Source organism: Flavobacterium sp. ARAG 55.4 (genome assembly GCF_051846875.1).
GTDB classification, from domain to species: domain Bacteria; phylum Bacteroidota; class Bacteroidia; order Flavobacteriales; family Flavobacteriaceae; genus Flavobacterium; species Flavobacterium plantiphilum.
The window spans coordinates 1-57,671 of the sequence record NZ_JBPYCT010000018.1 but is presented as its reverse complement, the minus strand read 5'-3'; the positions used below and the strand labels follow the sequence as shown (position 1 = coordinate 57,671).

The 57,671-nt window shown below is 34.0% G+C and carries 50 protein-coding genes and 1 tRNA gene (1 of these 51 running past the window's edge); 15 read left to right on the top strand and 36 right to left on the bottom strand.

Translation table 11 applies throughout. The features are described 5' to 3' along the window. The 4 genes in view from ACSV4D_RS17070 to ACSV4D_RS17055 are tightly spaced (at most 47 nt apart) and all read right to left on the bottom strand, a layout consistent with a single transcriptional unit that may run on beyond the window. A protein-coding gene (locus tag ACSV4D_RS17070; protein ID WP_439229217.1) for a PRTRC system protein E crosses the window boundary here: on the bottom strand, positions 1 to 322 show its 5' portion. 203 nt of this gene lie to the left of the window's left edge; 322 of the gene's 525 nt are visible here — the first part of the coding sequence; the start codon lies at positions 320 to 322; the stop codon falls past the left edge of the window. 12 nt (positions 323 to 334) lie between these two features. Further along, positions 335 to 529, bottom strand: coding sequence for a hypothetical protein (locus tag ACSV4D_RS17065; protein ID WP_439229216.1), 195 nt, complete (start codon positions 527 to 529; stop codon positions 335 to 337). A 16-nt stretch (positions 530 to 545) separates the two neighbouring features. After that, positions 546 to 1,619 (bottom strand): DUF932 domain-containing protein, encoded by a 1,074-nt coding sequence (locus ACSV4D_RS17060; RefSeq protein ID WP_439229215.1) that lies wholly within the window; start codon positions 1,617 to 1,619, stop codon positions 546 to 548. A 47-nt stretch (positions 1,620 to 1,666) separates the two neighbouring features. Further along, positions 1,667 to 2,059 (bottom strand): single-stranded DNA-binding protein, encoded by a 393-nt coding sequence (locus ACSV4D_RS17055; RefSeq protein WP_439229214.1) that lies wholly within the window; start codon positions 2,057 to 2,059, stop codon positions 1,667 to 1,669. Positions 2,060 to 2,831: 772 nt separating this feature from the next. Between ACSV4D_RS17055 and ACSV4D_RS17050 the strand changes: the two genes are divergently transcribed. Both ACSV4D_RS17050 and ACSV4D_RS17045 read left to right on the top strand, forming a co-directional pair. Continuing rightward, positions 2,832 to 3,110, top strand: coding sequence for a DNA-binding protein (locus ACSV4D_RS17050; RefSeq protein ID WP_439229213.1), 279 nt, complete (start codon positions 2,832 to 2,834; stop codon positions 3,108 to 3,110). Continuing rightward, on the top strand, positions 3,094 to 3,411 hold the full coding sequence (locus ACSV4D_RS17045) for a hypothetical protein (protein WP_439229212.1): 318 nt from the start codon (positions 3,094 to 3,096) through the stop codon (positions 3,409 to 3,411). The genes ACSV4D_RS17050 and ACSV4D_RS17045 overlap by 17 nt, the downstream gene beginning before the upstream one ends. A 13-nt stretch (positions 3,412 to 3,424) precedes the next feature. On the opposite strand, the gene ACSV4D_RS17040 is transcribed toward ACSV4D_RS17045, so the two are convergent. From ACSV4D_RS17040 to ACSV4D_RS16975, 14 genes are all read right to left on the bottom strand, one after another. Next, entirely contained in the window at positions 3,425 to 4,738 is a 1,314-nt protein-coding gene (locus ACSV4D_RS17040) for a site-specific integrase (RefSeq protein ID WP_439229211.1), read from the bottom strand. A gap of 281 nt (positions 4,739 to 5,019) precedes the next feature. Then, positions 5,020 to 5,104, bottom strand: a tRNA-Ser gene (locus ACSV4D_RS17035). Between the two features lie 158 nt (positions 5,105 to 5,262). After that, entirely contained in the window at positions 5,263 to 6,396 is a 1,134-nt protein-coding gene (gene ribB, locus ACSV4D_RS17030) for a 3,4-dihydroxy-2-butanone-4-phosphate synthase (RefSeq protein WP_408079604.1), read from the bottom strand. Continuing rightward, the gene (locus ACSV4D_RS17025) at positions 6,383 to 7,867 is read right to left on the bottom strand and encodes an LptF/LptG family permease (RefSeq protein WP_408079602.1); all 1,485 of its coding nucleotides are present in this window, start codon (positions 7,865 to 7,867) and stop codon (positions 6,383 to 6,385) included. Before ACSV4D_RS17025 ends, ribB begins: the two co-directional genes overlap by 14 nt. An 8-nt stretch (positions 7,868 to 7,875) precedes the next feature. Continuing rightward, complete coding sequence (locus tag ACSV4D_RS17020; RefSeq protein WP_439229210.1) at positions 7,876 to 8,517, bottom strand: LolA family protein; 642 nt, start codon at positions 8,515 to 8,517, stop codon at positions 7,876 to 7,878. Between the two features lie 4 nt (positions 8,518 to 8,521). Further along, entirely contained in the window at positions 8,522 to 10,963 is a 2,442-nt protein-coding gene (locus ACSV4D_RS17015) for a DNA translocase FtsK (protein ID WP_439229209.1), read from the bottom strand. A 23-nt stretch (positions 10,964 to 10,986) separates the two neighbouring features. Then, complete coding sequence (locus ACSV4D_RS17010; RefSeq protein ID WP_408079596.1) at positions 10,987 to 11,361, bottom strand: diacylglycerol kinase family protein; 375 nt, start codon at positions 11,359 to 11,361, stop codon at positions 10,987 to 10,989. A gap of 11 nt (positions 11,362 to 11,372) precedes the next feature. Further along, a complete protein-coding gene (gene tpx / locus ACSV4D_RS17005; RefSeq protein ID WP_439229208.1) occupies positions 11,373 to 11,870 on the bottom strand; it encodes a thiol peroxidase in 498 nt (165 codons plus the stop codon). A gap of 188 nt (positions 11,871 to 12,058) precedes the next feature. Next, positions 12,059 to 12,316, bottom strand: coding sequence for a DUF6952 family protein (locus ACSV4D_RS17000; protein ID WP_408079592.1), 258 nt, complete (start codon positions 12,314 to 12,316; stop codon positions 12,059 to 12,061). Between the two features lie 84 nt (positions 12,317 to 12,400). Next, positions 12,401 to 12,709 carry a thioredoxin family protein gene (locus ACSV4D_RS16995; protein ID WP_408079590.1) on the bottom strand — a complete coding sequence of 103 codons (309 nt, stop codon included), beginning with the start codon at positions 12,707 to 12,709 and terminating at the stop codon, positions 12,401 to 12,403. Between the two features lie 187 nt (positions 12,710 to 12,896). Next, positions 12,897 to 13,535: a peroxiredoxin gene (locus ACSV4D_RS16990; RefSeq protein WP_408079588.1), complete on the bottom strand. Its 639-nt coding sequence runs from the start codon at positions 13,533 to 13,535 to the stop codon at positions 12,897 to 12,899. A 135-nt stretch (positions 13,536 to 13,670) separates the two neighbouring features. Beyond that, on the bottom strand, positions 13,671 to 15,269 hold the full coding sequence (locus tag ACSV4D_RS16985) for a glycoside hydrolase family 3 protein (RefSeq protein WP_439229207.1): 1,599 nt from the start codon (positions 15,267 to 15,269) through the stop codon (positions 13,671 to 13,673). A gap of 33 nt (positions 15,270 to 15,302) precedes the next feature. Next, positions 15,303 to 16,574: an MFS transporter gene (locus ACSV4D_RS16980; RefSeq protein WP_439229206.1), complete on the bottom strand. Its 1,272-nt coding sequence runs from the start codon at positions 16,572 to 16,574 to the stop codon at positions 15,303 to 15,305. Positions 16,575 to 16,586: 12 nt separating this feature from the next. Further along, positions 16,587 to 18,122 (bottom strand): glycoside hydrolase family 10 protein, encoded by a 1,536-nt coding sequence (locus tag ACSV4D_RS16975; RefSeq protein WP_439229205.1) that lies wholly within the window; start codon positions 18,120 to 18,122, stop codon positions 16,587 to 16,589. A 247-nt stretch (positions 18,123 to 18,369) separates the two neighbouring features. On the opposite strand from ACSV4D_RS16975, the gene ACSV4D_RS16970 reads away from it, so the two are divergent. From ACSV4D_RS16970 to lpdA, 3 genes are all read left to right on the top strand, one after another. After that, complete coding sequence (locus tag ACSV4D_RS16970; RefSeq protein ID WP_439229204.1) at positions 18,370 to 21,294, top strand: FAD-binding and (Fe-S)-binding domain-containing protein; 2,925 nt, start codon at positions 18,370 to 18,372, stop codon at positions 21,292 to 21,294. Positions 21,295 to 21,309: 15 nt separating this feature from the next. After that, complete coding sequence (locus tag ACSV4D_RS16965; protein WP_439229219.1) at positions 21,310 to 22,767, top strand: FAD-dependent oxidoreductase; 1,458 nt, start codon at positions 21,310 to 21,312, stop codon at positions 22,765 to 22,767. 202 nt (positions 22,768 to 22,969) lie between these two features. After that, positions 22,970 to 24,373 carry a dihydrolipoyl dehydrogenase gene (lpdA, locus tag ACSV4D_RS16960; RefSeq protein ID WP_439229203.1) on the top strand — a complete coding sequence of 468 codons (1,404 nt, stop codon included), beginning with the start codon at positions 22,970 to 22,972 and terminating at the stop codon, positions 24,371 to 24,373. Positions 24,374 to 24,439: 66 nt separating this feature from the next. Here the strand turns inward: lpdA and ACSV4D_RS16955 are convergent, their stop codons facing one another. Beyond that, on the bottom strand, positions 24,440 to 24,820 hold the full coding sequence (locus ACSV4D_RS16955; protein ID WP_408079576.1) for a DoxX family membrane protein: 381 nt from the start codon (positions 24,818 to 24,820) through the stop codon (positions 24,440 to 24,442). 358 nt (positions 24,821 to 25,178) lie between these two features. On the opposite strand from ACSV4D_RS16955, the gene ACSV4D_RS16950 reads away from it, so the two are divergent. Genes ACSV4D_RS16950 through ACSV4D_RS16940 form a run of 3 tightly spaced genes read left to right on the top strand, consistent with a single transcriptional unit; the run spans position 25,179 to position 29,833 of the window. Next, a complete protein-coding gene (locus ACSV4D_RS16950; RefSeq protein ID WP_439229202.1) occupies positions 25,179 to 26,465 on the top strand; it encodes an anthranilate synthase component I family protein in 1,287 nt (428 codons plus the stop codon). Positions 26,466 to 26,483: 18 nt separating this feature from the next. Beyond that, the gene (gene tilS / locus ACSV4D_RS16945) at positions 26,484 to 27,794 is read left to right on the top strand and encodes a tRNA lysidine(34) synthetase TilS (RefSeq protein ID WP_439229201.1); all 1,311 of its coding nucleotides are present in this window, start codon (positions 26,484 to 26,486) and stop codon (positions 27,792 to 27,794) included. Further along, positions 27,794 to 29,833, top strand: a complete 2,040-nt coding sequence (locus ACSV4D_RS16940; RefSeq protein WP_439229200.1) for a cytochrome c biogenesis protein CcdA — start codon at positions 27,794 to 27,796, stop codon at positions 29,831 to 29,833. The genes tilS and ACSV4D_RS16940 overlap by 1 nt, the downstream gene beginning before the upstream one ends. 61 nt (positions 29,834 to 29,894) lie before the next feature. Here the strand turns inward: ACSV4D_RS16940 and ACSV4D_RS16935 are convergent, their stop codons facing one another. After that, positions 29,895 to 30,185: a hypothetical protein gene (locus ACSV4D_RS16935; protein WP_439229199.1), complete on the bottom strand. Its 291-nt coding sequence runs from the start codon at positions 30,183 to 30,185 to the stop codon at positions 29,895 to 29,897. A gap of 154 nt (positions 30,186 to 30,339) precedes the next feature. Here ACSV4D_RS16935 and ACSV4D_RS16930 point away from each other — a divergent pair, with 154 nt between their 5' ends. After that, positions 30,340 to 31,092 carry a hypothetical protein gene (locus tag ACSV4D_RS16930; protein ID WP_439229198.1) on the top strand — a complete coding sequence of 251 codons (753 nt, stop codon included), beginning with the start codon at positions 30,340 to 30,342 and terminating at the stop codon, positions 31,090 to 31,092. Between the two features lie 179 nt (positions 31,093 to 31,271). Here the strand turns inward: ACSV4D_RS16930 and ACSV4D_RS16925 are convergent, their stop codons facing one another. Both ACSV4D_RS16925 and ACSV4D_RS16920 read right to left on the bottom strand, forming a co-directional pair. Beyond that, positions 31,272 to 32,807 carry a YifB family Mg chelatase-like AAA ATPase gene (locus tag ACSV4D_RS16925; protein WP_439229197.1) on the bottom strand — a complete coding sequence of 512 codons (1,536 nt, stop codon included), beginning with the start codon at positions 32,805 to 32,807 and terminating at the stop codon, positions 31,272 to 31,274. A gap of 35 nt (positions 32,808 to 32,842) precedes the next feature. Further along, on the bottom strand, positions 32,843 to 33,817 hold the full coding sequence (locus ACSV4D_RS16920; protein WP_439229196.1) for a Gfo/Idh/MocA family protein: 975 nt from the start codon (positions 33,815 to 33,817) through the stop codon (positions 32,843 to 32,845). Positions 33,818 to 34,232: 415 nt separating this feature from the next. Here ACSV4D_RS16920 and ACSV4D_RS16915 point away from each other — a divergent pair, with 415 nt between their 5' ends. From ACSV4D_RS16915 to ACSV4D_RS16890, 6 genes are all read left to right on the top strand, one after another. Beyond that, positions 34,233 to 35,702 carry a sodium:solute symporter family protein gene (locus ACSV4D_RS16915; protein ID WP_439229195.1) on the top strand — a complete coding sequence of 490 codons (1,470 nt, stop codon included), beginning with the start codon at positions 34,233 to 34,235 and terminating at the stop codon, positions 35,700 to 35,702. After that, positions 35,683 to 36,117 carry a GNAT family N-acetyltransferase gene (locus ACSV4D_RS16910; protein ID WP_439229194.1) on the top strand — a complete coding sequence of 145 codons (435 nt, stop codon included), beginning with the start codon at positions 35,683 to 35,685 and terminating at the stop codon, positions 36,115 to 36,117. Before ACSV4D_RS16915 ends, ACSV4D_RS16910 begins: the two co-directional genes overlap by 20 nt. A gap of 7 nt (positions 36,118 to 36,124) precedes the next feature. After that, positions 36,125 to 37,297, top strand: coding sequence for an amidohydrolase (locus ACSV4D_RS16905; RefSeq protein ID WP_439229193.1), 1,173 nt, complete (start codon positions 36,125 to 36,127; stop codon positions 37,295 to 37,297). Further along, positions 37,269 to 38,420 (top strand): alanine racemase, encoded by a 1,152-nt coding sequence (gene alr / locus ACSV4D_RS16900; RefSeq protein WP_439229192.1) that lies wholly within the window; start codon positions 37,269 to 37,271, stop codon positions 38,418 to 38,420. The genes ACSV4D_RS16905 and alr overlap by 29 nt, the downstream gene beginning before the upstream one ends. After that, positions 38,420 to 39,493, top strand: a complete 1,074-nt coding sequence (locus ACSV4D_RS16895; RefSeq protein WP_408079556.1) for an alanine/ornithine racemase family PLP-dependent enzyme — start codon at positions 38,420 to 38,422, stop codon at positions 39,491 to 39,493. Before alr ends, ACSV4D_RS16895 begins: the two co-directional genes overlap by 1 nt. 245 nt (positions 39,494 to 39,738) lie before the next feature. After that, entirely contained in the window at positions 39,739 to 41,043 is a 1,305-nt protein-coding gene (locus ACSV4D_RS16890) for an ammonium transporter (RefSeq protein ID WP_408079554.1), read from the top strand. A 92-nt stretch (positions 41,044 to 41,135) separates the two neighbouring features. Here ACSV4D_RS16890 and ypfJ read toward each other — a convergent pair whose 3' ends face one another. From ypfJ to ACSV4D_RS16820, 14 genes are all read right to left on the bottom strand, one after another. After that, positions 41,136 to 42,005: a KPN_02809 family neutral zinc metallopeptidase gene (ypfJ, locus tag ACSV4D_RS16885; RefSeq protein ID WP_439229191.1), complete on the bottom strand. Its 870-nt coding sequence runs from the start codon at positions 42,003 to 42,005 to the stop codon at positions 41,136 to 41,138. Positions 42,006 to 42,015: 10 nt separating this feature from the next. Continuing rightward, a complete protein-coding gene (locus ACSV4D_RS16880) occupies positions 42,016 to 45,996 on the bottom strand; it encodes a PAS domain S-box protein (RefSeq protein WP_439229190.1) in 3,981 nt (1,326 codons plus the stop codon). Positions 45,997 to 46,194: 198 nt separating this feature from the next. After that, entirely contained in the window at positions 46,195 to 46,953 is a 759-nt protein-coding gene (locus tag ACSV4D_RS16875; RefSeq protein ID WP_439229189.1) for a hypothetical protein, read from the bottom strand. A gap of 58 nt (positions 46,954 to 47,011) precedes the next feature. Continuing rightward, the gene (locus tag ACSV4D_RS16870) at positions 47,012 to 47,701 is read right to left on the bottom strand and encodes an RluA family pseudouridine synthase (protein WP_439229188.1); all 690 of its coding nucleotides are present in this window, start codon (positions 47,699 to 47,701) and stop codon (positions 47,012 to 47,014) included. A gap of 132 nt (positions 47,702 to 47,833) precedes the next feature. Further along, positions 47,834 to 48,652 (bottom strand): 3-methyl-2-oxobutanoate hydroxymethyltransferase, encoded by an 819-nt coding sequence (gene panB / locus ACSV4D_RS16865; protein WP_408079544.1) that lies wholly within the window; start codon positions 48,650 to 48,652, stop codon positions 47,834 to 47,836. A 67-nt stretch (positions 48,653 to 48,719) separates the two neighbouring features. Further along, a complete protein-coding gene (locus tag ACSV4D_RS16860) occupies positions 48,720 to 50,015 on the bottom strand; it encodes an acetylxylan esterase (protein ID WP_439229187.1) in 1,296 nt (431 codons plus the stop codon). An 82-nt stretch (positions 50,016 to 50,097) separates the two neighbouring features. After that, positions 50,098 to 51,426 carry a rhamnogalacturonidase gene (locus ACSV4D_RS16855; RefSeq protein WP_439229186.1) on the bottom strand — a complete coding sequence of 443 codons (1,329 nt, stop codon included), beginning with the start codon at positions 51,424 to 51,426 and terminating at the stop codon, positions 50,098 to 50,100. Between the two features lie 172 nt (positions 51,427 to 51,598). Continuing rightward, a complete protein-coding gene (locus ACSV4D_RS16850) occupies positions 51,599 to 52,897 on the bottom strand; it encodes an APC family permease (RefSeq protein WP_439229185.1) in 1,299 nt (432 codons plus the stop codon). 231 nt (positions 52,898 to 53,128) lie between these two features. Next, entirely contained in the window at positions 53,129 to 53,536 is a 408-nt protein-coding gene (locus ACSV4D_RS16845; RefSeq protein WP_408079536.1) for a VOC family protein, read from the bottom strand. 96 nt (positions 53,537 to 53,632) lie between these two features. Further along, complete coding sequence (locus tag ACSV4D_RS16840; protein WP_439229184.1) at positions 53,633 to 53,923, bottom strand: RNA polymerase alpha subunit C-terminal domain-containing protein; 291 nt, start codon at positions 53,921 to 53,923, stop codon at positions 53,633 to 53,635. 18 nt (positions 53,924 to 53,941) lie between these two features. Beyond that, on the bottom strand, positions 53,942 to 54,145 hold the full coding sequence (locus ACSV4D_RS16835; RefSeq protein ID WP_439229183.1) for a VOC family protein: 204 nt from the start codon (positions 54,143 to 54,145) through the stop codon (positions 53,942 to 53,944). Between the two features lie 313 nt (positions 54,146 to 54,458). Beyond that, positions 54,459 to 55,379, bottom strand: coding sequence for a 6-phosphogluconolactonase (locus ACSV4D_RS16830; protein ID WP_439229182.1), 921 nt, complete (start codon positions 55,377 to 55,379; stop codon positions 54,459 to 54,461). Positions 55,380 to 55,635: 256 nt separating this feature from the next. Beyond that, positions 55,636 to 56,217: a hypothetical protein gene (locus tag ACSV4D_RS16825; RefSeq protein ID WP_439229180.1), complete on the bottom strand. Its 582-nt coding sequence runs from the start codon at positions 56,215 to 56,217 to the stop codon at positions 55,636 to 55,638. Positions 56,218 to 56,396: 179 nt separating this feature from the next. Beyond that, positions 56,397 to 57,476, bottom strand: a complete 1,080-nt coding sequence (locus ACSV4D_RS16820) for a hypothetical protein (protein WP_439229179.1) — start codon at positions 57,474 to 57,476, stop codon at positions 56,397 to 56,399. Positions 57,477 to 57,671: the final 195 nt, after the last annotated feature.

Genomic DNA, 57,671 nt, shown 5'->3' with positions numbered 1-57,671 from the left:
TTTCCTTATCGGTTTTTTCTTTTTCCATTGCCGATTGCTTTTGGGCGTTTTCCAATTGCTTCATGTAGGCTTCCATGTTGACCATTAAACCCGAAGCAGTTTCTAATGGAACAGCGATGCTTTTAAAAAATCCCTCGTCCAGCTCTTCTGCTGTTCCTCTAAGATTGAGAGGTGTTATCAGTTGCTTTGCATCGTCTCCACATTGGTCATTTAGAAGTATTATGGAAACAATTAGTTTGTTTTCTACTCCTTTGAAAATCGTTAATTGTAAATTTCCTGTGATTTCCAATTGTGCTATTTGATTGAAAAAATTAGTACTCATCTTTCTAAAATTTTAAAGTGATGTTTGTTCTTCTTTGATTGCTGTCAGTTTCTCGTGCATATCCTTCCAATAGGCTTTTTGTTTTCTGTCAAAGTCAGTAAAGCTTTCGTCTTCGTGTTGGTATTCGGTGTATTGTTTCGTAATCTCAATCGCTTCATCAAGATTACTCACTTCAATCAGACAACCATTTAAGTCTCTTACTATCATTCGTTCGCTATTTTGATTAGTTGAAATGGAGAATATCACTACCAACTTTCGAAAAAGAGGTACACAGTTCAAAAGCCTTTTGAGATTTTATTTGTGCTGTACCACCCAATACAATAGATTGTAGTTTGGCTTCTTCATCCTTATAATTGCGTACATTTTGGAAGTAGCCAGTCACAGCATTATAAGCCCCAAATAAAGTCCCTTTTGTGGTTTCCATTTGTTGGGTATCACTAGTCATTGCGTATGCAAAAGCACTTTCAACCGTATTTTTGAACACGGTGGATATTTCGTCTTCATTACCCTTTTTGATATGTTCTAAGGTTTCTTTATTGGGACAAAGAGCCAACTGTATCAGTTTTTCAATCTCTTTATCACTTATTCTTACTTTTGCCCAGTTATTGAAAATAGATTCTAATTGGTTGCTAAACTCATTCGCTAATCCCATTACTTTATGGGCATTGTCTAAGTGTTGTTTTGCTCCCGAAGTATGACGGATGCGTACCACGTTGCTCATATTTTTGAGTGATGCGTTAAGGGTGTTTTGGCAAACAATCCGAACGGGGGTAAAGGCTGCGGTAATACTTCCACTACCATCGTGCGAAGTGGTAAGGAAAATATATTTTTCGGTTACATCATCACCATTACCCACACGGATATAATCAGGCAGTTTTGCAGTTATGAAAATACGTTCTCCATTTCCTAGAGCTCCTGCGGTCTCGTATAGAATCCCATCCGTACCCCCTACAATAGTATCAAAAAATGAAAAGGCTTCGCAGTTTTGTACAATTTGATAATCTTTGCCTACCACCCCCAATACAGTATTATTGTCATTTCTGATGTTGGCAAAATAATTAGGTACGTGTAATTCATTATTGCCCATCTCGATGCCGTTTGTAGTTTCTATAATGCCTGAACTTTTGGTATAAAGAGGTGTTTTTACCACTTCATAATTAAGTCCTGCGTGTTGGATTGCTTCTGCACTTGTGGGATAGTCTTGTACAATTTGCCCTAAACCGTGCCATGCTTTTTGCTGAACGCTAAAAAAAGAGTAACGCCCTGTTCTTTCGTTGAAATTTAAATTATGTCCCATGATATTGAAATTTTAAAATTTGAAAAAAATTAAATAAATTAATTGTATTAGAATGGTAAATCGTCTCCAGTTTCCTGATTTTTAGTATTGGTTTTCTTTGCGTTATTGCTTGTCTGAGCATTTTCTGTTTTCTTACTACCTCCGTGCAATTTGATAGCTGAGGTATGGAAATTCAAGCTTGCTCTTAACTCGCCGTCATTAGCTGTCCACGGTCTTGTGCTAACTCTGCCTGTAAGCTCTACCAAAGTACCTTTAGTGAGTATCTTGGATACATTTGGACTTATCCAGTAAGAGCAGTCAAAATAGGTTGTTTGCTCTATGCGTTCGCCCTGTTTGTTGCGATAGCTGTCGTTGGTAGCTATTGAAAAATTCACTACTTGTTTGTCCTGTGATGTTGTGCGTACTTCCGCATCCCTTGTTAGTCTTCCTACGATGTTCATAATCTTTCATTTTCAGCGTTACATTTAATTTGATTTATTATTCGGTAATGAGAGGAGGAGCTGTTTCGTTTCACTCTATTACCATTTCTAATGCTGTTATTTTCCATAATTGACATTTTTTTTATTCGTCTAAAGAGCCGGAGTATGCTTTGTTTAGTTTCAGGAGCATAAAAAGGTTAGTGTTTAGCAGGAGCAAGGTTTTGGCAAACAAATACAACCCGAATGGGTGGAGATTTTTTTGACAAACCCGTAGGCCTTGACCTTGTTCCTGCGTTAAGAACACGGAAATACCTTTGCTCTTGAAATGGGACAAAACAGCATACTGGCTCTTGAATAAAAAAAAAACAGTGGAAGTGATTAAAAAGGCATTGCGTAAATGGTTTAATGTGATCTGAAAAAATCAATTAATGAGATAGTAATTTCTAAAAACTTTAAGAGACATTATTTTCTAAATAGATATGGCCATGAAAGCCATGTAAAAGGATCTTGAAAAAATACTGTTTGGGTGAAGATTTGGATTTTTCAAGATGCTTTTATTAGGTATCCGATTAAGCTCTTTTATGAAGTAGAGTAGCGGATGAATAAATGTACTTTGAGGATTTGAGTTTATGTGCTGGATATACATTATAATAGGAGTCAATTAAAGCCAAAAAACTTCATTCAGAACACCAGATCGATTATTTATTTGTTACTCTATTATATTAGCTGTATGAATGGCTGATAAAAAAGCTATTGTTCCAAAAAAGAAAAAATAAAAACAATAGATAGTATTATGGGGGAGATTGTGACTAAAGAAGATTTAAGACAGTTTGGTATATTATTAATTGATAGTATGCGAACTATTATTCAAGATAATAATAATGATAAAACCGAAACATTAGAGCTTGAATGGCTGAAAAGTAAGGCTGTGAGAAAACTTCTGGATATTTCTGCAGGTTCAGTACAGAATTTAAGGATGACGCAGAAAGTCCGATTTAAAAAAGTTCTTGGTTCGTATTACTACAATAAAAATGATCTGCTAAAACTTTTTAAAGATGAATCAAACAAATAGTAAAACAGAAGACCAAATAATAAATCAATTATCCATTTATATGGATGATCCGCAGCTAAATGTTTGGCATTTGGCTATTTTAACAGCAATTTTAAGTTTGGGATATAGGCAGAAAGAAAGACATAGGATTAGAGTCAGCCGACGTAAGATTATGTTATTGTCACATATTAATACAATTCCAACTTATCATAAATATTTTAAACAGCTTCAGGAGTTGGGGTATATTAAGTATAAACCTTCCTACCACCCAGATTATAGAAGTGAAGTTGAATTAAATCAAAAGAGGTTATCTCATAGATAACCTCTTTCCTTTTTTAGGATAATGTCGAAATATTATATTTCTCTTTAATTAACTCTATTTCATTCTCCAATCTGTTCAGTGTAGTTAAATCTTCCTGTGATATTTGAGTGTTTTCAAGCTTTAGTTTTTTATTCAGAAGTGTCATTTCCCGACCTATAGTAGCTTGTTCTGTGATAGCATAAGCTTCCGTCTGTTTCACTGATGAATGCCCTAACATTTCCTTTACTACATTAATAGGGACGTTATTATTTAATGTTACTGTACTTCCAAATGTTCTGCGTGCCATATGCGTATTGAGCGTGAAGGGAAAACCGCATAATTCAGCAATTTCTTTAAGATATTCATTCATTTTCTGATTAGAAGAAACAGGCAGTACGGTTCCGCGCTTAAGGCATAAGGGATGATCTTTATATTTTTCAAGAATTTTGATGGCCTTTGGAAGAAGCGGAATTCTTGCCGTAGAATTTGTTTTCTGTCTTTCATATAAAATCCATTGATTTCCGTCAACACCATCTTTTATGTCGGCTCTCTGAAGCTGAAAAGCATCAATGTAAGCAAGTCCTGTATAGCATTGGAAAACAAAAATATCACGCACAGTATTAAGTCTGTCTGTTGAAAATTGATGTCTTTCAAGTTCAGCTAATTCTTTAGCAGAGATAGGCTTCTTTACAATTTTAGTTTTCTTTCCTTTAAAACTCTTAAATGGATCTTTGATAATGATTTCTTTATCTATGGCTCGTATTACAATTTTCTTGAAGTTGGAAATGTATTTAAGTGTGGTGTTATTTGCGCATTTCCTAACTGTACGGAGATAGAACTCAAAATCTTTTATAAATTCAAAATTTAGATCAGCAAATTCAAAATCACTGGCATTATATTTTAATTTAATGAAAGCTGTAACGTGGTTTTTAGTGATACTGAATCTCTCTAGTGTGGCTTCTGTATATCCGTTACCAATTAGGGCTTTCATTTCATCATTGTGTTTTTGAAATTCTTCAAGTACCCTAGCTCTGGGTGTTATTCTTCCCATAACATGATCCATAATCTTTTGGGAGGTTATGGGTTTTCCTGTATACATAATTTCTGTTTTGATTTCATGGATTTTCGTAGTGAGTGAATCCAGGAAAAAATTCAGCGATTTTGCATCTTCTTTTGTTCCTACTGCTCTCTCAGTTTTCTGATTCCAGCGCTCAATGTCCCATTGGCGTCTGGTTGATGCTTCTTTTGGGATACCATCAACAGTAATCCTGAAATAAACGGTTCTAATGTTACTTTCATGGCGGGGTACTTTCAAAAAGAAAATTAGCCCAAAACTTTTCTCTAGCATAATTCAATTTATTAGATTAGTAAATGTAGAATTATAACTTAATTTAGACAAGATGTAAACCTGCTTAACCCCTTTGATAACGGGACTTAAGATGATTTTTTGTGGCACAATTTTAAAATCTCACGCTGTGCCACGAATGTGCCATAAAGATTTTGCGTGATTTTATAAATATTGAAAAATGGTATAAAAGAAAAAACCCTGCAAATCGTATGATTTGCAGGGTTTACCGCTTTTTTTAGGCTTTTTTGAAAACTTTGAAAAGTCTCTTTTTTAGCCTTCAGCGGAGAAAGAGGGATTCGAACCCCCGGACCTGTTACAGTCAACAGTTTTCAAGACTGCCGCATTCGACCGCTCTGCCATTTCTCCAGTATGTCGCTATCAATTCGTGATTGCGAGTGCAAATATAGAACCTTTTTTTATTTAAATCCAAACAATTTTAGAAAAAAAATCAGCTATTTTTTGATAGCTGATTTAATGGTTTTATTATGTGTTAGTTACGTATTAAATATTTTTTAAATAAATAATTAATAGTTTACATATTCGGTTATTTCTAAGCCATAACCAATCATTCCAACACGTTTTGTTTGTTCTGTATTGGATACTAATCGGATTTTTGAAATATCAATATCGTGTAATATTTGTGCCCCAATTCCGTAATCTTTAGTATCAATTACTACTTTAGGCGCTTTCATTGTTCCTTCGGATTGTAATTCTTTTAATTCGGTAATACGGCTTAATAAGTTTACAGCTGACATATCCTGATTGATGAAAATAACTGCTCCACGTCCGTTTTCATTAATTATTTTAAACATAGCATCCAGTTGTTGGTCTACGTTATTAGTTAATGTCCCTAACAGGTCATTATTGACCTGAGAAGAGTGGATCCGGGTTAAGATAGGTTCTCCTAAATTCCAGTTTCCTTTGGTTAATGCAATATGAATTTGTTTATTTGTAATTTGTTCATAAGCTCTTAAACGGAAAGTTCCAAAACGGGTATTGATGTCAAAATCTTCTTTTTTTACAATAATACTGTCATGCTGCATTCTGTAAGCGACAAGAGCTTCAATGGAAACCGTTTTTATATTGAATTTTTTCGCAATTTTGATTAATTCCGGTAAGCGAGCCATAGTACCATCTTCATTCATTACTTCTACAATCACACCAGCGGGTTTAAAACCGGCTAATCGGGCAAAATCTATGGCAGCTTCGGTATGACCTGTTCTTCTCAATACACCTCCTTCTTTTGCAATTAAAGGAAAAATATGTCCCGGTCTGGCTAAATCATGTGGTTTTGTAGAAGGATCGGTTAGAGCAACAATAGTTTGTGCACGGTCAGAAGCTGATATTCCTGTTGTAACTCCTTTTCCTCTTAAATCTACCGAAACAGTAAAAGCTGTTTCCATAGGATCTGTATTATTATTTACCATGACGTTTAATCCTAATTCTTTACAACGGCTCTCGGTCAGGGGAGCACAAATAAGTCCGCGTCCGTGAGTAGCCATAAAGTTGATCATTTCTGGAGTAGCTTTTTCTGCAGCAGCTAGAAAATCACCTTCATTTTCTCTGTTTTCATCATCAACAACTAAAATTATTTTTCCTTGACGAATATCTTCTATAGCTTCTTCAATTGTGTTGAGTTTTATTTTATTTTCGCCCATTTTCGGTTGCATTTTTTTTGTTAGGTGTAATTTTGTATAGTAGTTTTTGTAGTGTTTTTTGAATAGGTGACAGGATTACATCCATATTAATTAATCCGATGTCGTTTGTTGCACGGTAAGTTAACAATATAGCTAATGGTGTAAGTACAATCGAAGACATCCATGCTCCCATAAAAGGAGTCATTCCGTTTTCCTGAGCAAATCTTTTTCCAAATGTATTGATAAAGTGAAAAGTGATAAAAATTAACACAGCAAAAATAATAGGTAATCCTAATCCGCCTTTTCTAATAATTGCGCCTAGTGGTGCCCCAATGAAAAACATCATAAGGCAGGCATATGCTATAACAAATTTATCATACAAAGCCAGCAGGTGATTATTGATGTTTTTTTGCTTTACCTGCAAGTTGATTTTGCTTCCGTCAATGCTGTATCCAATACTGCTTAGATTACTGCTCGCAGTACTCAATAGTTGTGATTTTTTATTTTTATCATATAAAGACAGAATATCCAGAGGAAGTTTTTTTCGCTTATTAACAACTTCTTTGCCGCCCACATCATTGAAAGTTTTATCTTCTATTGTAGTTCTCTGGTTTATATTTTCGGAATAAGAAGCAAGTTCTGTTTTGTAATTTTTACTGAGCGAATCTAAGGTGTAATTCAATTCATTTACAGTAAGCATGGTATTAGAGTTATTTACTTTTTCATCATCAACATCTACATTATTTAATTGTGACAAGTCAATATTTATAGTATATTTTTTAAAAGCGCTTTTAGCAAATGGAAGTTTTTTTCGATCTGTATATTTTTTAGGTGTAATATCTTCGTAATAATTACCATTGTTTAAAACAAGCTGTAAAATACTTGATTCTTCACTACTTATAAGTTCTCCGTCTTTAGCTTTAATAACTGTTTTACTTCCGTCGCCATTCATAGCTTTTTTATGAATAGTAATTCCGGTTAATTTGTTTCCGTTTTCACCTGATTTTTTATTTACCTTAATATTGTAATATCCTACTTCGCTAAACTGACCTTCTGTGATAGCCATTGCAGGTTTTAATTGCGCAATATTTTTTCTGAAGTTAATAAACTTGTACTCGGCAAAGGGAATCACATTATTAGCAAAAAAGAAAGCTATAATACTTAACAACACGATAAATACGGTAAGACTTCGCATGGCTCTTTGTAAAGAAATACCGGAGGATTTCATGGCAGCAAATTCATAATTTTCGGCAAGATTTCCAAAAGTCATAATAGATGCCAGTAAAACCGATAAAGGAAGCACTAATGGAACAATCCTAGGCATGGAAAACATCAGGAACTTAACGATTAAAGGCAAGTCTAAATCTTTCCCGGCAAGCTCCGCAATAAAAAGCCAGATGGTCTGAAGTATGAATATAAAAAACAAGATTACAAATACCGTAGTAAATGTAATCAGGAATGTTTTTAATAAGTATTTATCGAGAATTTTCACGTACTGAATTAATCTAATTTATTGATGTAGTAATTAGGATATTTATTAGCTACAAAGGTAAATTGATTTTTTGATAAAGGTTGATTGGTTTTAAAAGAATTAACGGTTAAAGTTGTTTTTGTTCCTTTTTTGCCAGTTTCAATCAAATTATATATGTGTTTGGTCTGAACATCAATTCCTAACAATATTTCCTTTCTTTGATCTTTAGGATCTGTAGGAATTAATTTGATATATTGTATTTTTCTCCCTCTAACATTTTGCAGAATATTCATCGAATATTTGTAACCACTATTAAAGAATGTCAGCATTTTTGAAGGTGTAATGGCGCTATCATCTTTTTCATTCACTGTAGAGATATTGATTTCTTCATCTTCAGGAATTATGGTGTACGTTTTTTTACCATCATATATTTTTGTGATACCCATAAAATTCAATACGTATTGACTTCCTTTTAAGGTTACATTTCCTTTACTGTCCTGATTAATATTTTCTTTAGCATTATTAAGTGAATATTTAAAATCGATTACAATATTATTATAACTTTTTACTTTAGCTGTCACCTGATCCAAAAGGCTTTTTGCCTTTTTATCCTGAGCCTGAACAGAAAAGGAGATTAATAAAATAAATGCAATTTGGATAAACTTTTTCATTGTGTTAATTATTTTCTTCATTATTAAAAAACTGATCAAGAGCATGCATGTCCGGAATGTTTACACTACGGGCTTTACTTCCTTCAAAAGGACCTACAATTCCTGCGGCTTCTAATTGGTCAATTAATCTACCAGCTCTGTTGTAACCTAATTTTAACTTGCGTTGCAATAAGGATGCCGAACCTTGTTGAGCGTTTACAATAATTTCGGCCGCTTCTCTAAACAGAGTATCTCTTTCAGAAATATCCATATCAAGATTGATGCCATTTTCTTCTCCACCCACATATTCCGGTAGTAAATACGCTGTGGCATAAGCCTTTTGTGAGCCTATAAAATCAGTGATTTTTTCTACTTCGGGAGTGTCTATAAAGGCACATTGTACACGTACCACATCGTTTCCGTTAGTATATAATAAATCTCCGCGACCAATTAACTGATCGGCTCCCTGAGTATCCAAAATGGTTCTGGAATCAATTTTAGAAGTTACCCTAAAAGCAATTCGGGCGGGGAAATTGGCTTTAATCAAACCTGTAATTACATTTACCGAAGGTCTTTGGGTAGCAATAATCAAGTGGATACCAATAGCACGGGCTAACTGCGCTAAACGGGCAATAGGAACTTCAACTTCTTTTCCGGCAGTCATTATTAAGTCGGCAAACTCATCGACAACCAGAATGATATAAGGTAAAAAGCGATGTCCGTTTTCAGGATTCAGTTTTCGGGATTTGAATTTTTCGTTATATTCTTTAATGTTACGAACCATTGCGTCTTTTAATAAAGAATAACGGTTGTCCATTTCTACACAAAGGGAATTCAAAGTGTTGACTACTTTAGCATTATCAGTAATAATAGCATCTTCTACATCCGGAAGTTTGGCTAAATAATGTCTTTCAATTTTATTAAAAAGAGTAAGTTCTACTTTTTTAGGATCAACCAATACAAATTTGACTTCGGCAGGATGTTTTTTGTATAAAAGCGAAGTTAAAACGGCATTTAAACCCACCGATTTACCCTGACCTGTAGCTCCTGCCATTAAAAGGTGAGGCATTTTGGCCAAATCAACAACAAAAGTTTCGTTTGAAATGGTTTTTCCAAGAGCAATTGGCAATTCCATTTCTGCTTCCTGAAATTTAGTAGAACCTATAACGGATTTCATTGAAACCATAGTAGGATTCTTGTTAGGAACCTCGATACCAATAGTTCCTTTTCCAGGGATAGGAGCAATGATACGAATTCCCAGTGCCGAAAGTGACAAGGCAATATCGTCTTCTAAGCTTTTAATTTTAGAAATTCGAATACCGGCCTCAGGAACAATTTCGTATAAAGTTACCGATGGTCCTACGGTTGCTTTAATCTGGGCAATTTCAATTTTATAATTGCGAAGTGTATCTACAATGCGGTTCTTGTTTTCTTCTAATTCTTCCTGATTAATAGTAATTCCTCCGGTTGAATATTCTTTTAATAAATCAATGGTTGGGTATTTGTAATTGGATAAATCCAAAGTAGGATCAAATAATCCAAAGTCAGCAACTAATTTTGAAGCCAGGTTTTCCTCAACAATTTCTTCTTCGGGAGCCGTTTCTATCAAAAATTCATCATTAGCTGCAGTTGGAACAACAGCAGGAGTTTTTTCAATGGAAAGTGGTTTAGAAACCGGATCCAGATTAATCTCAGATGAATGACTAATTGTAGGTTTTAAAGCTTCTTTGTTAATTTCGAATTGTGATGGTTTAGATTCAGTTGTCTGTTTTAATTCAGGTTCTTCTTCTGTAATGGCAAATTCTTCTAAATTATAGGCATTATCTGTTTTCGAAAAGGCGTCATTGTTTTCGGCAGGAATAATTTCTTTTTTAGTATTTTCAAAAAAAGACTGAATCTTTTCAGGAGATATTTTTAATTTGAAAATAATATAAACAATCAGTCCGAATATAAGCAACAATAAAGTTCCTGTTTTTCCAATATAATCCTGAAGAAATAAATTCAGTTCATAGCCGATTATTCCACCTAATTCGGGTAATGAAGTAGCAAAAAAGCCAAACAAAACAGATAAATTAATCATTACAAATAAATCCCAAAACCAGATATTTTTTAATTTCCGGCCAGAAATACCAAGTACTAAGAAGATTCCGCTTAAGAAAAATAACCGGACAAATAGGAAAGAGGCCAGACCAAAACCTTTATAGATAATTAAATCGGCCAGGAAAGCTCCAAACTTTCCCAGCCAATTTTTTACTGTTTCTGTTCTGTCAGATAATTCCAGAACAGCACTTTGATCTGTTTGTCCATGGATATAGAAAGAGGTAAAAGCAACCAGTAAAGCAATAGAAAATAATACTAACAAACAGCCCAAAATAGTTTTTTGCTGTTTAGATATTTCCCATGATTTAAAAACTTTAGCCTTGGTGTTTTTGTTTTCTAAAGTTTCTTTTTTTGTTGTTTTTGCCATTCTATAATGTAACTAAACCTCTATTATATAAAATGAGGTACGTATATGATTAAACCAATAATTATTGCAGTAATTGCAGCAAAAAATACTGCACCAGCGGCAATATCTTTTATAAAACCAATTCTTTCATGATAATCCGGATGAATAAAATCGGCTACTTTTTCAATTGCTGTATTTAGTCCTTCGATACTTAAAACTAAACCAATTGCAAATGTCTGAAACAACCATTCAGTATGAGAAATCCCGACTAAAAATCCAGCAATAGTGAGTAAAACTCCCAGAGAAGTCTGAACCATTATACTGTGTTCGGTAGTGATTAGTTTGATACAGCCTTTTAAAGCATAACTAACACTTTTTAATCTTCCGGTAAGAAAAGTATTATCTTTTTGAAATGCCATTCAATAAGAAATTAAAGTACTGCTAAGGCAGCTTCATAATTTGGTTCGTTTGCAATTTCACCTACTTGTTCAGTGTGTAAAATTGTTCCTTCAGCATCAGTAACAATTAAAGCTCTGGAATGCAGTCCCGCTAATGGTCCGTCTACAATTTCTAATCCGTTTGCTTTTCCAAAACTTCCATCCTGAAAGTCAGATAAATTAACTACATTTTCGATTCCTTCAGCTCCACAAAAGCGTTTTTGAGCAAATGGTAAATCTCTAGAAATACATAAAACAGCAGTGTTGTCAAGTCCGGCAGCAGCTTCATTGAATTTCCTTACTGATGTAGCACAGGTTCCTGTATCGATACTTGGAAAAATATTTAAAACTAATTTCTTTCCGCTAAAATCGCTTAAAGAAGCAACAGAAAGATCGTTTTTTACTAATTTAAAATCGGCAAGTTTCGAACCTACTTTTGGTAATTCTCCTGCAGTGTTTATTGGATTTCCTCCTAATGTAATTGAAGCCATATTTAATTTTTTTAATGAGCTTCAAAAGTATGAAATTTATTTAAGAATTAGGATTACTGCTTTAAGATTTTAAGTTAAAGGGGTGTTATTTTTAAGAGGTTCTCTTTTATACAAAGAGCTGTAAAAGCAAAAAAATGCAACTGTTTGAGATGCATTTTACTTGCGTGTTTCTATAAAAAAAATAAAAATTATTTATCAATGGAACCCATTACTCTTTTCATAAAAGTATTAAGAGCTTCTTTTTTATCGGTTCCGTTTTTAACCAGTTTATGTACTTCAAGGGCACCGTACATATTCGAAATTAATTCGCCTATAACATCTAGTTCTTCATCTTTTAGTGATGAAATTTCGGTCATAGCCTCCAGAACTTCAATTGTTTCGATAATATAATCCTGATCATTTTCTTCAATAAACTGAGTCAGGTGTTTTATTACAGGTAACTTCATTTTTAAGTTGTTTATTTGGTTATTTGTTGATGCGTATATTTGAAAGTTAATTATAACGATTAACCGAATTAACAAATTACCAAATTATACAATTTCGTTTACTAAATCAATTAGTACTTCTTGCTTGTTGGTTTGTGTTTCGTTTACCAGTTTTCCGTTTACAAAAGTGGCAAAAGTTGGCAGGTTACTTACATTAGCCAGTTTTCTTGATTCCGGAAAATTTTCAGCATCAACAAGAGCAAAAGTGATAGCTTCATTTTCAGTAGCCAGTTTTTTAAATTTTGGTTTCATAATACGGCAGTTACCACACCATGAAGCTGAAAATTGAACAACTACTTTTTCATTTTCATTAACTAAATTAGCTAATGTATCTTCGTTTAATTCTATTAACATTTTTCTTTGAGTTTATAAGTTACTAAGTTTCTGAGTTGCTAAGATTTTTATAATTGTTTTCTAATCATATTGGCTTAGCAACTTAGAAACTTTTGACTTAATTTTTATAAGTTGTAATTTGGAAGATTAGATTTAAGTTAAAAGCTTAGATACTTAATAACTTAGAATCTTAGTGACTTCTAAAAAACTAGTTTGCGCTCAAGTAAGCAGCAGTACTGTTTCTGTCAGCAGACATAGCTTCTTTTCCTTCTTCCCAGTTAGCAGGACATACTTCACCTTTTGTTTGTACGTGAGTGTAAGCATCTACTAAACGCAAATATTCGTTTACGTTACGGCCTAAAGGCATATCGTTAACACTTTCGTGGAAAATTTTTCCGGTTTCATCAACTAAATAAGTGGCTCTGTAAGTTACGTTAGAACCTTCTACTAAATACGTATCAGCATCTTCATTGTAAGCACCAGCTTCTGCATCTAAGATACCTAAAGCAGCAGATAAATTTCTGGTTGTATCAGCTAAAAGTGGGTAAGTAACTCCTTCAATTCCACCGTTGTTTTTTGCAGTGTTTAACCAGGCAAAATGTACTTCGTTAGTATCGCAAGAAGCTCCAATTACGATTGTGTTTCTTTTTTCAAATTCCGGTAAAGCTGCCTGAAAAGCGTGTAATTCTGTTGGACAAACGAAAGTGAAATCTTTTGGGTACCAAAACAAAAGTACTTTTTTGTTGTTGTTTACTGCTTCTTCAAAGATGTTGATTTTTAAATTATCACCCATTTCTGAGATTGCATCAACTGTAATGTTTGGGAATTTTTTTCCTACTAATGACATATTATTTGTTTTTAAAGTTATTATTTGTTGAGTGCAAAAATAAGCCTTAAAAAACGTTTATGGTAATAGTAGTTGATTATTAATATTTATTTAATAATAACTTTTGGTTATGGCTGTGTAATAAGCAAGTTTAAATTATTGAATATCAATTATAACGGGTAATTTTCCGCTACATTCATAATTAAACAAAAGTTGATTAGCTGCGTTAATTTGAAATTCTTCAAAATCCTGATAGACTTCAATCACTCTTAAAGCTTTTTTTAAATTAGGAATTAAAGGTAAAGCATACGGATTACCAAACACATAAATCAGACATTTTTTGTTTTCCAATAATTTTTTGAGTAAATCAAAAACAGCATCGTCAATTTCAAATTTTTTTAGGGGTTTTGCCTTTGGAACAAATAAAGAAATGATAAGATATTCAAAATTACTGATGCTTTGTTCGAAAGCTACAAAGTCAAAATCATCAACAGATTCGATGTTAAATTGTTCACAGTTCCATGCTGTAAGGATCGTTTTAGCAAATTCATTTTCAGCCGGTTTGTATAAAGAAAGTTGGGCGACTTTTTGTTCTTGGTTTGCTTTTTTCAGACTTTCAAAATCGATGTTGTCAATTACTTTGGTGATACTGTTTTTAGCTATTTTCGAATTAAGATTTGCTGCTTTTTCAAAACTTAAAGAGCTGCTATTTGACACAGAAGTATTGAATAAGCCTACTTTTTCTTTGCATTGCCAAATTCGCTTAAAGCTTTCGTTAATGCGTTCTTCAGAAGCATTTTCTAATATGGCTTGAATACCTTCGGGAACATTTTCGGCAAAACACAATACATCATTTCCTGCATTGAAAGCTTCCCATTCCAGTTGGCCTTTGATGTCGTACAATTTGGAAACGCTGTGCATGTTCAAAGCATCGGAAATAACCAAACCATCGTAACCCAATTGTTCTCTTAAAAGTTTCTGAATAATATTTTGAGACAGGGTTGCTGAAGTGTTTTTTCCTTCATTTAGAGCAGGAACTGCCAAATGTCCAATCATAATCGAATCGACATTGTTTTCGATTCCTTTAATAAATGGATACAATTCGTTATTCATTAATTGCTCTAAGTTTTCTTCTAAAACAGGCAATCCTAAATGAGAATCAACATTCGTATTTCCGTGACCCGGAAAATGTTTTAAACACCCTAAAACACCTTCATCACTCATTCCGCGTAAATATTCCAGAGCAAAACTGGCAACTTTTTCTTTGTTTTCACCAAAAGAACGATAACCAATTACAGGATTATTTGGATTATTATTTATATCAGCCAATGGAGCTAAATTATAATGAATTCCCGCCGATTTTAAGTCGGATGCAATTTGTTTTCCAACTTCGTAAACCAACTCTTTTTGCTCTTCCGGCAAAGCACCTAAAGTAATCGCATAAGGATATTGCGGCGTTTTTTCGACACGCATAGCGAGTCCCCATTCGGCATCTATACTCATTAAAAGTGGAGTGGAAGCACATTTTTGATAACGAACAATCAATTCTTTTAAGCGGTTATAACTGTTATCGTTAAATTCAATTTTTTTCTTCGATTCATAATTGGTAGCAGCACTGGCACGACTATGAAAAAAAGTCAGTCCGCCAATATTGTATTTTTTAATCATTTCTTCCATTGCCAGAATGTTTTCTTCAGTATCATTGATAAAAACGGCAGGGAAAAAGAATTGTCCTATTTTTTGTTTTAAAGTCATGAAGTTATGTTGTATCAGTCTTTTTTCTTTACTCTATTCTCTAGATTCTTTTTCTTTCTTCCCAAAATCCTTTGGATAAACTAAAAATCTAGACAAAATTAATCCCGGAATTGTAGCGATTAAAACCCAAATAAAGAAATTACCATAACCTAAATATTCCTGAATGTATCCGCTCAACATTCCCGGAAGCATCATTCCTAATGCCATAAAACCGGTAGCAATAGCATAATGGGATGTTTTGGATTCTCCTTCGGCAACGTAAATTAAATACATCATAAAGGCAGCAAAACCAAATCCGTAACCGAATTGTTCTAAAATGACTACCACATAAATATAATAAACCGAACCCGGATGAAAATGTGCCAATAATACAAAACCAATAATAGGTAAGTGCATCGTTAAAATCATAGGCAACATCCATTTTCCTAAACCGTGCTTCGAAATCGCAATTCCGCCCAGAATGCCGCCAATTGTAAGTGCAATCAATCCGAAAGTTCCATAAATGATTCCTACATCTTCAGTTGCTAATCCCATTCCGCCCACATCAATTTTATCAACTAAAAACGGAGTCAGCATTTTTAATAATTGTGATTCTCCTAAACGAAATAAAAGAATAAAAGCTAATATCAATCCGATTTGTTTTTTCTTAAAAAAACTGGCGAAAACAGTAGCAAAATTTTTCTCTTCTGTTTCTCCTGCTTTAATTGGTAATTCCGCTTTTGGAGTAGCAAAAAAGTTGTAAACTGTTAATAAACTCATTACTAATCCAACTAAAATCATGGTGTAGGACCAGGCTTTTTGATTGTCGCCATACAAATGTTCCAGATAACCTGCAAAAAGGATGATTAATCCGTTTCCGGTTAGCATCGATGCTCTGTAAAAAGTACTTCGGATTCCTAAAAAAAACGATTGCTGATCTTTGGTCAAAGCCAATAAATAGAAACCGTCACTAGCCACATCATTAGAAGCTGAAGCGAATGCTGCAACCCAAAAAATAGCCAGACTCATTATGAAAAACTGACTCGTTGGGATGATAAAACCCACAATCAAAAAAGCTATAGAAATTAATAATTGCATACTTAAAAACCATTTTCTTTTAGTTCCGTGTAAATCAATAAACGGACTCCATAATGGTTTGATAACCCAGGGTAAGTATAACAAACTGGTGTATAAACCAATATCTTCATTGCTGATACCTAGGTTTTTATACATTAAAACCGAAACAGATATTATAATTACATATGGAAAACCCGATGCGAAGTTTAATAATGGGATCCAATACCACGGATTATTGTTTTTTTGCATGTTTGTTAGGTTTTAATTATTGACTTTCAATAAAGTGGCCTGGCTTTCGTTTCCAAAATAATCCACAAAAGTCACTGCGCAATTGTTATGTCTTTCCAAATATAATTTTGGAATAGTAATCGCAATGCTGTCTTTGGTCTCGCTAAAAGCAATTTTATCAATAATCTGGCTTGGATTATTTACATCAATGCGGTTTTTATTTGTAGAGCCGTAAACAATGACATAGCGAATTTTACTCTGTGTTGGAAAATCCAGTGTTACAATAGTATTTGCCGTTTGATTGTTGATATTAGTTATACAGGGGATGTCTAAAACTTCTCTTCTTGAATTTGGTACTACATAAGGTAAAGCGGGATATTGATACTGATTGTCTTTTAATAATTGGGTAACCGCCTGATTTTTATTAACAAACCATTTGGCGCTGAAAAAAGCATTCCCGTTAATGTTTGGATAGGTACGTGTTAAGTCAATCTGATTTGGGATTTCATTTGGATTGAACCATTTTTTATCAGAATCACTGTTGATTTTATAACTTCCGTTTCCTATGTAAAGTGCTGTATTTTTATTAGTATTCTCAGACCACCATTTGGTTAATTTAGCATAAGAAGCTGTTTTGTGCTCGATACTCCAATATAATTGCGGCAAAAGATAATCAATATAATTTCCTTCCATCCAGGCCATAGGGTCGGCATATAAATCGTCATAATTCGTTTGTCCTGCCTGAGTGTCAGAACCTCTTGGATCTACTGATTTGTTTCTCCAGACCCCAAAAGGACTAATTCCAAATTGTACCCATGGTTTGATTTTTTTTATCGAATTGTAAGTGTTTTGCACGTATGTATTTACGTTGTCACGACGCCAGTCTTCTCTGCTCTGACCGTTTCCATATTTTCTGTAAGCAGCAGTGTCATTAAATTCTTCTCCTTTTATTCTGTAAGGATAAAAATAATCATCAAAATGTATAGCGTCTACATCATATTTAGTAACTACTTCATCTACAATATTCATTAAATGTGTCTGAACTTCTGGAAGAGCAGGATTATAATAGTATTTTCCGCCATATTTTATCATCCATTCCGGATGTTTGATTACATCGTGACTTCTGCTTAAAGCGCCAATATTCAAATCCATAGTCGCTCTGTAAGGGTTTAACCAGGCATGAAATTCAAAACCACGTTGATGTGCCTGTGCAATCATCCAGTCCAATGGATCATAAAAAGGGTAAGGTGCTAAACCTTGTTTGCCTGTTAAATATTTAGACCACGGAGCCAGATTGGTAGGATACATGGCGTCGCCGGCACTGCGAATTTGTACAATAACCACATTGTAATTCAGTTTTTTGTAAGCGTCTAAAATTTCAATAAAATCAGCTTTTTGTTTTTCAACAGCATCGGTATTGCTTACCGGCCAGTCAATATTGGCAACGGTTGCAATCCAAACTGCTCTGAATTCATTTTTAGGATTTGATGTTTTGAATTGCGCCTGAGCAACACTAATGGATGCTAATAAAAAAGAAATAAATGAAAATAAAAATAGTTTGCGATTCATTGAATAATATGTTTTTACGGTTACCAAAAATAGTTTTTTTAGCGAAGTTTATAAGATAATTTAAGATTAATTTTCTCCATATTGCTGTATCACAATTTTTTTGCCAAAACTAAAAACGGAATGTTTATTATTATTCGTGTTTTAGCAGCGTATTAAATATTAAATAGTTTATTTTATCATTTTTTAAAAATGGATATATTTATATTTGCCAATAATTTACAAATACCTCCCAAAATAGATTTTTAGTATGTCTGCGATACATTCATTAAAACAATTGTCTGATTCCTTAGAAGGAACGCTTTTATATGACAATCTTCATAAAACATTATATGCTACGGATGCTTCGGCTTATCGAATTATTCCTTTGGCAGTGGCCTTACCTAAAACTACTGAGGATATTGTAAAATTAGTACGTTATGCTATAGAAAATAAAACGACATTAATTCCCAGAACTGCAGGGACTTCCTTAGCTGGACAAACTATTGGTGATGGTATTGTTGTTGATGTGTCTAAATATTTTACAAAAATCATTGCTTTTGATGCCGTTAAAAAAACAGTAAGAGTTCAGCCTGGGGTCATCCGTGATGAACTAAACCTGTATTTAAAACCTTATGGTGTTTTTTTCGGACCCAATACTTCTACTTCTAACCGCTGTATGATAGGTGGAATGGTTGGGAATAATTCTTCGGGTACCACTTCCATTCGTTACGGAGTTACCCGTGATAAAATAGTGGAAATAAAAACAGTTTTAGCCGACGGTTCAACAGCAGTTTTTAACACCATTACTTCGGCTGAATTTATCGAAAAAACCAAAGGTGATTCGCTTGAAAGTTCGATCTATAGAAAATTATACGAAGAATTATCTGTTAAAGCCAATCAGCAGGAAATAATAAACGAATTCCCTAAACCGGAAATTCACAGGCGAAATACCGGTTATGCCGTTGATATTTTATTAAAATCGGATTTATTTGGCGGTACTGAATCTACAATAAATGTTGGAAAACTTCTATGCGGAAGTGAAGGAACATTAGCGTTTACTACTGAAGTTACATTACAATTAGACGATTTGCCTCCAACGAATAATATTATGGTGGTAACTCATTTTGATAGTATTCAGGGAAGTTTAGAGGCAGTTATAGTAGCTATGAAACATCATCTTTACACCTGCGAAATGATTGATGATACCATTTTAGATTGTACGAAACACAATAAAGAACAAAGCAAGAACCGATTTTTTATTCAGGGTGAACCCAAAGCGATTATGATGTTTGAAGTTGCTTCGTACATTAGTATGGAAGAAGCTGAAAAGCAGGCTGATGCTTTGATACAAGATTTGAAAGACAATCAGTTTGGGTATGCATCGGTAAAATTATATGGTACTGATATTGAAAAAGTAAACGAACTTCGCAAAGCAGGTTTGGGACTTTTAGGAAGTATTGTGGGAGATGATAAAGCAGCCGATTCTATTGAAGATACTGCGGTAGAACTGAGTGATTTGCCTGGATATATTGCCGATTTTTCGGCTATGATGCAACGCCACGGACAGGAAGCTATTTATTATGCGCATGCCGGTGCGGGAGAATTGCACCTACGTCCGGTTTTGAATTTAAAGACTAAAGAAGGCGTTTACCAATTTAGAAATATCGCAACCGAAGTGGCTATTTTAGTCAAAAAATATCGTGGTTCGTTAAGTGGAGAACACGGTGACGGAATTGTAAGAGGAGAATTTCTGCCTTTTATGATTGGTGAAAAAAATTATGAATTACTTAAACGCATCAAATTAGCTTTCGATCCAAATTCAGTTTTGAATATGGGGAAAATTGTGAATGCCTTAAAAATGGATGAAAACTTCCGTTTTGAAACGGACAGAACAGAACCCGATATTAAAACCATTCAGGATTTTTCGGATAGTATGGGGATTTTAAGAGCTGCTGAAAAATGCAATGGCTCTGGAGATTGCAGAAAATTACCTTCGGCAGGAGGAACTTTATGTCCCAGTTATCGTGCTACCCGTGATGAGAAAGACACTACTCGTGCCCGTGCCAATGCTTTGCGCGAATATTTAACCCATTCGGATAAAGAAAATAAATTTGATCATAAAGAATTATATGAGGTTTTTGAATTGTGTGTGAGTTGTAAAGCCTGTGCAGGTGAATGCCCGTCAAATGTAGATGTTGCAACCTTAAAAGCAGAATTTTTGTATCAATATCAGAAAGCGAATGGTTTTTCCTTTCGAAATAAAATTTTCGCCAATAATGCTAAAATGAATAAGATGGGAAGTATTTTTCCATCATTTACCAATTTTATATCGAATCTTTCTTTTGTAAAAAAAGGAATGGGAGTAGCACAGGAAAGAGAAGTTCCGCTGTTAGCCAGACAAACATTTAGAAAATGGCTTAGCAATAATAATCGTAATGTCAATAGTAATGAAAATAAGAAATATCCAAATGGAAAAGTAGTTTTGTTTTGTGATGAGTTTACCAATTATTATGATGTAAATGTTGGGATTGATGCTTTCGAATTATTAACAAAATTAGGATATGAAGTGGTTGTTGTCGAACATGAAGAAAGTGGAAGAGCCTATCTTTCAAAAGGATTTCTGGAAGAAGCTAAAATGATTGCGATAAAAAATGTAGCTACTTTTGCGCCTCTTATTTCAGATGATTGTCAGTTAATAGGAATCGAACCTTCGGCGATATTGACTTTCAGAGATGAATATCTGCGATTAGCAGAAGATAAAACGGCTGCTCAGCAACTGGCAAAAAACGTTTTGACGATTGAAGAATTTTTCAAAAAAGAAATTACAGCAGGAAAAATTCATGCGGGACAATTCTCTACAACTGCAAAACAGATTAAAATTCACGGACATTGTCATCAAAAAGCATTAAGTTCCGTTGAAGCTACTTTTGGTATGTTGAATGTGCCCAAAAACAATACTGTTACAATATATAATTCCGGTTGTTGTGGTATGGCGGGTTCTTTTGGCTATGAAGAAGAACATTATAAAGTGAGTATGCAAATGGGGGAAGATACCTTGTTTCCAAAAATAAGAACCACTGATGCAGATACGGTTATTGCTGCAGCGGGAACTTCTTGCCGTCATCAGATTTTTGACGGAACCAGCAGAAAAGCGCAGCATCCGGTAACAATTTTAAAAAGTTGTTTGCGATAATTGGAAGTACAAGAAATGAAAAATCCGGGAACCACAGCAACTCATTGGACTATTTGCAAAGAATGTCAGGGACAAGGTAAAAAAAGCCGGAGAATTGCTAAAAAAGTACGCCTTAGTTATCAAAGGGCTTTAGAGCTTTTTGAAAAATCAAACAAAACAGGGACGCCTCCTGTTTCTCCAAAAGCACACCTTGATTCCTGCATTAATTGTGCAGGATCGGGTTTGATTGCTGCTGTAAATCCACCCCAGGAAGATAATACTTATCCTCGTGTTGCTATTATTGGCGGCGGAATAGGAGGAATAGCACTTGCGGTAGCTTGTTTACACCGCGGGATTCCCTTTACAATTTATGAACGGGACAGTGGTTTTGACAGCAGGTCTCAGGGATATGGACTCACCTTGCAGCAAGCCAGCAAAGCAATTGAGGGCTTGGGGATTTTTTCGTTAGAAGCCGGTGTTATTTCTACACGACATTTGGTTCATACCACTGATGGAAAAGTCATAGGAGAATGGGGAATGAGAAAATGGATGCAGTCAGATACTAAAAAAACACCTAAACGAACTAACATACACATTGCAAGACAGTCGCTACGATTGGCCTTGCTGGAGCAGCTTGGCGGTCAGGACAAGATACAGTGGGGACACAATTTAATTGATTTTAACGAAACTGAAAATGGTGGTGTCGATCTAAGATTTGACGTAAGCGGTGTGGTGAAAAATGCTCAGGCAGATCTTGTGGTTGGAGCCGATGGTATCCGTAGTGCGGTGCGAAAACTGATCATTGGGGAGGATGAGACCCCTTTGCGTTACTTAGGTTGTATGGTGATTTTAGGTATTTGTCCATTGAAAGCTTTGGATGGTGTTGATAGTTCTTTGTTGGATTCGGCCACAGTATTTCAAACAGCCAATGGAAATGAGCGTATTTATATCATGCCTTATTCAGAAGATTCTGTGATGTGGCAGCTTAGTTTTCCATTGTCTGAAAAAGAGGCTAAGAAACTGAGTACTCAGGGACCGCAAGCGTTAAAGCAAGAAGCCTGTAAAAGAACACAATGGCATAATCCTGTTCCTCAGATTGTAGCTGCCACTCAGGAGGATCTGATATCAGGTTATCCTGTTTATGACCGCAAATTACCTGATGCTGAATTATTAAAGAAATCCGGAAAAGTGACACTTATTGGTGATGCAGCCCATCCTATGAGTCCCTTTAAAGGACAAGGGGCAAATCAGGCATTACTTGATGCTCTGGCATTGGCACGAGCAATAGGAAAAGGATGTAAGCCTGCTTCAAACTGGCGGGAAACAGGAATACGAAAACGTGTTTTAGATGATTTTGAATCAGAAATGTTAGCCCGCAGTGCAGTTAAAGTACATTATTCTGCTGAAGCTGCACAATTTTTACATTCGGAAACGGTACTTCATAAAGCTGATGAACCCAGAGGAAGAAGTTTGAGAAAAAATGGTAATCTGTAATTTGTCTAAATGGGCAGTTTCATTTTTTGAATTAAAAAGAATCCAGTTTATTTTGACTTTTTATTAGTTTAACCGACAAGCTTCTTTTTTAAATCAGATACAAAAACCTAACAAAATATCTTATTTTTTGAACTTTAAACAAAACTTAATTCCTTATTTTTGCTCTTCGACATTTTAAAAAATAAATAAAAAACAATATACTATGAATTCATTTGACGTAGTCGTTATAGGTTCTGGACCTGGAGGATATGTATCAGCGATTCGTTGTGCGCAACTAGGCTTCAAAACAGCTATTATCGAAAAATATTCCACACTTGGAGGAACTTGTCTTAATGTAGGTTGTATTCCTTCCAAAGCTTTATTGGCTTCTTCACATCATTATGCAGAAATTGCTCATTTTGCTGATCACGGAATCGAAGTTTCAGGAGAAGTAAAAGTTAATTTAGAGAAAATGATTGCCCGTAAAAAAGCAGTTGTTGATCAGACTTCCGGTGGAATTAACTATTTGATGGACAAAAATAAGATTACGGTTTTTGAAGGATTAGGTTCTTTTGTAGATGCTACTCATGTTGCTGTTGCAAAAGCTGATGGAACTTCTGAGACAATTGAAGCTAAACATACTATTATTGCAACGGGTTCTAAGCCATCTTCTTTGCCTTTTATCAAAATTGACAAAGAAAGAATCATTACTTCTACAGAAGCTTTAAGTTTGACAGAAGTGCCTAAACACCTTGTGATTATTGGTGGTGGAGTTATTGGTATCGAGTTAGGACAAGTATATTTACGTCTTGGAGCTCAGGTTTCAGTAGTAGAATTTATGGACAGAATTATTCCGGGAATGGATGCTTCTTTGTCTAAAGAATTGACTAAAGTCTTGAAAAAACAAGGAATGAAATTCTATACTTCACACAAAGTACAATCAGTAGAAAGAGATGGAGATGTGGTTACAGTGAAAGCAGAAAATGAAAAAGGTGAAGTAATTACACTGGAAGGAGATTATTCCTTGGTTTCTGTTGGTCGTCGTCCTTATACAGATGGATTGAATGCTGAAGCAGCTGGTGTTAAAATCACAGAAAGAGGTCAAGTTGAAGTAAACGATCATTTACAAACTTCGGCTTCTAATATTTACGCTATCGGTGATGTGGTACGTGGTGCGATGTTAGCTCACAAAGCAGAAGAAGAAGGAACTATGGTTGCTGAAATCTTAGCGGGTCAAAAACCACATATTGATTATAATTTAATTCCGGGAGTAGTTTATACCTGGCCGGAAGTTGCAGCTGTGGGACAAACAGAAGAACAATTAAAAGCGGCTGGAGTAGCATATAAATCAGGAAGTTTTCCATTCAAAGCATTAGGACGTGCAAGAGCAAGTGCTGATTTAGATGGTTTTGTGAAAATTCTTGCTGATGCGAAAACAGATGAAGTTTTAGGTATTCATATGATTGGTGCAAGAACAGCTGATTTAATTGCTGAAGCGGTTGTAGCAATGGAATACAAAGCATCGGCTGAAGATATTTCGAGAATGTCTCACGCGCATCCTACATTTGCGGAAGCGGTAAAAGAAGCGGCATTAGCAGCAACTGATAACAGAGCAATACACGTTTAAAATATACGTTTTTATAAAACAGAAACCCGTCTCATTTTTAACGAGACGGGTTTCTTGTTTTTATATTTAACCATTCATTTTAAATAATCCTTTATAATTTTCCCAATGACTGTAAATCAGAAAAATATTGGCTAGAAAAATACCAATTGCAATGGGTAAATTTTCAGGGGTTAAAAAGTAATTAATCAGTAAAATATTGATGATTACCGGAAAAATAATAATATTAGCCAAAGTGGTGAATTTTCCTGTCACAAAGGATAAACCACAAAGTAATTCAATGCTTTTGGCTAAAGGTATCAGATAAGTTGATGCTACAAGACCAACCTGAAATGCTTTAAAGTCTCCTGTAGATGCAGGTTCTGGATTCAGGTGTAAAAAATAACTAACCGAAGTAAAGAGAAATAATATCCCTAGCAGAGAACGAACAATAAGGGTTGCGATTTTCATGATATATAGGTTTATGGGTTAACAAATCAAAAAATATCTGTTGCGGTCTGACACCTCCATTCTTCGTATAATCTCTCCCTAAATAACCGTGCAAATTAGAAAAACTACAATATTGAGATGTAATAACAAGTCAAAATACAGGTCTTGTTTTCATCTTATTGTAAATTTACAAAAAAAAGAACTGGTTTTTCCTTTTTTAAATAATTATTATTTATTAAAATGTTAATTTGATAACGAATCTATTTTGTAAGTTGCTTTTTATTGCAATAAGCAAAATGTTTTACTAAATACTTTAAGCTGTTTGACAAATAAAATAAGTCGGGTTTTTATTGTAATTTTACTTTTTTAAAAAATTACTTTGAGAACATCTTTTATACAAGACATAACGCAACTCGCTGATTTCAAAAAACAGCTTTTACTATGGTCACAACAATTTAGAGAAGTGACTTTTATGGATAGTAATGAATATCAGCAGGACTATTCTAATTATGATTGGATTCTGGCCGTTGATGCTTTTACAGCTATAAAAACAGATTATTTTAATGCTTTTGAAGATTTAAAACAGTACCAGCAAACCAGCAGAGACTGGATTTTTGGTTATTTATCCTATGATTTAAAAAATGATACAGAAAATTTAAAATCTGATAATTTTGATGGATTGGAATTTCCTGATCTGTTTTTTTTTCAGCCTAAAAAACTTTTTCTGGCTAAAGGAAACCAACTCGAAATTAAATATTTAAATTTTTGTGATGATGAATTTGAAGCCGATTGGGAAGAAATCAAATCAGTTACAATTGATTTAGAAAAATTGGATTTGGATGTTCATATTCAACAACGAATTTCAGCGGAAGCTTATCGTGAAAAAGTATCTAAAATGCTTCAATATATTCATCACGGAGATTTGTATGAGGCTAATTTTTGTATGGAATTCTATGCCGAAAAAGCACATATTAAGCCTGTTGAAACTTTTTTAAGACTCAATGAAATTTCAAAGCCACCATTTGCCGTGTTTTTTAAAAATCATAAGCAGTTTTTATTGTCCGCATCACCGGAACGCTATTTAAAAAAAATAGGTGATGTATTGATTTCCCAACCTATAAAAGGAACAGCGAAACGCTCTTTGGATCCAATAGAAGATGAAGAATCCAAAAATAGATTAGCTGCTGATGCTAAAGAACGTGCCGAAAACATTATGATAACCGATTTAGTTCGCAACGATTTATCGCATACAGCACAAAAAGGTTCGGTGCAGGTGACGGAATTATGTGGTATATATTCGTTCCTACAGGTGCATCAAATGATTTCAACTATTACTTCAAAACTGGATACGCAATATACTGCTGTTGATGCTTTAAGGTATACTTTTCCAATGGGGAGTATGACGGGTGCGCCTAAGATTTCGGTGATGAAAATTATTGAAGAACTGGAAGAAACAAAAAGAGGTTTGTACAGTGGAGCTGTGGGTTATTTTACTCCTGAAGGTAATTTTGACTTTAACGTCGTAATTCGGAGTATTTTATACAATCAGCAGAATCAGTATTTATCGTTTTCAGTAGGAAGTGCCATCACTTCACTTTCTGTTCCTGAAAAGGAATACGAAGAATGTTTGCTAAAAGCCAAAGCAATGTTTGAAGTTTTGAAATAAATTTATAATTTTTAATCCATGCTTGAAAGACTCAAAATACATCTGAATAAAAATTTCCCTTTTTTGGAAAACAGCAAATTATTACTGGCTGTAAGTGGCGGAATTGACAGTATGGTTTTAGTTCATTTATTACATCAGTTAAAATACTCTATTGGATTGTGTCACTGTAACTTTCAATTACGTGGGTTAGAAAGTTTTGGAGATCAGGATTTTATTCGTCAATATGCTGATGCAAATGAAATTCCACTTTTTTTAACTCAGTTTGATACCGAAGCATTTGCGAATGATTACAAACTTTCGACTCAAATTGCAGCCCGTGAATTGCGTTATAATTGGTTTTATGAATTGCTGGAAACAGAAAATTACGATTACATTTTAACGGCTCATCATGCTGATGATAATATAGAAACCTTTTTGATTAACCTGAGTCGGGGAACCGGTTTAGAAGGGTTAATTGGAATTCCGGCCCGGAATAATAAAATTATCCGTCCGCTTTTGCCTTTTACAAGAGCGGAAATTGACCACTATGCTAAGGAAAATACTATTCAGTGGCGGGAAGACAGCAGTAATGCCTCCGATAAATATTTGCGTAATAAAATCAGACATCATCTAGTTCCTTTGCTAAAAGAACTGAATCCGAAGTTTATCGATTCTTTTCAAAAAACGCAGTCTTATTTAAAAGAATCTCAGGAATTAGTTGAAGACGCGAGTATTATGGTGTATCAGCAGGTTGCAAAAGAAGATGAAGAAATGATTATTTTTGATTTAAAGCAATTGTTACGACTGCCTAATTATAAATCGTATTTGTATCAGTGGCTGCATGAATTTGGTTTTACAGCTTGGGAGGATGTATATGCTTTGGTAGAAAGTCAGTCAGGAAAACAGGTTTTTTCGCCTCATTACAGGCTATTAAAGGACAGAGAATCCTTAATTTTGAGTGCTTTGCTAATAGATAAACCAGAACAGTTCTTTTTTGTAGAAAAAAATGTTACAGAAGTTAATATTCCCTTAAATCTTGCTTTTTGCAAAGTAGACGACATTTCAGCTGCATCAAATTCAGTTATATTTGTGGACGAAGATAAATTAGTTTATCCATTGGTTTTAAAAAAATGGGAGGAAGGCGACTCTTTTCAGCCATTTGGGATGAATGGGAAGTCTAAAAAACTGAGTAAGCTTTTTAAAGACGAAAAATTATCTTTATTAGAAAAAGAAAATTGCTGGGTTTTATGGTCCGGAAATCAAATTGTATGGGTAATAGGTATCCGGCAGGATGAGCGGTTCAGGACAGATGATTCCACACAAAATATATTAAAAATAGCTTTGCAATAATGAAAAAACTAGTATTTATTCTTACCGCTTTTTTGGTTTTTACCAATGTAAATTCTCAAATTCTGGATCCAGTTAAATGGACTACCAAAATAGAACAGAAATCAGAAGGTGTTTTTGTATTGACTTTTAATGCGGTAATTGAGAAAGACTGGCACATGTATTCGCAGTTTACTCCCGATGGAGGACCACTGGCTATGGAAGTTGTTTTTAAAAATCAGAAAGGAAATTTTAATTTAATTGGCAAAGCCAAAGAGAGCAAAACAAAAACTGCTTACAACGATATTTTTGAGGTAGACGAAACTTTTTTTGAAGGAAAAGCTCAAATTAAGCAAGAAATTAAATTGACTAACTCAAAGTTAAATAAGGTTGAAGTGGAACTTAATTACCAAGTATGTAAAGAAGTGTGTATCAATCAGTCTAAGAAATTTACTTTTCAGATTCCTGCTGCTAAAACCGCAGTTGTTGCACCCATAAAAAAGGATAGTATTAAAGATAGTTCTGTTGCAAATGAAAAGCGTGTCGATACGATCAAAACAGACTCGGTTGTGCCAAGTCTTGGTGAAAGTAATGTAGCAGAAGCTGTTGAAAAAGTGACTTTGCCCGAAAGTGTACCAAATGCTCCAAGGAGTTTATGGTCAGTATTTCTGGTTGCTTTCTTATTTGGTTTTACGGCTTTGCTGACTCCTTGTGTGTTTCCAATGATTCCCATGACGGTGAGTTTCTTCACCAAACAAAGTAAAACCAAAGCGGCAGGAATTAGAAATGCTGTTATTTATGGCATTTCAATTATAGTAATTTATGTTTCGCTGGGTTTTTTAGTATCATGGATATTTGGAGCCGATGCTTTAAATGCATTATCCACGAATGTGTGGTTTAATATTGGATTCTTTATCTTATTAGTGATTTTTGCAGCTTCTTTTTTAGGTGCTTTCGAAATTATGTTGCCTAATTCCTGGGCTAATAAAGTAGACAATCAGGCAGACAAAGGCGGGATTGTAGGCATTTTGTTTATGGCTTTGGCTTTAGCTATTGTTTCATTTTCATGTACAGGACCTATTGTTGGTTCTTTATTGGTTGAAGCTGCCACAAACGGTGTTATAGGGCCAATTGTTGGAATGTTTGGATTTTCATTGGCATTAGCTTTACCATTTATGCTGTTTGCTTTATTTCCGGGTTGGTTGAATTCGTTACCAAAATCAGGAGGCTGGCTGAATACCGTAAAAGTATTTTTAGGATTTTTAGAACTGGCTTTGGCTTTTAAATTTTTATCGAATGCTGATTTGGTTTTACAATTGCACATTTTAGAAAGAGAAGTCTTTTTAGCTATTTGGATTGCTATTTTTGGAACCTTGGCGTTGTATTTATTTGGAAAAATAACCTTACCACACGACAGTCCGTTGACACATATTTCCGTGGGACGATTAGGAATGGGATTATTGGTTTTAACTTTTACCATTTATTTAATTCCGGGACTTTGGGGAGCACCTTTGAAAATAATCAGCGCATTTCCTCCACCAATGCAATACAGCGAAAGCCCAATGGGACTAGGTGGTTCTAACGTAAGCAATACTAAAATGGATTTACCGGATGGAGCAAAAATAGGTCCGCATGGGATAGTAGTTTTTGAAGATTATCAATCAGGTTTGGCTTATGCCAGAAAAGTAAATAAACCCATCATGCTTGACTTTACAGGCTATGCCTGTGTAAACTGCAGAAAGATGGAAAATAATGTTTGGTCTGACGCCAGCGTTTTACCTATTTTGAATAACGAAATTGTGCTGATTTCACTTTATGTGGATGACAAAAGAGAATTACCAAAAGCACAACAATTTATTTCTCCAACAACAGGTTCAGAAATTGAAACGATAGGCGATAAATGGACTGATTTTATGATTTCTAAATATAAAACCAATACGCAGCCTTTGTATGTATTAACCGATTTAGAAGGAAACAGTTTGAATACCGCAAAACCAACAATTAGTTATGTGGGTGTTAAGGAATATTACAACTGGCTGAAAGCGGGGATAGCGAAGTTCTAATTTAATTGTGCTCCGCAAAGTCTCTGACTTTGAGGATGTGATAAAAGGTCTCTGACCTTCCTTACCAGTTATAAATTGTACTTATCGCTTGATGTTTCAAAACATCTATTACCGGATTATCTACTTTTGTAATGGCTATAACTCCATTGTCATCAACATAATTAGAAGCACTGGAATGAGTATAATGAGAAGCTTTTGAAACAATTCCAGCCCGAACAGGATTCAAATGGATATAATCTAATTTCGACCAAAAGAACTTTTCTGAGAAAATTTCTTCAGGATGATTTCCATATTGCCAAAACTGATATTTTTCGTTTCGGTTGTGACTTTTACAAGCAAATTCAGAAACCATTTTAAACTTCTTCAAAAACAGACATACAAACACAAATGCAGACAACAAAATCTTTAAAATTTGTTGAACAATCAGTTAATAAAAAATTTATTACTTGTAAAAATCAAACTACTAAAATCATACATTAGCCATAATTCCAATAACAAATAAATAAATGAAAAACGAAAAAACTGTATTATGGATAATGTTTGCAGGTATTCTGTTAATAGTTATTACACCATTTCTATTCACACATTTTGGCTTTGGTGTTGATTTTACTTCTTCAAATACAAATAATATTGGTGGCACTATAGGCGGAATCACCGCACCATTTACAGGAATATTAGGGTCAATATTAGTATATTTTGCACTGAAAGAACAAGTTACAGCGAATAAGTTAATTCAAAAACAGCTTGATGAACAAAAACAAAGTGATGAAGAATCTAAGGTTGTAACATACTTAAAACATCAACTGGAAACTATTATTAAAGATATTGAAGAATTCAGCCTTTCGTATGAGAGAAATAAACAAGTTGGAAATGGAAAGACTGAAAAAACTTCAGGTGTTATAACTGGAAGTGAAGCAATTTTTAAATATTTAAGTGGCTATCTACAGGCAGATACACATCACGATTTAGATTATTCAAACAGGTTTTACCAAGTAAAGAATATTAAATATTATATCTCACTGATTAATGAATTAGTTACATCAATCAATTCTGAAAATATACCTGCAAAAGACAAGTCATTTCTAACATCTGCAATTAAGTATCATTATATTACAAAAGTAAAACCACAATTCGATAAATTTGAATCGGACAAAACAAGTAATACCGAGGAATGCAAAAAATGTGGTATAAAGCACTTTGGAATTCCTGATGAACTTTTTGATATTATTTATTCAATTAATCGAGGTCTACAATTATAAATTCTTTTAATTACTTCTCAAAATTCCCGATAGCGGATTTGCAATCCGTGTCCCGCTCCGCAAAGTCTCTGACTTTGAGGATGTGTTCGTCAGTCTCTGACGGATATGAAATTCAAATTGCTGCGATTAAAAACCGCAAATCACTATCTCAAAGGCGAAGAATTTGCAAAACCTTATCACTATCCTAACCAGCCATCTCTATCTAAACTTCTGTACTGAATAGCCTCGGAAATATGATGGGATGCGACAGCTTCGGAAGCTTCTAAGTCTGCAATAGTACGGGCTACTTTCAAAATCCTGTCGTATGCCCGGGCTGAAAGATTCAAGCGTTCCATAGCGTTTTTCAGTAATGATTTTGATTCATCATTTAAAACACAATATTCCCGAATGTGTTTAGTACTCATTTGAGCATTGTAATGGATGTTATTCATCTTTTCGAATCGCTCTGATTGAATTTCACGCGCTGCTGTTACCCGTTTGCGAATGGTCATACTGTTTTCCGCTTTTTGATTGTCGGATAGTTTTTCGAAAGGAACGGGAGTTACTTCAATATGAATATCAATCCGGTCCAGTAAAGGTCCTGAAATTTTACTTAAATAGCGTTGCATTTCATAAGGCGAAGCGGTTTGGGCAGCACTCGGATCATTAAAAAAGCCACTCGGACTTGGATTCATACTGGCAACCAGCATGAATGAAGAAGGATAAGTAACCGTAAATTTGGCTCTGGAAATCGTTACTTCCCGATCTTCCAGCGGCTGACGCATTACTTCAAGAACATCTCGCTTGAATTCCGGTAATTCATCCAGAAACAAAACCCCATTATGCGCCATAGAAATTTCTCCGGGCTGCGGATAGCTGCCGCCGCCTACAAGGGCTACATTTGAAATAGTATGATGCGGACTGCGAAAAGGTCTTTGATTCATAAGACCAACTTCTTTTAATTTGCCGGCAACACTATGGATTTTGGTAGTTTCTAAAGCTTCGTGTAAAGTCATTGGCGGAAGAATACTGGGTAAACGTTTGGCCAGCATGGTTTTTCCTGCTCCTGGAGGACCAATTAAAATAATATTATGTCCGCCGGCAGCGGCAATTTCCATACATCTTTTAATGCTTTCCTGGCCTTTGACATCTGAAAAATCAAATTCAGGAAAATCTAAATCTTTGTAGAATTCGGCGCGGGTATCAATGTGTGTGGGTTCTAAATTACCGTTTCCTTCGAAGAAATCAATTATTTCCTGTACATTTTCAATCCCATACACATTTAAATCCTTTACAATAGCGGCTTCTTTTACATTTTGTTTTGGCAGAAAAAAACCTTTAAAACCTTCTTCTTTGGCTTTAATGGCAATAGGCAATGCACCTCGAATGGGCTGCAGACTTCCGTCTAACGATAATTCGCCCATGATGATGTATTTGTCAATTTCGTCTCCTTTAATTTGTCCCGAAGCAACGAGAATGCCTAATGCGAGAGTTAAGTCGTATGCAGAACCTTCTTTGCGTAAATCGGCGGGAGCCATGTTGATAGTTATTTTTTTGCCGGGCAACATGTAACCATTATTTTTTAAAGCCGCTGCAATGCGATAACTGCTTTCTTTGATTGCGTTATCAGGCAAACCCACTAAATGATATCCCACACCTTTGTCGATATTTACTTCAATAGTGATGGTAGTTGCTTCTACACCAAAAACGGCGCTTCCAAATACTTTTATTAACATAAAATGGTATTATAAAATGATTAGCTGAGCTTAAATTAGAATTGTAATCCTATTTGATTTTTTACTTCTTCAACAATTTTCATGAGTTCTAAACTGTTTTTATGTGACCATAAATTACTTTGGGGAGCATTATTTCTAATGCATTCATGGCATTCTTCAATTTCATAAAGGTATCCCATTTCTTGGGTTGGAAACTCAAAAATAGTTTTGACATCATCTTTTATCAGTGTATAAGATTCTGCCATATGCCACATAGAATTCAGATTAATTCGGCCTTTAGTTCCGCTTACAGTGGCTTCTACATTAGAAGTATGTGAAATTCCGGAATATAATACAGCATGTGCTTCTTTGTATTGCAAAATCATAGCGGTTTGTGTATCTACTCCAGAGGAATGAAAAATGGATTTTGCATAAATATTTTTAGGAATTCCCAAGAGGGTATAAGCAAGAAATAACGGGTAAACTCCAATATCCATTAAGGAACCGCCACCTGTTTTTAAATCAAACATTCTGTTCCCTTTTTTTTCTTCAGCATAGAACGCAAAATCAGCATTGATGTACCGAAGAGTTCCTATTTCTCCCTGTTTTATTTTGGCGAAAGCCGCTCTGAAAGAAGGATTAAATCTGGTCCAGAAAGCTTCCATGAAAAATTTATTGTGTTTTACAGCAGTTGCAATCATCTTTTCAGCATCTTCATACCGTAGTGCAATTGGTTTTTCGCACAATACATGCTTGTTTTTTTCTAATGCTTTTATAGTAAGTTCTGCATGAGAATCATGTGGAGTTGCAATATAAAGAATGTCAATGTTGTTGTCATTCATAATAGCTTCATAAGAATCATAAGCTTTTGGACATTGATAAGTTGTCGCAAAAGCAACTGCATTCTCTTTACTTCTTGATGCTACTGCTACGAGTTTAGCTCCTTTTACTAATTTTAGTTCTTTTGCAAACAGATGTGCAATATTTCCAAGTCCTATAATTCCCCAGTTAATAATGTCTTTGTTTTTCATTGTTTTTATAAATTAAGATACTTTTTTGCTTTCAGAATTAATGATACTGATGCGGGAATTTTTTTGTAGTATAATTTTTTAAAAATAGTGAATTTTAAAATACAAAAGACAGAATATTAGTGAGTTTTGAATAAAAAAATAATAGTTAAGTAATGTATTTTAAGGGATAATAATGATTTCTTAACCAAGCCGGAATTGAATAAATGTTATTTTTTGGGATGTTTTTCCTATATTTGCATTCGTTAATTGATTTTTAAACGGCAAAAACTGATTTTTCTATCGTTTTTTTTAGCCTTTTCTAATGTTTCATTATTCCTGAAATAATTTTAAAAATCACCTTTTGTAGCATGCTACATCTTTGCCTTTTGGAAAAATTCCTTGTACAGGCTTTTAATAATCTTGAAAATTAAAAAAAATGCACATAATAGATTATGTAATCTTTTTTGTTTATATGCTGGCTATGCTGGGAGTTGGTGTATATTTCTTTAAAAAAAACAAAACAGCTGAAGATTTTTATGTAAGTGGGCGAACAATGAGCAGTTGGCATATTGGATTATCAGTAGTTGCTACTGATGTAGGAGGAGGATTTTCTATCGGTTTGGGAGGTTTAGGATTTACCATGGGATTATCAGGTTCGTGGATGTTATTTACGGGTGTACTGGGAGCCTGGCTGAGTGCAGTGTTTTTAATCCCCACCATCAGCAGGCTGGGACATCAGCATAAGTTTTTTACGTTTCCTCAAATTTTTAGTCACTTTTATAATGGAAAAGTGGCATTCCTGGCAGGAATTATATCCGCAATTGGTTATGTAGGTTTTACCAGTTCTCAGGTTTTGGCTGGAGCCAAATTAGCTTCGGCGACAATTCCGGAATTAGATATTCAGACGGCATTGATTGTCATGGGAGTTATTGCAGTAGCATATACCTCAATAGGCGGTTTAAAAGCAGTTATTTATACCGATACTGTTCAGTGGTTAATCCTTATTGGAGGATTGGTTTTTATTGGAATACCGGTAGCCTATAATGCGGTAGGTGGTTATGATGCTATCAAAAGCACTCTGGCTCCGGAGTATTTATCAATGTCAAATGTTTCTGTTTACCAAATTATAAACTGGTCGGTTACTATTATTCCTATTTGGTTTGTAGGGATGACTTTATACCAGCGGATTTATGCCAGTAAAGGAGAAAAAGAAGCCAAAAAAGCCTGGTTGATAGCAGGTGTTTTTGAATGGCCAATAATGGCTTTTATGGGCGTTATATTAGGTATGCTTGCTAAAGTTGCTGCCACTCAGGGAATGTTTGAGGGAATTACTGATGCAGCAACTATGGATAGTGAAATGGGATTACCTGTTTTATTAGCTACTATTCTGCCGGTGGGTTTAATGGGGCTGATGTTATCTTCCTATTTTTCGGCAATACTTTCTACAGCTGACAGTTGCCTGATGGCTGCTTCGGGAAATATTGTGACTGATATCATGGCTAAGTTTTCTAAAAAAGCACTCACTCATAAAAAAGAGTTACAGCTTTCGCAAATAGTTACTTTGCTCGTGGGATTATTTGCCATTTTATTAGCATCCCAAATGCAAAATGTATTAGAACTGATGCTTTATTCGTATGCTTTTATGGTTTCGGGCTTATTTATCCCGGTTTTAGGAGCTTTATTTTGGAAAAAAAGCCATCCTGTTGCAGCATTCTGGAGTATGTTGTCAGGCGGTGCAGTTACAATTTTGCTGATAATTACAAAAAATGAGTTACCTTTAGGAATCAGGCTTTCTAAAAATCTGGATGCCAACATTTATGGAATAAGTATTTCACTTATTTTATTTATTCTATTATCAATTTATCATAATAATAAACAATTACAAAATGGACTTCAAAATAATTAATTATATATCAGGAGAAGATAAAATTTATTCCAATCAGGCTGTCGCTGAGTTTCTCTATACTCATCTGGAACAATATGGCGACAAAACAGAAGATATTCTAAAATGTATTGACTACGTGATGAATCCTGAAAAAGGAGGGAATATTATACTGGGGATTGATGACCACCGGATTGTAGGGGCTGTGATTTTAAACAATACCGGTATGCAGGGATTTATTCCTGAAAATATACTGGTTTATATTGCAGTCGATAACAGCCTGCGCGGTAAAGGATACGGTAAAAATTTAATGCAAAAAGCGATTTCTATTGCCGAAGGAGATATTGCACTACATGTTGAACCGGATAATCCGGCCCGAAAGCTTTATGAAAAATTAGGATTTACAAATAAATATTTAGAAATGCGTCTCATTAAATAAAGCAAAAATGGAATCTTTCAATCAGTATCTGGATACCCTAATTTCATTTCGTAAAGAATTGCACCGGCATCCTGAAGTTTCCGGAAAAGAAGTTGCAACAGCAAACAGAATTGTTTCTTTTTTAAAACAATTTCCACCCGATGAAATGATCACTGCTATTGGAGGAACCGGAATTATTGCTGCTTACAACGGCGAAAAACCAGGCAAAACGGTATTATTTCGTTGTGAACTGGACGCCTTACCTATTGAAGAAATAAACAATTTTGAGCACCGTTCTGTACATAAAGCAGTTTCACATAAATGTGGTCATGACGGGCATATGGCTATTTTATGCGGTTTAGCCATAAAATTACATTTAAAAAGACCGGATACAGGCGCTGTATTTTTATTATTTCAACCTTCGGAAGAGGATGGAAGCGGTGCGCAAAAAGTGCTTTCAGATACGAAATTCAAATCCATTAATCCGGATTATGTTTTTGCTTTACACAATTTACCGGCTTATCCTAAGAATCAGATTGTGGTAAAAAACAACACCTTTACCTGTGCCGTAAACAGTATTATTATAAAATTAAAAGGAATTACAGCGCACGCTGCTGAACCCGAAAAAGGAATTAATCCTGCACAGGCAATTGCAGCAATACTTTCAGCATACAATAAATACAGTCAGCCTGACAGCAAGAAACCTAAATACTGTATTATTACTCCTGTACATATCCGGATGGGTAAAAAAGCTTATGGTGTGTCGGCTGGAGCAGGAGAGATTCATTTTACAGTAAGAAGTGACAGCAGTGTGGAAATGAAAAATATTGCGGGTTATTTAGAAGAAAAAGCCAGAAGTATTGCTGATGAATATAAACTGGGTATAAGTATAAAGTGGGTTCAGACTTTTGAAGCTAATGAAAATAATAGTACTGCGGTTGATTTAGTCCGAGTAGCTGCAAATTCTAATTGTTTGGCGCTTTTAGAAAAGAAAACTCCGTTTAGCTGGGGAGAAGATTTTGGACTATTTACACAAAAATACAAAGGTGCCATGTTTGGGATAGGCATAGGTAAAGAAAAGCCGGCGCTGCATAATCCCGATTATGATTTTGAGGATGAGATTTTACAAACAGGTATAAGTATTTTTCATCATATAAGTAAACAAATTACAGATGCAGACAAATTCAATTATAGAACTTAGCCGTTCAGCATATCAAAATAACATAACATTTTTGAAACAATTATTTGGAAAAAAGAGAATTCTTTCTTCAGTTGTTAAAGGGAATGCTTATGGTCATGGAATATCCGAATTTGTTGTGATGGCATCTGAATGCGGGATTAATCATTTTTCAGTTTTTGATACTGATGAAGCAAGGCAGGTTCATGCTGTTTTATCTGATAAAGTCACTATTTTAATCATGGGATTCATCAGTGAAGAAGATTTGTCGTGGATTATTCAAAATGATATTGAGTTTTTTGTTTTTGATAAAAAAAGGCTTGTCAGTGCTGTAAGAGTGGCTAAAAAGCTGAATAAAAAAGCCATTGTACATATTGAAACTGAAACCGGAATGAACAGAACCGGATTTGAAAAATCAGAATTAAAAGAGGTAATTGCAATTTTGAAAAAAGAAGCAAAGAATCTTATTTTTAAAGGACTTTGTACACATTATGCCGGAGCCGAAAGTATTGCTAATTATTACAGAGTTGAAAAGCAAATCAAATATTTTGACGAAATTTATCAGTATTTAATAAAAAATGAATTAAAGCCCGAAATGGTACATTCTGCTTGTTCAGCAGCAGCAATAATGTTTCCTGAAACAAGAATGAATCTGGTACGGATAGGAATTATGCAATATGGATTATGGCCCAGTCAGGAAGTATTTGTTGCTTATCTGAATACTAAAAAAATAAAACAGGATCCTTTACGCCGCATCATAACCTGGAAAAGTTCAGTAATGAGTATTAAAAAAGTAAAAACAGGTGATTTTGTAGGTTATGGAACGAGTTTTATGGCTAAAAAGAACATGAAAATTGCAGTAATTCCTATTGGTTATGCCCACGGATACAGCAGATCCTTAAGTAATCACGGTCGCATACTTGTACAGGGACAACGCTGTATGGTAGTAGGACTGGTTACCATGAATATGGTAGCGGTAGATGTTACAGATATTAAAAGTATTAAAAAAGAAGAAGAAGTGGTTTTAATAGGCAATCAAAATGATCTGGCTATAACCATTGCTTCATTTTGTGATTACAGCAACCAACTCAATTATGAATTATTAACTCGAATCTCGAAAACGATTCCCCGAAAAATTACTGACTGATGGCATTTGTAAAATTATATAGAAAAAAATTAGAAGAAAATTATCAATTTCTGGATACTATTTTTAAATCAAGAGCAATCAATTGGGGAGTAGTATCTAAAATGTTATGTGGTAATGAAATATATTTAAAAGAAATTATTGCTTTAGGAGTCAAAGAAATTCATGATTCTCGGGTTAGCAATTTAAGAAAGATTAAATCCTTAAATCCGGATATTCAGACGGTTTATATTAAGCCGCCAGCTAAAAGAAGTATTGAAAGCATTGTTCGCTATGCGGATGTGAGTTTCAATACGGAATTCTACACCATTCAGATGCTTTCTGAAGAAGCTATAAAGCAGCATAAAACCCATAAAATTATCATTATGATTGAAATGGGGGATTTACGTGAAGGGGTTATGGGAGAAGAATTAGTTGAGTTTTACGGATCTATTTTAAGTTTACCTAACATTGAAATCCGCGGCATAGGAACCAATCTCAATTGTTTGAGCGGTGTTATGCCTACTCAGGATAAGTTGATTCAGTTGAGTTTATACAAACAGCTTATCGAAGCTAAATTTAATATTGAAATCCCGTGGGTTTCAGGAGGAACTTCTGTTGCGGTTCCGTTAATTTTAAAAAATGCACGTCCTATGGCTGTGAATCATTTTCGAATTGGAGAAGCTCTATTCTTTGGAAAAGACCTCTTTACCGGAGATACTATTGAAGGAATGCATAATGATGTTTTTAAATTATTTGCTGAAATTATTGAAATTACCGAAAAGCCCGATACTCCCACCGGAGAATTAGGAGAAAATGTAGCAGGAAATACTTATTCGATGGAACAAACAGAAGATTTTAGCAGTACTTCGCTAAGAGCTATTCTGGATGTTGGTTTGTTAGATATGCAGCCACAGTATCTTATCCCTGAAGATGACGAGATAACTATTATTGATGCCAGTTCAGACATGCTGGTGATCGATATCAGTCATTCTAAGAAAAACTACCAGATAGGAGAACTTATTTCTTTTAATTTAAAATATATGGGCGCACTTTACTTATTAAATTCTGATTATATCGATAAAACGATTGAGTAAAAATTAATTCTGTGAGTTTTTATTGTAAAATAATGAATGAGATTTTATTTTTAATGAGGTTATAGATGACTTTGGTAAAAGGTAATTTTAACAAATCGTTATTTTTTGAATCTTTTATAGCTTGTACCCTTAAATTTTTAGGGGGTAAACTAAATTAATAATAAAAATTAAAATATTTCGGGTTGAATTTTACGGGGGTTGTTAATCATTTTATATTTTTGGCGAAAATTTAAACCAAAAAAATAATGAGAAAAATCAGTTTAAGTGTTATAATGATTGCGTTATTGGTCATTACACTATTTTCAAGTTTTATTTTAACACCAAATACAGTTCCATCAGAGGCTCCGGTTTTTGATACAGGAGATACTGCCTGGATGATTGTTGCTACGGCATTAGTATTAATAATGACTCCCGGATTAGGTTTCTTTTACGGAGGTATGGTAGGTAAAAAAAATGTTATTAGTACAATGTTACAAAGTTTTGTAGCGATGATTATTGTAACAATATTATGGGTTGTTATTGGTTTTAGTTTGTCTTTTGGTACTTCTTACAATGGATTAATTGGTGATCCGACGGAATTTTTTATGTTTCAGAATGTAAACATTAATACTGCCTGGGGAACAATTCCTTTTATGCTTTTTGCTTTATTTCAGGCTAAATTTGCGATTATCACACCGGCTTTAATTACTGGTGCTTTTGCTGAGAGAGTACGTTTTTGGGCATATATTTTATTCATGGTATTATTTATTCTGTTTATTTATACGCCTTTATGTCACATGACCTGGCATTCAGACGGATATTTCTTTAAAATGGGAGTACTTGATTTTGCAGGAGGTACTGTAGTACACATGAGTGCCGGATGGGCAGCTCTTGCGGGTGCAATGTTTTTAGGAAAAAGAAAAGTACAAAAAGTAAATCCTGCCCGTATCACTTACGTTTTATTAGGTACTGCTTTATTGTGGTTTGGATGGTTTGGTTTTAACGCAGGTTCTGCATTAGCATCTAATGGTTTAGCAGTTCAGGCTTTAGGTACAACAACTGTTGCTGCTGCTGCTGCCGGAATGGCATGGGTATTTATGGATAAAATTTTAGGTCATAAATTATCAGCTATGGGAGCTTGTATAGGTACTGTTGTAGGTTTAGTTGCGATTACTCCTGCTGCTGGTTTTGTAAGCATACCTCACGCTATCTTTATTGGATTATTTAGTAGTGTGGTGAGTAATTTTATGGTTAGCAAATTTCCAAAAGGAAAAATTGATGATGCATTGGATGTATTTGCCTGTCACGGTGTAGGCGGAATGGTTGGAATGTTGTTAACAGGAGTTTTTGCTTCAAAAGCTATAAATCCTGCAGTTACTGATCAGGGACTTATTTTTGGTGAGTCTACTTTGTTTATCAATCAGTTTACAGCTTTAATTATGGTATCTGTATTTGCATTTGTAGGTTCTTATTTCTTGTTTTTTGTTGTAAATAAAATTACTCCTCTAAGAGTAACTGAAGATAAAGAAGAATTAGGTCTGGATATCTCTCAACACGGAGAATACTTATAACAATACGCTATAAAAAGATTTTTAATAAAAAAATAGCTTAACTGGATAATCAGTTAAGCTATTTTTTTTATTTGGGAAAATGAAAGTTTAATTCAATAAAGTCCTAATTCTTCAAATGTATTTCCTTGTTTGATATCTCCTGATCTATACCCCTTCATAAACCAGTATTTACGCTGTACAGAAGTCCCGTGTGTAAAAGATTCAGGAACAATATGGCCCTGCATTTTAGCCTGAATGGCATCATCTCCCACGGCATGCGCAGCACTCAAAGCCTCGTCAATATCACCATCTTCCAGTATATTGTTCATTTGCTGGTTGTAATGCGTCCAGACACCGGCATAAAAATCAGCCTGTAATTCCAGAGCGACGGATAATTTATTGGCTTCCGCTTTGCTTTTTCCTTGCTGCATCTGTCTCATTTTTGCAGATGTTCCTAATAACGTCTGAACATGATGTCCTATCTCATGAGCAATCACATAAGCAGTGGCAAAATCGCCTCCCTGCGCTCCAAATTTTGTTTTCAGTTCTTCAAAAAAAGTCAAATCCATATAAACTTTCTGATCGCCCGGACAATAAAAAGGACCTGAAGCAGAAGAAGCATTTCCACAAGCAGTTTGTACTGCTCCGCTAAATAATACAATATTGGGATTTTTGAATTGAAGATTGTTTTCTTCAAAAATTTTAGACCATACATCTTCATTGTCAGCAAGAATTGTTTTTACAAATGCCTGTTCTTCTAATTCTGCTGCTGTTAAATCTCTTTGTTCAGTAGTGTTTTGATTTTGTCCCTGATTTAGCTGTTCTAGTACAGGAGTAATCATTTGCGCATTTTCGCCTCCAAAAACGTTTATTAATAAAATAATAATTCCCAGGATTCCTCCTCCTACGATTGTTTTACCGCCCGATGACATTCCTCTGCGGTCTTCAACATTGCCGCTTTGTCTTCTTCCTTTCCATTTCATACTATTATATTTAGTTTGTAACAATCCATTTTGTTAATGTTTTTTCAATAATTCCTTTAATTATGGGTTTAGAAATATAATCATTCATTTCCATTTCCAAGCATTTGTTTTTTTCCTCTTTTTCTGTTCCGGCGGTAATGGCTATAATAGGAGTGTTTTTTCCTAATGGTAATTTCCGGATGGCTTCTGTTGCTTCATAACCATTCATTACCGGCATTTGAATATCCATAAAAATAATATTTGGAACTATACTTTCAAACTGGCTTACGGCTTCAAGTCCGTTGGAAGCTTCGAAAATTGTAGCTTTAGGAAGTGTGTTTTTTATTATTGTTTTTAATAACAACATATTTATTTTATTGTCTTCAACAAGTAAAATTTTAAGCTTTTCCAAATCAGGATTACTTTCAAATAATTGAATTGTTTCAGTATTTAAGGATGGTTTGGTAATCACAATGTTTGTCAGCAGTTGATCACTTGTTTTAAGATTGATATCAAAATAAAAACAGCTTCCTTTTCCGGGTTCACTTTTTAATTTTAAACGGCTGTCCATTAAGTTTAATAATTTGTTCGAAATCGTTAATCCTAAACCTGTTCCACCAAATTTTTTAGTTGTCGAACTGTCTTCCTGTGAAAAAGCTTTGAATATTTTTTTCTGATTTTGTTCCAGGATTCCAATTCCGGTATCTATTACAGAAAAACGAATTTTAGTTTCCGTATCGCTCTGTATTTCTTTTACCTCAATATTTAATTTTACGCTTCCTTTTTCGGTAAATTTAACGGCATTAGATAATAAATTAATTAGAATCTGTTTGATTCTGACAATATCAATCCATAAATAAGCAGGAACCTGTTTGTCAATATTTAAATCTAATTGTAATTTTTTTTGATTGGCTTCAAATTGAATCAGATCAATAACCTGTTCCATCAGTTCTTTTATAGGCTGTTTTTCAATATGTAATTCTAACTTTCCGGCTTCAATCTTTGAAAAATCCAGAATGTCATTTACAATTTCGAGTAAAGTATGTGCCGACTGATTGACTGTAATCATATGTTTTTCCTGTATATCATCCAGTTTTGTTTTCATCAATAAATCAGTAAACCCAATAATTCCATTGAGAGGCGTTCGGATTTCATGGCTCATATTAGCTAAGAATTCTGATTTTGCTTTATTTGCTGTTTCAGCATATTCTTTTGCTTTAATAGCTTTTTCAGCATCTTTACGCTTACTGATATCCAGCATAATTCCTTCAATGTATTTGATTTCACCGTTTTTTACCACAGTATCTATAAATTCATCAATCCAGACAATATTTCCTTCCTTGTTGATGATGCGATATGTAATATGAAAAGCTTCCAGTTTGGATAATTTTGAGCTGGATTTTAACAGTGTTCTTTCGAGATCTTCGGGATGAATTAAATCTTTAAACCGGATTCTTTTCTTTAGAAAATCTTCTTTTGGATATCCCGTTAGTTTTTCAATCTCATCATTCAAATAAATTTTAGTGAAATCCTCATCATTTTCAGATAAATAAACTGTTCCCGGAATGTTATTGGCTAATAAACGAAACTTTTCTTCACTTTCATTAATCGCTATTTCGTTTTCTATTCGCTCGACAGAAGATCCGATATTCATTGCCAGAGTCTGTAAAATCTGGATTTCATCATCAGCCCATTTACGGTCTTCATTTAAATCATTTAATCCCAGAAAACCATAAAATTTGTTTTTTACAAACACCGGAAAAAGTATTAATGAAACGGCTTTCAAAGCTTGCAGTTTTTCTTTTAACGACGTATCTTCTATTTTCGAAACAACACTTAAATAAGCTTTGTTTTCGATAGTTTCGGGATTGAAATTCCCAAAAAACGAATAAGGTAAATCTTGATAGGCTGGATTTAATTCAGATAAACTTTCATTAGGAGCAGTCCAATGGTATTTTTGGCTGACAGTTTGATTTACCGGATTGTTCAGATAGAAAAAACTGCGATATGCTTTGGTTGATTTTCCAATAATAACTAACAGTTCCGTAAAAATCGCATCAATGCTTTTTACATTCAAAAAACGTTCTGTACATAAGTTCATTGCCGAAAGCAACTCACTTTTATAAGTCAGTTTTTGCTCGACTTCGAGTCTTCTTTTTGATTCAAAAGCTATGGTAATACTATCAGCAATTGATCGGGCAAAATTAATATCTTCATTATCCCACTGTTTAATGCTTTCGGTGGTTTCAATACACAATATCCCAATCAGATCCCCATTCATAAAAACAGGTGTATCTATCATCGAATAAATATTGTATTTTTCCAGATAATCAGTCTGCAACTCTTTTGTTAAAGGGTTATTTTTAACATCAGATGCGACTAAAGGCATCTTACTTTCAATAGATTTAAAATATGCAGGGTAGGAATCTTTGCTTAAAACATAACCTTCTGAAAATTCATTAGTTTTTAAATTATACAATTGAAGACAAGTAATTTTATCTTCCTGATACTGCCAGTAACTTACCCTGTTAGCTCTAATAGTTTTAGTGGTGTTTTCCAGTATAAGCCTCAGTTTTGTTTCCAGGGTTTCATGAATGGAATAACTTTTAGCAGTAAATTGTTTTAGATTTTCATTGTATTTTTTGTTTTTTTCTTCTCTTCTTTGTTTTTCAACTTCAATATTTTTAAAGAAAGTAATATCCCTGCCAATACTAGAATAACCTTTTATTTTAGCTGCATCGTTACGGCTGATCATTACTTTTTGTGCTACCCAGACAATTTCTCCGTTTTTTTTCAGAAACGGAATTTCATGTATTGGAAATTCAGAAACATTTTCTGTTCCGTTATTATAATATACACTTAGCTTTTTTATAAAATCTTTACGGATAAAATGAGAATAATGATGATTTAAAATTTCTTTTTCATCATATTCCAGGGTTTTTAAAGTATAATCGTTTGCAAAAATAATATTTCCGTCTAAATCAATTTCATAGATAAAATCCTGAGCATTCTGAATTAAGTTTTTATACTGATTCTGAATATGAATTTCATTAGTAATATCCTGTCCGATTCCAATAATTAAATCGTCTGAAAACTGTTTGTTTTTCCATTGGATAAATTTAAAATCACCATTTTTATCTTTTATTTTTCTAACAAAAATTTTGTCATTAATCTGACTTTCAAAGGATTCTTTTGAGGTTTTTTCGGGGTTTTCGGTCAGATCATAATAACCATAACCCAGAATTTCTTCCATTTTATAACCTAAAATCTCTTCGACATTTTCACTACAGAAAACAATTTTGTTTTCCTTGTTTTTTGCCATTATCAACGAGTTTCCTTTATGAATAATCTGATTATTGAATTGAAACTTATTATTGATATCCTGAATAGAAATATGACGGATGAAGTTGATAAAAATAACAATTAAGGTGTAATTGAAAACTACCGTTATGTTGTTTAACGGTGCTAATTTTAATAAAGAAATTGTAATTAGAAAGCCTAAAGAAAACAGGATAAATAACCCGTAAAGTTTCAATGGTTTTATAATATTATAAGAGAAATAGATGAAAAGTAAAAAACTTAAAAAAGGAATATTATCATGGGATAAATACACTAAATTTTTACATACATTAAAGAAAGCCAGTAAAAATATAACTCTGAATATCTTTTTTATGTTTTTGAAAATAAAGTCAGATTTTGAGCTTAAATAAGCAATTCCTATTAAGATAAAAGAGATAGTCAGGTTAGTAACTAACATACTTTTAGGTCTTATTTTAAAAAATTCGAAAGTTAATTCTAAAATTAAAACAATGATTCCCAGAAAAAGAAAATGAAGCTGAAATTCTTTATTTTCAGAATTTTGAGGAGTAAAGTTCTTCATGAACTTATTTCCCAAAGCATACTTAATCCGGTGAAATTTATAGATTAGTAAAAAAATGATGAAAAAGACAAACGGAACCACTGTGCGATAAAGATTTTTATCAATGGGTAACTGGTCTATAATGTCAAACATTTTTATAGCTAAAGAATTTTGGGTACCACCAAAGCTACTATTTTCGATTAAGACTGTTAATATAGAGCTATCAAATGGGGTCATATTTTCTATAATTAAAAAATGTGTGATTTTAACAAAACTATGATATTATTTTTTGCTAAAATTAACAATATTAAAAATAAAAAGTAATCCTTTTAGTGAAAATAATATGGATAATTAGCGATTAAACCCTATAATTGAACTATAAATTGCATAATACATCGAATATAAAAAGGGAAGGGTAAAAAATAATCCAATGAAAAATATGAAAAATCCGGTAATACAGAATAAGTAGGCCATAATTAAAAGCCCCAAAAGAAGTAAAGGTTGTTTTAATGTGAGATTAATACTGGTTCTGATTGATTCAATTGCACTATAATCACTAAATATAATGAGCGGAACCGTTAATACAGTAAGTACAGATATACTAACTGAAGCTAACATTCCTAATGCCGGAATTCCCGCTGCTTCCATGATAAATGAAATTCCGGTGTTGCTGATTGAGATGATAAGTGTGACTAAAAACAATTCTTTAAAATAATTCCATTTGTAATATCCGAAAATAGTTGAAACGTGGAATTCTTCATCTTTTTGTGCACAATGTGCCATTTTGATAAAACCTGCAAAAAGGGGATGCATCATACAGCCTAACAAAGTCATACTAATGATATAAGCTGTTATAAATTCATCGGAGAAGTTTTTAGGATCTAAATTTTCAGGCTTTTGTATTAATTCCTGAAAATTTGCTAAACCATAAGTGTAGTGAAGGATGATGATTGCCAGGATTGTAAATAATGCAGTACCAACCAAAAACAGGGAACCAGCATAAATGACAATTTTTTTATAATTTTCAAAAGCAAGATTAAAAACAGTTTCAAAAGTTAAAGGGTAACCATTTTTTTGTAAGTTCTCAATGTATTCTCTGTTTGATTTCATAGTAGGATATTATAAAGTAAATCTAAGATCTTTTAATTGTTATACTGTAAAAAGCAGACTATACTGCGTTCCAGATTACATCGTCAGGAACCGGAGCAAGAATGTTCAGCGTTTCTTTAGAAACCGGATGTATAAAAACTAATTTTCGGGCATGCAGATGGATTCCGCCATCAGGATTACTGCGATCAAACCCGTATTTTAAATCCCCTTTTATAGGACTGCCAATAGCGGAAAGCTGCGCTCTGATTTGATGATGACGGCCGGTATGTAAGTTAATTTCAAGTGCAAAATAATTGTTGAGTTCTCTGATTATCTGATAATCCAGACTCGCCATTTTGCTGTCGGGAACTTCTTTTAAGTACGCTTTGGAAGTATTTTTTTTCTCGTTTCTTTTAATATAATGCACCAGTTTAGCTGCTTTTTCCGAAGGTTTGTTTTTTACAACTGCCCAGTAGGTTTTTTGAGTTTCTCTGTTTTTAAATAAGTCATTTAGTCGTGTAAGGGCTTTGCTGGTTCTGGCAAAAACAACTATTCCTGTAGTAGGCCGGTCTAAGCGGTGAACTACTCCCAGAAAAACTTCGCCTGGTTTATTGTATTTTTGTTTGATGTATTCCTTAACCACTTCGCTCAGCGGTTTATCACCTGTTTTATCTCCCTGAACAATATCGCCAACACGCTTGTTTATTACAATAATATGATTGTCTTCATGCAATACCTGAAGGTTGTTTTTATTTGAAAGTACTTTCATTAATAGGTTTTAGTTTAAATGCAAAAATAACGGTTTTACGAAACTATTCTGATAAAAAGAAAATACCCGAAATAATTTCTCTTTCGGGTATTTATTTTGAAATACTGATTATTTACTAATTAGAAAAATATATTAATATTGCTCTTTTTCGTTTGGAAAATCTTTAGATTTTACATCATCAACATACTGGCTGATAGCGGAAGTCATTCCTTCATAAAGATTCATATAACGGCGTAAAAACCGGGGACTGAATTCATTGTTCATCCCTAACATATCGTGAATAACCAGTACTTGTCCGTCAACACCGGAACCGGCTCCGATACCAATTACAGGAATAGAGATACTTTCGGCAATTTGCTGGGCTAATTTGGCAGGAATTTTTTCTAAAACCAAAGAAAAACAACCTATTTTTTCTAATAATTTAGCGTCTTCAATAAGTTTCAAAGCTTCTTCTTCCTCTTTAGCTCTTACGGTATAAGTTCCAAATTTATATATAGATTGCGGGGTCAATCCCAAATGTCCCATAACAGGAATTCCGGCATTCAATATTTTTTTGATGGATTCTTTTATTTCTTTTCCCCCTTCTAATTTTACTGCATGACCGCCACTTTCTTTCATGATTCTGATAGCAGAACGCAAGGCTTCTTTTGGGTCTGACTGATAACTTCCGAAAGGCAAATCAACCACAACCAGGGCTCTGTCAGCTCCTCTCACTACTGATGAAGCGTGATAAATCATTTGGTCTAAGGTAATTGGTAATGTCGTTTCGTGTCCGGCCATGACATTAGAAGCCGAATCTCCAACTAATATTACGTCGATTCCCGCAGAATCAACAATTTTTGCCATGGTATAATCATAAGCTGTCAACATGGAGATTTTTTCTCCTTGAGCTTTCATATCAATTAATGACTTTGTTGTAATTTTTTTATAGTCTTTTTTTGCTGTGGACATAGTCTTATGTATTAGGAACTGCAAAAGTAGTAAACAATTTTTTATGAAATATAGAAATACACATTAACTATTCTATACCGCATTTATCCTTTAACCATTTTATGGATTTGTCATTGGTTTCACCAAAACGCCAATGTGCAGAAATAGGAGTAATCACAATTTCTTTAGGAGCACTTACTGAATTGAAAGCTGAAAGTGTTGAAGTAGGAGGGCAGGTATTGTCATTATAACCAGTTGAATAGAAACCCGGAATTTTGATTTTTTTAGCAAAATTGACAACATCATAATATTCCATTGTTTTGATTTTTTCAGAACTGTTGTTTTGGTACTTATCGCTAAATATTGAAGGCCAGCCACCTGCGCGATGGTGTAAATAACCGCTATTGTCACAAAGTGCAGGATAAAAAGCAGCAATAGAGGTTACTCTTTGATCAATTCCGGCAGTTACAATTGCTAATGCACCACCCTGACTTCCGCCGGTTACTACTATATTTTTTCCGTCAAATTCAGGAAGACTTGTCAGAAAATCGATAGCGCGGACACAACCTAAATACACACTTTTATAGTAGTAATTATTTTTATCTTCGAGATTAATTGCCCAATAATCTTTAAGTTTTTCTCTTTGCTCCTGAAAATTTTTTTCATCCGTTTCCGGAGAAATACCATGGATTTCGGTTGTAAAACTGATAAAACCCTGATCAGCAAACGACGTAATGGGAACTATCTTTTTTACTCCTGCACCGGGAGGATTAAATAAAACTGCATGTTTTTTATTGTCCTTAGGTTTACTCAGATATCCATACAAATAATGTCCCGGTTTATAATTTTGTAAGCGAACCAAATACACGTTTACAGTAGCAGTTGATAATTCTGGTTTGTGTATGACTGTTGCATCCATTGGAATTTTATCGTTTGCCACTTTGGCTTTATCCCAAAATGCTTCAAAATCTTTTGGGAGATTTACGGTAGGTTTTATATCAAATGGAGCATAAGCAGCTTTGATTTCGTTTTTATAGACATAACCATCAATGTTTGTTTGTACTTTTAATTGACGGAAGCCGGGAACATTCATTGTTCCAATATTGATTTCACCAACACCATTTTGCAATTTTAGAATTCCTTTTTTTTCCGGAGTAAATTGTTCCGGACCGTATTGGTATTCAATTTCAACATTTTCAATCGGTGAACCATATCTTAAAATGCTGATTTTTATCGTTGCATCTTCATTTAGTTTATAATTCCAGTCGGCGTGATTTGCTGTCAGAATCACATCTGCTAGCTTGATTGGAGCAGGTGTATTCTGCGCTTTTAAACATGTTGCAGATAGTAAGAAAAGCAATAAAAAAGTGGCGCTTATTTTCATAAATTCATGTGTAAAAATGTAAAAGGGTATAATGATTAAAATTATACCCTTTTGTGGTTTAAAATAATTACAGCTACAGTAATTACTTGATGGTTTTATTATTAACTATTACATTTTTAAGTGTCAAGCCTTTAATGATACTTTTATCAATAGCATCATTTTTAGCGTCTACTTTTAAGTTTTCAAAGGTAAAGTTGGTTAATTTATCATGATCTGTAATTTTCATATCGTAGAAAACATCACATTTTAAATCAATATTTCTTAAAGTAATGTTATCGCAATAAGATATGGGTACCTCTTTTCTGCCTTTTAAATCAAAAAACTGAGTCCATGGTTTTACATAAATCATACTATAGGCATGTCCTTTAATATTTTCTACCGTAATATATTCATAATTTTGCGGAGTATCGGGACGCATTTTTAACCATAAAAGTCTTTTTGCATCATTAACCGTACAATTACGCATCAGGATATTTTTGTTGTGAATGGCTTCACTACCACTGGTTAAAGCGGCATGACAAAATCCAAATTCACAGTTTTCAATAATAATATTTTCATTTCCTCCGTTACTGAAATCTTTATCAGCCCATGGTCCTTTTCCGCCTTTTAGTGCAATAGCATCGTCATTTACTGCCATATAACAGCCTTTAATCAACATATTAGTACATACATCGATATCAATAGCATCTGTACTGGGCGCTTTTACCGGTTCGTGTGGAGAAAAAATATGTAAATCAAGTATTTTTACATTATTACACTGGTAGTAATGGCTTGTCCAAAATCCGGAATTGTGCAATTTTACGTCTTGCACCTGAACATTATCACATTTCCAGATAAAAACTAAACGGGGTCTTGAAACTTCAAGATTGGTACATTGCGGATTTTCTTTTCTTCTTTGCCAGAAAGCTTCCCAGAATTTTAATCCGTTTCCATCGATAGTTCCTTTTCCTGTTATGGTAAAACCATTAATCCCGTAAGCATTTACTAGAGCCGTAAAATATTCAATGCTTTGTCCTTCAATTCGGGAAGGCATTTTTGGATAATCATTAATATTGTCAGACCCTTTTAAAACAGCTTCTTCAGACACATGCAAATGGGTATTGGGTTTAAAAAACAATGCACCACTCATAAATGTTCCTTTGGGAATTACAATCACACCTCCGCCATTGCGATACGCTTCGTCAATAGTGTTTTGGATTGCTGCAGTTTGAACCAGAGTACTGTCATTTTTTACACCGTAGTCGGTAATGGAATAAAATTTACCTAAATCTTCGGGATTTATTTTTTTTGCATCTAAAAACCATTCCGGAATTTTAGTCCCGTCAGGAAAAAGATCAGTATTGTTTTTTTGCGAAAATACTTTTGGAGTAATTGCTAGTAAAGTAAGAATGAATAAACAGATTTTTTTCATTTTGTTTAATAAAGGTTAATATAAAGTCAGGTTCCCCACAAAAAGGATGCCTGTTTAAATCTTTTAAATAGCTAAAGATTGTTCTTCTTTGGAATTAACGAAGATATAAAATCAGGAGTATCTATTTATCCTGTACTCCATGCAGGACAGTCATACTATTGATGGTGTACTATTATTTTTTAGTCATAGAAAAGTAAATCAAAGCATAAACTAATGATAAAACAGCAATAGCAATTAAAGTTCCAATGATTTCATTCTGAGTTAAATTGGACAGAAAATAAAGAATAATTGCAATTGAAAGGATAGGGATTGTGAGTCCTCCGGGAATAGTAAATTCATCCGGTCCGGATTTCTGACTGTATCTTAATTTAATGACAGCGAGAACAACACCCAGATAAACAATTAAAATAGAACTACTGGCAATAACTACCAGACTTTCAAAATTACCTGTGACAGCAATTAAAAAACCAATAAAAGCATAAACAATAATGGACAGGTACGGAGTTGCAAAAGAAGGATGAACTTTTGCCAATGCATTTATTGGTATTACTTTGTCACGGGCCAGTGCATAAAGTGTTCGGGGATTATTGAGGATGTCACCACTTAAAAAACCAAACATTGAAATAGCAGCTCCCACAGTAAGAATTATAAAACCCACAGGACCAAAAATAACATTTGCTGCAGAAGCAAGCGGAGTAGCGGTAAACTGTGGCAACTCACTGCCTAAAACTCCCTGAGCTACTGTCTGAATCAGCATATAAAGAATAACAATAGCAGTGATACTGATAAAAATAGCTTTGGGAATTGTGCGTTTTGGATTGATTACCTCGCCGGATACCACAATTCCGGATTCACAACCCTGAAACGCAAAGAATAAAATAAGGGAAGTCTTTCCTAATTCCTGAATATCCGGAAATCGTTCAATGGTCAGATTGGTTACAGAAACTGCTTCCCAGCCAAAAATAACTAATAACAAAAGCGGAATCAATTTGGCTACAGTATTCATTTTTACCAGACCAATCCCTTGTTTTATACCAATCACATTGACAAATGCCAAACCAAAAAATACTACTGTCAAAAATAATAATCGTACCAGTGTTTCTTTAAAAACCGGATGTGCAGAACCCAAAACATTCACTAAAGCATTAGATACTGCGGCATCAGCAAGTAAAGTACCTGTTACTGTAAAAATTCCGGCAAGAAATCCCGCATAAGGCCCAAAAGCGGTCTCAATATAGGAATACACGCCACCGGTCTGAGTTACTTTACTGGATGCTTCAGCAAAGCAAAGCATAATCAGTGCCATTAAAATTCCGCAAAAAATATAAGCAATAATACTGGCAGCACCCATAGATGCGGCAACTATGGCGGGTAACGCAAAAATTCCCGCACCAATTATAATATTCATAATATTGGCCGACAAACCAAATACACCAATGGTTCGTTTTAATTCTTCTTCCGGGTTTATCATCTTTTTTGCTTTATAAAAAGACTCAAAGCCTTTTCTATTTAAAAACGAAGTTATGCAAAATAATTTTTTTAGCAATAAAAGAATTTAAAATCGGATGAAAAATCAAGGTTTTGGTAAAATTGCTGAAAAAAACTTTAGGTTTTTGATCTTTTATAAAACCATATTTTGAATTTAGCAATAGAAAAAAAAACGTGTATGTGATTCTGAAAATGTTGATTTTAGTATTTTAGTTTATTCGGTTGGGAATTTAGTGATGTCCATATAAAAAATTTCCCAAGTGTGTCCGTCTAAATCCTCAATAGTGCGTTGTTGCATAAAGCCATAATCTTTCATTTCTGTTGGTTCCACGCCACCAGCTGCAAGCCCGTTATCTACAATTTTGTTTACTTCGTCAACGCTATCTACTGCTAAAGCGAATAGTCCGGCTAATTTTGTTTTTGTATCTGCAATAGGTTTAGTTGCAAAAGATTTAAATTTTTCATGAGATAAAATCATCACAAAAATATTCTCGCTCCAAACCATACATTTTCCCTGATCATCTGAAAATTGAGGATTATTAGTAAATCCTAATGCTGCATAAAAATCCATTGATTTTTGGAGATCATTAACCGCTAAATTGATAAATACTTGTTTTGCCATTTTATTTTATGAATTATAAATTAATTTTGTATCTGGAATATTTGGTTCCACTGAACTTTTAGTTTAATTTTTTTGTTTCCTAAAATATAAAGCCTGCTAATTTTTAAAAGCTAAACCTGCTTTTGCTAATTCTTCTTTTAATGTTGGAATAGAAGCTGGCCCCAATCCATGGAATTTGAGAATTTCTTTTTCACTATACTTTGCAAGTTCGTCCATATTTTTTATTTCATTATTTTCCAATGTTCGTCTTGCCGGAGCAGAAAGTTTTAAAAGAAAATCGCTTTCAGGCTGCCGTTTGCTTTCGCAAATGGGACAAACAGGACAATCACTACTTTTATAGTACTGATGACCGCGTTCACAAGTCCTTAGTGTTCCTACTGTATTCATTTTTAAATAATTGGTATGTTATTTAGAATCAAACTCTATTATCCATTCAATACCGAATTTATCTCTGAACATTCCAAAATAAGCTCCCCAGGGACTGTCACAAATAGGAACTTCAATATTTCCTCCGACCGATAGTCCGTTAAACAGTTGGTCAGCTTCTTCGCGACTTTCAGTGCTGACAGCTATTTTAGACCTGTTTTCGTTTTCATTAACCGGTCCCATACTTTCCGGAACATTAGAACGTTTTTACCTATAGGTAAAGCAATATGCATAATCTTATTAGCATCATTTTCAGCTATTGGAAATTCAGAGCTTGTAAGATCTTTAAGTCTCATTATTCTGGTAAACTCCCCACCAAATACTGATTTGTAAAAATTAAATGCCTCTTCGGTATTACCGTTAAAGTTAATGTGCGGATTGATAAATGGCATAGTTTAAATATTTTGTTAGTTCAAACTTAATACTTAATCCTCATCTAAATAAGGTATATCGTGTCAAAAGTAAGGTAATTTGCGTCAAGAATTTTTTGCGACTATTACAAACCTAAATTGGGCAATACAAATGATTTTGTATTAGGATGTAGTCGTATCCATAAGCCAGGATTGGAATTCAATTGCTGTGCTGCTTCCTCTTTATTTGCACTCAACGCAGTTTGAAGCACCTTAGCATAGGTTTTAACCTTGGCAGGAGCAGAGTCGGCATCGACCACCGACTGAACAATTTTTTTAGCTTGTAAAATTGCAGCCGGTCCTAACGTAAGTATATATTTAGCAGCCCGGCATTCTTTTTCATCACTTTCATTCACAAGACTTCCTCCGGCCTTAAACTTACTAATATGATGTTCTAAAATACTGCTGGAAATAGGAATTATTCCTGCAATATGATGACTTTGCGCTCCCGAAAAAGGTTTGATATAGGCAAGATGTGAAGCCTCATTCTCTTCGGGACCATGACCAATAAAAAAGATGTCCAAACCGCCCAACTCTTCCAGTTTATTCAGATAGGCAATTAGTGCAGACTCGATATCTTTAGTATCTGTTTGCATCGGAGTAAAACTTTTAATTTTTTTAAAAAAGGCTTCTCCTAAAATACGTTCAAAATCCCTGACAAAACTAAAACTATTCGCCATTCCCAAAGGAGCCAGCGCATCCTGAGTAAATACATTTAGCCTGCCCAGCAAATCATCTGCCTGGGATGTTTTAGCTAATTCTCCCAGTAAGCGGTGTAGTTCCTGAGCGCCACGACCACCCAGCAGTGCAATATTAATATCACCTTCCTTAGATTGTGCAGTTTTATAAAGTTCTTCTAACATCGCCTGACCTACCTCGGCTTCAGTACCTAGTACAGTAGGCTTTACACCATAATCTGTAAAGTTGAATTCCTGTTGGTTATTTTGTGATAACCATATGTTTTCGCTGTCTGTTTCTCTCGTGAATTTTGACTGAGTACTATTCATGATTTTTTTTTTTCTATAGAGTCTTTAATTATCTGTTTTGAAAAAGAGGTTTTCAGCGAACGAAAATAGCAATAAAAAATGGAATTCATCGAAATTGAAAATCACACTAAGCCTCAGGTGTAATTGTAAGCTTGTATAAAAGCAACTTTTTTTCAATAGCAGTTGATGTAGTTACATCATTAAACTGTCAAATAAAAACCAACTTTCCATTAGCCAATTGCCCAAATCCGTTGTAGCGTGTGTTAGTGATAGTTTTTTATTCGTTAGTATCTACAAATTCTAGGATGTTTTCGTTTTTATCAACTTTTATTTTCCTCCAAGTTGGCGCATATCCTTTTCCTTGCGGTTCAAAAAGTTCTCTTACGAATTGCTTTTCAGTTTCATAATTTTTAATTCTTTTAGGGCCATTGTAATAATCTTCTCGATTGTCAAAATAGTTCTCGCTTTTAGGATCAAGATTGAAGTTTTCAGAGTTCTTAATTTCGTTAATTATCCTTGTTTTATCTTCTGCAGTAATTTTTAAAGTAAATGTATGATAGTAATCGCCGATTGCAGACATTGACTTATTTTCCAGCAGTTCAAAATCATTATTTAAAACAATATTTTGTTCAGCTAATAAATTTTCGGAATCTTTTTTTGAAAATAATTCATCTTCAAATATCATATTTACAGTTATATAAATAAAAAATAATCCAACTATTGAAGAAAGAAATATTCCAAGTTTCTTTTGTCCGCTTTTGGCTGGGATTGAATATAAAATATACATTAACCAAATACAAAAGGCCGAAGGAATCAGAACTACTAAAATTAAAATTATTGTCAGAAAGATGCTGTCCATTTATTGTTCTTGTTTAAACCGCTTATCTTTTAAAATTATCACTAACAGTCTCGGCTATGAGTAGTTGCGTGGGTTAGCACTTAACCTTGCAAGTACACACCAAGCCGAAAATCCGCGAGGATTTTCAGAAGTAGGCTAAAACAAGCAATTACTTATAGCCATTGTTAGCACAAGTGTTTTTAATGTAAAATTTGTCCTCCTAAAATCACGTTTCTATTGTCTAAACTATCTTCTGAACTGAATGAACTTAATACAAATGATAGTTTTATGTTTTCAGCCACAATAAGTCCTAACGTTAATTGTCCAAAAGAAAAACTGGAATTATCAATTCCTAAATTCTCTTGATAAGTGTCTGTTCCATAAATTCCATTTATATTGAAATTCATAAAAAACCTTAAAGCATTATTACTCAATGAAGCATCTGCGTATATGTCAAGTCCGAAAGAAGCACTTCCTGCAAAATCATCAGTTGTAGTACCAAATTCCGGAAAATCTGCTGACCCTTTTGCAATAAATCTAGAAATTAAATTATACTGATTATTTCTTGAGTGAACATAAGCTAAAGGATATTCAAACGTTAAAACTGTATTACCTCCATAAGTTGCCAATCTTTGAAAAGCCTCTTCTTCCTTTGCCGTTTCATTATCTTCTGAAGAACTACTTGAAATCATAGAACCTAAACTAACTCTGAATATTCCTAAATTACCACTAACTAATTCTGAATATAATGAACCTGTGTTATCTCCAAAAGTAAAACCTGTGTTATTGAGTACTTGAAATCGCTTTCCTGAATTTCCATAAATAAAATCGAATAATGCTCTCGACCTTTTGGCTCCAAAAGATAAAATATTTACTCTGTCATATTGTAAATAGTCTTTGGTATAAATATGATATAACGAATCCTGTTTTTTATTCAATTCATTTAGGTTTGATTGGATAACTTTCATTCTCGCCATTTTCGAGCTGATAGTTGGCTCATCATATCTATTTGCGGGATTTGGGTCGACAGAATTATTATACAAATCATTTTTAATTGTTGATAATTCAGTCGTCAATGTTTCTATATCCGTTTTATTATAATTGAACCTTATAATTTCAGGTGTTTTAAAAACATTTTCAGTAGTTCCATTCAAACTTATCTGTGTTTGTGTTGAACCTGCATCAATTTCAGGTGTTGAGTTTGTGATTTTAATTCCAGATGTCTGACTTAAAACAATATTTGAAATTAAAAATAGTAGAAGTGTAATTTTGTTTTTCATTTTATTGGTTTTTGGTTGGTTTACATTTGTGCTAACGTCAGACTGTGAAAAAACGCCACAATCTATCCAACAAATATAGTATTTTATTTCTTTTATAGACAGAAAAATCGTATTTTTAAAAATGCAACATATCCAAGGAATTTCCCGCCATCAGCTACAAGTGTGTAGTTTAGAAGATAAAATAAGCGTTGATAA

Bases quoted from the DNA above. Each gene is read 5' to 3' on its own strand.
- ACSV4D_RS17000 (WP_408079592.1), bottom strand. From the start codon at position 12,316: ATGAAGTTACCTGTAATAAAACACCTGACTCAGTTTATTGAAGAAAAT.
- ACSV4D_RS16930 (WP_439229198.1), top strand. From the start codon at position 30,340: ATGAAAAACGAAAAAACTGTATTATGGATAATGTTTGCAGGTATTCTG.
- ACSV4D_RS17050 (WP_439229213.1), top strand. From the start codon at position 2,832: ATGGGGGAGATTGTGACTAAAGAAGATTTAAGACAGTTTGGTATATTA.
- ACSV4D_RS17020 (WP_439229210.1), bottom strand. From the start codon at position 8,517: ATGAAAAAGTTTATCCAAATTGCATTTATTTTATTAATCTCCTTTTCT.
- ACSV4D_RS16980 (WP_439229206.1), bottom strand. From the start codon at position 16,574: ATGCAAAAAAACAATAATCCGTGGTATTGGATCCCATTATTAAACTTC.
- ACSV4D_RS17045 (WP_439229212.1), top strand. From the start codon at position 3,094: ATGAATCAAACAAATAGTAAAACAGAAGACCAAATAATAAATCAATTA.
- panB (WP_408079544.1), bottom strand. From the start codon at position 48,652: ATGTCCACAGCAAAAAAAGACTATAAAAAAATTACAACAAAGTCATTA.
- ACSV4D_RS16825 (WP_439229180.1), bottom strand. From the start codon at position 56,217: ATGGACAGCATCTTTCTGACAATAATTTTAATTTTAGTAGTTCTGATT.
- tilS (WP_439229201.1), top strand. From the start codon at position 26,484: ATGCTTGAAAGACTCAAAATACATCTGAATAAAAATTTCCCTTTTTTG.
- ACSV4D_RS16875 (WP_439229189.1), bottom strand. From the start codon at position 46,953: ATGAAATCAAACAGAGAATACATTGAGAACTTACAAAAAAATGGTTAC.
- ACSV4D_RS16840 (WP_439229184.1), bottom strand. From the start codon at position 53,923: ATGAATACAGTAGGAACACTAAGGACTTGTGAACGCGGTCATCAGTAC.
- ACSV4D_RS16820 (WP_439229179.1), bottom strand. From the start codon at position 57,476: ATGAAAAACAAAATTACACTTCTACTATTTTTAATTTCAAATATTGTT.
- ACSV4D_RS16925 (WP_439229197.1), bottom strand. From the start codon at position 32,807: ATGTTAATAAAAGTATTTGGAAGCGCCGTTTTTGGTGTAGAAGCAACT.
- lpdA (WP_439229203.1), top strand. From the start codon at position 22,970: ATGAATTCATTTGACGTAGTCGTTATAGGTTCTGGACCTGGAGGATAT.
- ACSV4D_RS16880 (WP_439229190.1), bottom strand. From the start codon at position 45,996: ATGTTTGACATTATAGACCAGTTACCCATTGATAAAAATCTTTATCGC.
- ACSV4D_RS16845 (WP_408079536.1), bottom strand. From the start codon at position 53,536: ATGGCAAAACAAGTATTTATCAATTTAGCGGTTAATGATCTCCAAAAA.
- ACSV4D_RS16940 (WP_439229200.1), top strand. From the start codon at position 27,794: ATGAAAAAACTAGTATTTATTCTTACCGCTTTTTTGGTTTTTACCAAT.
- ACSV4D_RS16870 (WP_439229188.1), bottom strand. From the start codon at position 47,701: ATGAAAGTACTTTCAAATAAAAACAACCTTCAGGTATTGCATGAAGAC.
- tpx (WP_439229208.1), bottom strand. From the start codon at position 11,870: ATGGCTTCAATTACATTAGGAGGAAATCCAATAAACACTGCAGGAGAA.
- ACSV4D_RS16905 (WP_439229193.1), top strand. From the start codon at position 36,125: ATGGAATCTTTCAATCAGTATCTGGATACCCTAATTTCATTTCGTAAA.
- alr (WP_439229192.1), top strand. From the start codon at position 37,269: ATGCAGACAAATTCAATTATAGAACTTAGCCGTTCAGCATATCAAAAT.
- ACSV4D_RS17015 (WP_439229209.1), bottom strand. From the start codon at position 10,963: ATGGCAAAAACAACAAAAAAAGAAACTTTAGAAAACAAAAACACCAAG.
- ACSV4D_RS16830 (WP_439229182.1), bottom strand. From the start codon at position 55,379: ATGAATAGTACTCAGTCAAAATTCACGAGAGAAACAGACAGCGAAAAC.
- ACSV4D_RS16895 (WP_408079556.1), top strand. From the start codon at position 38,420: ATGGCATTTGTAAAATTATATAGAAAAAAATTAGAAGAAAATTATCAA.
- ypfJ (WP_439229191.1), bottom strand. From the start codon at position 42,005: ATGAAATGGAAAGGAAGAAGACAAAGCGGCAATGTTGAAGACCGCAGA.
- ACSV4D_RS16850 (WP_439229185.1), bottom strand. From the start codon at position 52,897: ATGATAAACCCGGAAGAAGAATTAAAACGAACCATTGGTGTATTTGGT.
- ACSV4D_RS16975 (WP_439229205.1), bottom strand. From the start codon at position 18,122: ATGAATCGCAAACTATTTTTATTTTCATTTATTTCTTTTTTATTAGCA.
- ACSV4D_RS16985 (WP_439229207.1), bottom strand. From the start codon at position 15,269: ATGACTTTAAAACAAAAAATAGGACAATTCTTTTTCCCTGCCGTTTTT.
- ACSV4D_RS16920 (WP_439229196.1), bottom strand. From the start codon at position 33,817: ATGAAAAACAAAGACATTATTAACTGGGGAATTATAGGACTTGGAAAT.
- ribB (WP_408079604.1), bottom strand. From the start codon at position 6,396: ATGGGCGAAAATAAAATAAAACTCAACACAATTGAAGAAGCTATAGAA.
- ACSV4D_RS16935 (WP_439229199.1), bottom strand. From the start codon at position 30,185: ATGGTTTCTGAATTTGCTTGTAAAAGTCACAACCGAAACGAAAAATAT.
- ACSV4D_RS17065 (WP_439229216.1), bottom strand. From the start codon at position 529: ATGATAGTAAGAGACTTAAATGGTTGTCTGATTGAAGTGAGTAATCTT.
- ACSV4D_RS16910 (WP_439229194.1), top strand. From the start codon at position 35,683: ATGGACTTCAAAATAATTAATTATATATCAGGAGAAGATAAAATTTAT.
- ACSV4D_RS16995 (WP_408079590.1), bottom strand. From the start codon at position 12,709: ATGTTAATAGAATTAAACGAAGATACATTAGCTAATTTAGTTAATGAA.
- ACSV4D_RS16970 (WP_439229204.1), top strand. From the start codon at position 18,370: ATGTCTGCGATACATTCATTAAAACAATTGTCTGATTCCTTAGAAGGA.
- ACSV4D_RS16990 (WP_408079588.1), bottom strand. From the start codon at position 13,535: ATGTCATTAGTAGGAAAAAAATTCCCAAACATTACAGTTGATGCAATC.
- ACSV4D_RS17010 (WP_408079596.1), bottom strand. From the start codon at position 11,361: ATGGCATTTCAAAAAGATAATACTTTTCTTACCGGAAGATTAAAAAGT.
- ACSV4D_RS16860 (WP_439229187.1), bottom strand. From the start codon at position 50,015: ATGAAAATAAGCGCCACTTTTTTATTGCTTTTCTTACTATCTGCAACA.
- ACSV4D_RS16965 (WP_439229219.1), top strand. From the start codon at position 21,310: ATGAAAAATCCGGGAACCACAGCAACTCATTGGACTATTTGCAAAGAA.
- ACSV4D_RS16915 (WP_439229195.1), top strand. From the start codon at position 34,233: ATGCACATAATAGATTATGTAATCTTTTTTGTTTATATGCTGGCTATG.
- ACSV4D_RS17040 (WP_439229211.1), bottom strand. From the start codon at position 4,738: ATGCTAGAGAAAAGTTTTGGGCTAATTTTCTTTTTGAAAGTACCCCGC.
- ACSV4D_RS16855 (WP_439229186.1), bottom strand. From the start codon at position 51,426: ATGAAAAAAATCTGTTTATTCATTCTTACTTTACTAGCAATTACTCCA.
- ACSV4D_RS17055 (WP_439229214.1), bottom strand. From the start codon at position 2,059: ATGAACATCGTAGGAAGACTAACAAGGGATGCGGAAGTACGCACAACA.
- ACSV4D_RS16890 (WP_408079554.1), top strand. From the start codon at position 39,739: ATGAGAAAAATCAGTTTAAGTGTTATAATGATTGCGTTATTGGTCATT.
- ACSV4D_RS16955 (WP_408079576.1), bottom strand. From the start codon at position 24,820: ATGAAAATCGCAACCCTTATTGTTCGTTCTCTGCTAGGGATATTATTT.
- ACSV4D_RS17060 (WP_439229215.1), bottom strand. From the start codon at position 1,619: ATGGGACATAATTTAAATTTCAACGAAAGAACAGGGCGTTACTCTTTT.
- ACSV4D_RS16835 (WP_439229183.1), bottom strand. From the start codon at position 54,145: ATGGGACCGGTTAATGAAAACGAAAACAGGTCTAAAATAGCTGTCAGC.